At 58.6% G+C, this 57,671-nt stretch carries 56 protein-coding genes, 1 tRNA gene and 1 pseudogene (1 of these 58 only partly in view); 55 read left to right on the forward strand and 3 right to left on the reverse strand.

The window, feature by feature from the left end; translation table 11 throughout:
- Positions 1-354: 354 nt before the first annotated feature.
- The 44 genes and pseudogenes from V6R85_RS02375 (at position 355) to V6R85_RS02580 (ending at position 41,965) form a co-directional block, all read left to right on the forward strand.
- A complete protein-coding gene (locus V6R85_RS02375) occupies positions 355-2,808 on the forward strand; it encodes a DNA-directed RNA polymerase (RefSeq protein ID WP_051634343.1) in 2,454 nt (817 codons plus the stop codon).
- Positions 2,809-2,895: 87 nt separating this feature from the next.
- Positions 2,896-3,066 carry a hypothetical protein gene (locus V6R85_RS02380; protein ID WP_155682181.1) on the forward strand — a complete coding sequence of 57 codons (171 nt, stop codon included), beginning with the start codon at positions 2,896-2,898 and terminating at the stop codon, positions 3,064-3,066.
- Positions 3,066-3,323 (forward strand): hypothetical protein, encoded by a 258-nt coding sequence (locus tag V6R85_RS02385; protein ID WP_035207727.1) that lies wholly within the window; start codon positions 3,066-3,068, stop codon positions 3,321-3,323. The genes V6R85_RS02380 and V6R85_RS02385 overlap by 1 nt, the downstream gene beginning before the upstream one ends.
- A 145-nt stretch (positions 3,324-3,468) precedes the next feature.
- Entirely contained in the window at positions 3,469-4,215 is a 747-nt protein-coding gene (locus tag V6R85_RS02390; protein ID WP_035207728.1) for a hypothetical protein, read from the forward strand.
- 42 nt (positions 4,216-4,257) lie between these two features.
- The gene (locus V6R85_RS02395; protein WP_336377005.1) at positions 4,258-4,707 is read left to right on the forward strand and encodes a hypothetical protein; all 450 of its coding nucleotides are present in this window, start codon (positions 4,258-4,260) and stop codon (positions 4,705-4,707) included.
- A gap of 53 nt (positions 4,708-4,760) precedes the next feature.
- The gene (locus V6R85_RS02400) at positions 4,761-5,006 is read left to right on the forward strand and encodes a helix-turn-helix domain-containing protein (protein WP_035207731.1); all 246 of its coding nucleotides are present in this window, start codon (positions 4,761-4,763) and stop codon (positions 5,004-5,006) included.
- Positions 5,003-5,125, forward strand: a complete 123-nt coding sequence (locus V6R85_RS02405) for a hypothetical protein (RefSeq protein WP_318252332.1) — start codon at positions 5,003-5,005, stop codon at positions 5,123-5,125. The genes V6R85_RS02400 and V6R85_RS02405 overlap by 4 nt, the downstream gene beginning before the upstream one ends.
- 8 nt (positions 5,126-5,133) lie before the next feature.
- Entirely contained in the window at positions 5,134-5,361 is a 228-nt protein-coding gene (locus V6R85_RS02410) for a hypothetical protein (RefSeq protein WP_035207733.1), read from the forward strand.
- A 1-nt stretch (position 5,362) separates the two neighbouring features.
- Positions 5,363-5,863, forward strand: a complete 501-nt coding sequence (locus V6R85_RS02415; RefSeq protein ID WP_336377006.1) for a hypothetical protein — start codon at positions 5,363-5,365, stop codon at positions 5,861-5,863.
- 182 nt (positions 5,864-6,045) lie between these two features.
- Positions 6,046-7,557 carry a DnaB-like helicase C-terminal domain-containing protein gene (locus V6R85_RS02420; RefSeq protein WP_141226877.1) on the forward strand — a complete coding sequence of 504 codons (1,512 nt, stop codon included), beginning with the start codon at positions 6,046-6,048 and terminating at the stop codon, positions 7,555-7,557.
- Positions 7,532-7,726 carry a hypothetical protein gene (locus V6R85_RS02425; RefSeq protein WP_336377007.1) on the forward strand — a complete coding sequence of 65 codons (195 nt, stop codon included), beginning with the start codon at positions 7,532-7,534 and terminating at the stop codon, positions 7,724-7,726. Before V6R85_RS02420 ends, V6R85_RS02425 begins: the two co-directional genes overlap by 26 nt.
- Entirely contained in the window at positions 7,723-9,792 is a 2,070-nt protein-coding gene (locus tag V6R85_RS02430) for a DNA polymerase (RefSeq protein ID WP_035207737.1), read from the forward strand. The genes V6R85_RS02425 and V6R85_RS02430 overlap by 4 nt, the downstream gene beginning before the upstream one ends.
- Complete coding sequence (locus V6R85_RS26040; RefSeq protein ID WP_157673272.1) at positions 9,728-10,153, forward strand: GIY-YIG nuclease family protein; 426 nt, start codon at positions 9,728-9,730, stop codon at positions 10,151-10,153. Before V6R85_RS02430 ends, V6R85_RS26040 begins: the two co-directional genes overlap by 65 nt.
- An 8-nt stretch (positions 10,154-10,161) precedes the next feature.
- Positions 10,162-10,344 (forward strand): hypothetical protein, encoded by a 183-nt coding sequence (locus V6R85_RS02435; RefSeq protein WP_155682182.1) that lies wholly within the window; start codon positions 10,162-10,164, stop codon positions 10,342-10,344.
- Complete coding sequence (locus V6R85_RS02440; protein ID WP_051634345.1) at positions 10,341-11,165, forward strand: hypothetical protein; 825 nt, start codon at positions 10,341-10,343, stop codon at positions 11,163-11,165. Before V6R85_RS02435 ends, V6R85_RS02440 begins: the two co-directional genes overlap by 4 nt.
- Complete coding sequence (locus V6R85_RS02445; RefSeq protein ID WP_336377008.1) at positions 11,162-11,542, forward strand: hypothetical protein; 381 nt, start codon at positions 11,162-11,164, stop codon at positions 11,540-11,542. The genes V6R85_RS02440 and V6R85_RS02445 overlap by 4 nt, the downstream gene beginning before the upstream one ends.
- An 11-nt stretch (positions 11,543-11,553) precedes the next feature.
- Entirely contained in the window at positions 11,554-12,096 is a 543-nt protein-coding gene (locus V6R85_RS02450; RefSeq protein WP_035207748.1) for a deoxynucleotide monophosphate kinase family protein, read from the forward strand.
- A 427-nt stretch (positions 12,097-12,523) separates the two neighbouring features.
- Entirely contained in the window at positions 12,524-14,095 is a 1,572-nt protein-coding gene (locus tag V6R85_RS02455) for a portal protein (protein ID WP_051634350.1), read from the forward strand.
- Entirely contained in the window at positions 14,095-14,283 is a 189-nt protein-coding gene (locus V6R85_RS02460; protein WP_035207752.1) for a hypothetical protein, read from the forward strand. Before V6R85_RS02455 ends, V6R85_RS02460 begins: the two co-directional genes overlap by 1 nt.
- Positions 14,283-15,053 carry a capsid assembly protein gene (locus V6R85_RS02465; RefSeq protein WP_035207758.1) on the forward strand — a complete coding sequence of 257 codons (771 nt, stop codon included), beginning with the start codon at positions 14,283-14,285 and terminating at the stop codon, positions 15,051-15,053. Before V6R85_RS02460 ends, V6R85_RS02465 begins: the two co-directional genes overlap by 1 nt.
- Positions 15,054-15,110: 57 nt before the next feature.
- Positions 15,111-15,530 carry an N-acetylmuramoyl-L-alanine amidase gene (locus tag V6R85_RS02470; RefSeq protein ID WP_035207759.1) on the forward strand — a complete coding sequence of 140 codons (420 nt, stop codon included), beginning with the start codon at positions 15,111-15,113 and terminating at the stop codon, positions 15,528-15,530.
- Positions 15,531-15,749: 219 nt separating this feature from the next.
- On the forward strand, positions 15,750-16,136 hold the full coding sequence (locus tag V6R85_RS02475; RefSeq protein ID WP_035207762.1) for a hypothetical protein: 387 nt from the start codon (positions 15,750-15,752) through the stop codon (positions 16,134-16,136).
- Positions 16,137-16,780: 644 nt separating this feature from the next.
- On the forward strand, positions 16,781-17,725 hold the full coding sequence (locus tag V6R85_RS02480; RefSeq protein WP_035207766.1) for a phage capsid protein: 945 nt from the start codon (positions 16,781-16,783) through the stop codon (positions 17,723-17,725).
- A 58-nt stretch (positions 17,726-17,783) separates the two neighbouring features.
- Entirely contained in the window at positions 17,784-18,350 is a 567-nt protein-coding gene (locus V6R85_RS02485; RefSeq protein WP_112636877.1) for a hypothetical protein, read from the forward strand.
- 1 nt (position 18,351) lies between these two features.
- A complete protein-coding gene (locus V6R85_RS02490; RefSeq protein WP_336377009.1) occupies positions 18,352-20,745 on the forward strand; it encodes a phage nozzle protein in 2,394 nt (797 codons plus the stop codon).
- A gap of 15 nt (positions 20,746-20,760) precedes the next feature.
- On the forward strand, positions 20,761-21,234 hold the full coding sequence (locus V6R85_RS02495) for a hypothetical protein (protein WP_051634352.1): 474 nt from the start codon (positions 20,761-20,763) through the stop codon (positions 21,232-21,234).
- The gene (locus V6R85_RS02500) at positions 21,227-21,751 is read left to right on the forward strand and encodes a virion core protein, T7 gp14 family (protein ID WP_035207772.1); all 525 of its coding nucleotides are present in this window, start codon (positions 21,227-21,229) and stop codon (positions 21,749-21,751) included. The genes V6R85_RS02495 and V6R85_RS02500 overlap by 8 nt, the downstream gene beginning before the upstream one ends.
- A complete protein-coding gene (locus tag V6R85_RS02505) occupies positions 21,751-24,228 on the forward strand; it encodes a hypothetical protein (protein WP_336377010.1) in 2,478 nt (825 codons plus the stop codon). The genes V6R85_RS02500 and V6R85_RS02505 overlap by 1 nt, the downstream gene beginning before the upstream one ends.
- Before the next feature lie 69 nt (positions 24,229-24,297).
- On the forward strand, positions 24,298-28,062 hold the full coding sequence (locus V6R85_RS02510) for a hypothetical protein (protein ID WP_336377011.1): 3,765 nt from the start codon (positions 24,298-24,300) through the stop codon (positions 28,060-28,062).
- A 46-nt stretch (positions 28,063-28,108) separates the two neighbouring features.
- Positions 28,109-28,390: pseudogene (locus tag V6R85_RS26045) on the forward strand (phage tail fiber domain-containing protein); the annotation flags it as partial.
- Between the two features lie 258 nt (positions 28,391-28,648).
- Positions 28,649-29,296 carry a hypothetical protein gene (locus V6R85_RS02515; RefSeq protein ID WP_336377012.1) on the forward strand — a complete coding sequence of 216 codons (648 nt, stop codon included), beginning with the start codon at positions 28,649-28,651 and terminating at the stop codon, positions 29,294-29,296.
- Between the two features lie 80 nt (positions 29,297-29,376).
- Positions 29,377-30,387: a hypothetical protein gene (locus tag V6R85_RS02520; RefSeq protein WP_155682151.1), complete on the forward strand. Its 1,011-nt coding sequence runs from the start codon at positions 29,377-29,379 to the stop codon at positions 30,385-30,387.
- Positions 30,388-30,600: 213 nt separating this feature from the next.
- A complete protein-coding gene (locus tag V6R85_RS02525) occupies positions 30,601-30,840 on the forward strand; it encodes a hypothetical protein (protein WP_035207778.1) in 240 nt (79 codons plus the stop codon).
- Positions 30,841-30,940: 100 nt separating this feature from the next.
- On the forward strand, positions 30,941-32,671 hold the full coding sequence (gene terL / locus V6R85_RS02530; RefSeq protein WP_051634358.1) for a phage terminase large subunit: 1,731 nt from the start codon (positions 30,941-30,943) through the stop codon (positions 32,669-32,671).
- 1,347 nt (positions 32,672-34,018) lie between these two features.
- Positions 34,019-34,609, forward strand: a complete 591-nt coding sequence (locus V6R85_RS02535; RefSeq protein ID WP_336377013.1) for a hypothetical protein — start codon at positions 34,019-34,021, stop codon at positions 34,607-34,609.
- A 27-nt stretch (positions 34,610-34,636) separates the two neighbouring features.
- Positions 34,637-34,798, forward strand: a complete 162-nt coding sequence (locus V6R85_RS02540; RefSeq protein WP_155682152.1) for a hypothetical protein — start codon at positions 34,637-34,639, stop codon at positions 34,796-34,798.
- A gap of 108 nt (positions 34,799-34,906) precedes the next feature.
- Entirely contained in the window at positions 34,907-35,101 is a 195-nt protein-coding gene (locus tag V6R85_RS02545; protein ID WP_035207783.1) for a hypothetical protein, read from the forward strand.
- Between the two features lie 57 nt (positions 35,102-35,158).
- Positions 35,159-36,712 (forward strand): hypothetical protein, encoded by a 1,554-nt coding sequence (locus V6R85_RS02550; RefSeq protein ID WP_336377014.1) that lies wholly within the window; start codon positions 35,159-35,161, stop codon positions 36,710-36,712.
- A 45-nt stretch (positions 36,713-36,757) separates the two neighbouring features.
- Entirely contained in the window at positions 36,758-37,762 is a 1,005-nt protein-coding gene (locus V6R85_RS02555) for a hypothetical protein (protein ID WP_060942346.1), read from the forward strand.
- A 160-nt stretch (positions 37,763-37,922) separates the two neighbouring features.
- Positions 37,923-38,114, forward strand: coding sequence for a hypothetical protein (locus V6R85_RS02560; protein ID WP_155682153.1), 192 nt, complete (start codon positions 37,923-37,925; stop codon positions 38,112-38,114).
- 430 nt (positions 38,115-38,544) lie between these two features.
- Positions 38,545-39,573 (forward strand): tyrosine-type recombinase/integrase, encoded by a 1,029-nt coding sequence (locus tag V6R85_RS02565; protein ID WP_051634361.1) that lies wholly within the window; start codon positions 38,545-38,547, stop codon positions 39,571-39,573.
- A gap of 372 nt (positions 39,574-39,945) precedes the next feature.
- Positions 39,946-40,791 carry a prohibitin family protein gene (locus tag V6R85_RS02570; RefSeq protein WP_035207794.1) on the forward strand — a complete coding sequence of 282 codons (846 nt, stop codon included), beginning with the start codon at positions 39,946-39,948 and terminating at the stop codon, positions 40,789-40,791.
- Between the two features lie 308 nt (positions 40,792-41,099).
- Positions 41,100-41,501 (forward strand): hypothetical protein, encoded by a 402-nt coding sequence (locus V6R85_RS02575; protein ID WP_035207798.1) that lies wholly within the window; start codon positions 41,100-41,102, stop codon positions 41,499-41,501.
- 80 nt (positions 41,502-41,581) lie between these two features.
- Complete coding sequence (locus tag V6R85_RS02580; protein WP_035207799.1) at positions 41,582-41,965, forward strand: hypothetical protein; 384 nt, start codon at positions 41,582-41,584, stop codon at positions 41,963-41,965.
- Positions 41,966-42,185: 220 nt separating this feature from the next.
- On the opposite strand, the gene V6R85_RS02585 is transcribed toward V6R85_RS02580, so the two are convergent.
- Positions 42,186-42,269, reverse strand: a tRNA-Leu gene (locus tag V6R85_RS02585).
- Between the two features lie 442 nt (positions 42,270-42,711).
- Here V6R85_RS02585 and V6R85_RS02590 point away from each other — a divergent pair.
- The 8 genes from V6R85_RS02590 to V6R85_RS02625 all read left to right on the forward strand — a co-directional run bounded on the left by V6R85_RS02590 (position 42,712) and on the right by V6R85_RS02625 (position 52,603).
- Positions 42,712-45,216, forward strand: coding sequence for a heavy metal translocating P-type ATPase (locus V6R85_RS02590; RefSeq protein ID WP_111817221.1), 2,505 nt, complete (start codon positions 42,712-42,714; stop codon positions 45,214-45,216).
- 12 nt (positions 45,217-45,228) lie between these two features.
- Positions 45,229-46,239, forward strand: a complete 1,011-nt coding sequence (locus V6R85_RS02595; protein WP_087743773.1) for a 2Fe-2S iron-sulfur cluster-binding protein — start codon at positions 45,229-45,231, stop codon at positions 46,237-46,239.
- Between the two features lie 11 nt (positions 46,240-46,250).
- On the forward strand, positions 46,251-46,739 hold the full coding sequence (cueR, locus tag V6R85_RS02600; protein WP_111834294.1) for a Cu(I)-responsive transcriptional regulator: 489 nt from the start codon (positions 46,251-46,253) through the stop codon (positions 46,737-46,739).
- Positions 46,740-46,809: 70 nt separating this feature from the next.
- The gene (locus V6R85_RS02605) at positions 46,810-47,754 is read left to right on the forward strand and encodes an ABC transporter permease (protein ID WP_003502250.1); all 945 of its coding nucleotides are present in this window, start codon (positions 46,810-46,812) and stop codon (positions 47,752-47,754) included.
- Complete coding sequence (locus V6R85_RS02610) at positions 47,744-48,649, forward strand: ABC transporter permease (protein WP_111834295.1); 906 nt, start codon at positions 47,744-47,746, stop codon at positions 48,647-48,649. Before V6R85_RS02605 ends, V6R85_RS02610 begins: the two co-directional genes overlap by 11 nt.
- Before the next feature lie 139 nt (positions 48,650-48,788).
- A complete protein-coding gene (locus V6R85_RS02615; protein WP_060724072.1) occupies positions 48,789-49,856 on the forward strand; it encodes an ABC transporter ATP-binding protein in 1,068 nt (355 codons plus the stop codon).
- 12 nt (positions 49,857-49,868) lie between these two features.
- Positions 49,869-50,879 (forward strand): ABC transporter ATP-binding protein, encoded by a 1,011-nt coding sequence (locus V6R85_RS02620; protein WP_035212373.1) that lies wholly within the window; start codon positions 49,869-49,871, stop codon positions 50,877-50,879.
- Positions 50,880-51,109: 230 nt separating this feature from the next.
- Positions 51,110-52,603 carry an ABC transporter substrate-binding protein gene (locus tag V6R85_RS02625; protein ID WP_111780880.1) on the forward strand — a complete coding sequence of 498 codons (1,494 nt, stop codon included), beginning with the start codon at positions 51,110-51,112 and terminating at the stop codon, positions 52,601-52,603.
- 380 nt (positions 52,604-52,983) lie between these two features.
- Here the strand turns inward: V6R85_RS02625 and V6R85_RS02630 are convergent, their stop codons facing one another.
- Positions 52,984-53,238: a heavy-metal-associated domain-containing protein gene (locus V6R85_RS02630; protein WP_003502257.1), complete on the reverse strand. Its 255-nt coding sequence runs from the start codon at positions 53,236-53,238 to the stop codon at positions 52,984-52,986.
- Between the two features lie 107 nt (positions 53,239-53,345).
- Entirely contained in the window at positions 53,346-54,803 is a 1,458-nt protein-coding gene (locus tag V6R85_RS02635; protein ID WP_003502258.1) for a TrkH family potassium uptake protein, read from the reverse strand.
- A gap of 80 nt (positions 54,804-54,883) precedes the next feature.
- Here V6R85_RS02635 and ilvA point away from each other — a divergent pair, with 80 nt between their 5' ends.
- The 3 genes from ilvA to V6R85_RS02650 all read left to right on the forward strand — a co-directional run.
- Entirely contained in the window at positions 54,884-56,158 is a 1,275-nt protein-coding gene (gene ilvA / locus V6R85_RS02640) for a threonine ammonia-lyase (RefSeq protein WP_107675418.1), read from the forward strand.
- Positions 56,159-56,233: 75 nt separating this feature from the next.
- Positions 56,234-56,545 carry an HlyU family transcriptional regulator gene (locus tag V6R85_RS02645; RefSeq protein ID WP_080866073.1) on the forward strand — a complete coding sequence of 104 codons (312 nt, stop codon included), beginning with the start codon at positions 56,234-56,236 and terminating at the stop codon, positions 56,543-56,545.
- A 117-nt stretch (positions 56,546-56,662) separates the two neighbouring features.
- Positions 56,663-57,671: the 5' portion of a GGDEF domain-containing protein gene (locus tag V6R85_RS02650; protein WP_080866074.1), read on the forward strand. The gene runs 257 nt beyond the window's last position; the window shows 1,009 of its 1,266 coding nt (coding positions 1-1,009); the start codon lies at positions 56,663-56,665; its stop codon lies off the right edge, out of view.

Raw genomic sequence — 57,671 nt, forward strand, 5'->3', positions numbered from 1 at the left:
CGCGGCAATGCGGACGTGGCGAAATCGGTAGACGCAGCAGACTTAAAATCCTGTGCATATGCTCCCTGTTGTGGGATCATTAGCCGCCAGTCTCAATCATCCTGTTGAAATTCAAAGGCAATATTGCGCCGATTGGACGCGATTTTTATTTGCCAAAATGCTCCCGATAATGGGACGAGATTTTGTGCCCACGGACACAGCGGTCACAATCCCGCGAAATCCGTGCCCATCCTGTGACCAGCTAGGAGAAGCCAGTGAAATTCCGTCACGTTCTGCATGTGAATAAATTCCTAAAACCACTTCCCCATGTCGCTGAGTTGTGATTATAAGAGAGTAGAACAGATGGAGAACAAAATGGCCGACCTGATGGAAGAGCAGATCGAACTTGAACACCGCATGGCGTCCCTCGGCGTCGAAAAATACCGAGCGCAATACATGGAGAATTTGCAGTCCGGGAACGCCTCGGACAGCCGTAGCGTCAAGACCGCACTGGACGCGGCCATCGAGCCCGTCGCCAAAGCGATTGATGACTTCCGCGAAGAAACAAAGGTGAAGGGGGCCGGTCGCCGCCACTCCGCAGTCAAGGCGCTTGACGGGCTGGATGCTATCTCGGTCGCCTACATCGCTCTCAAGATCGTCCTCGACAGCATCGTACGGGACCACGAGTTGACCGTACTTGCGAACCGAGTAGGCGGCTTCATCGAGACAGAACAGCGCCTCCACACCTACGAGAAGAAAAACCCGCAAGGTGTGAAGAACGCGCAGCGTCTCCTCGAAAGCCGCACCGGCCACGCCGATCATCGCCGCCGTGTCCTGAACGCAATCGCCAATCAGGGCGATGACGGCTGGACCGCTTGGACCACCCGAGAGAGAGTTATGGTTGGCGCGAAACTGATCGAGTTGATCTGCACTTCAACCGGCCTGATCGAGGTCCTGACCGTGCGCCACGGGCGGAAGCTCCGACACATCGTCAGCCTGACGGATCGGTTCAAGACGTGGCTCGATACGCTGAACCTCCAGTCGGAGATCATGTTTCCCGAATACCTGCCGTGCATCGTTCCTCCGAAGGATTGGGACCGGCTTGTCGGCTGTGGCTACCACACAGATGCTTTTGCTTACCCGTTGCGTCTCGTGAAGACCCGCTCGAAGAAGCACATGAAGCTGCTTAAGGAGGCCGATCTTTCGTCAGTCTACAAGGCGGTGAACGCGATCCAGCGGACGCCTTGGGCGGTCAACACTCGGGTCCTCGAAGTGGCCGAACACTTCATGCAATTGGGATCGGGAGTGGCTGGACTGCCTTCGGATGTTCTGCCGCTGCCCACTAAGCCCGTTGACATCGATACCAATGAGGAAGCTCGCAAGTCGTGGCGTCGTCTCGCCGCGATCACCTACGAAACCAACACCTCCCTCAAGAGCCGCAGGGTCCAAGCCCACAAGACGCTCGGGATCGCCAAGGAGTTTGCCCGCTATGATGCCATCTACTTTCCATATCAGCTTGATTTCCGAGGGCGCATTTATGCTGTTGCCTCTGGCCTCAACCCGCAGGGAACAGACCTCTCCAAAGCTCTGCTCCAGTTCAGTTCCGGCGATCCCATCACGCGCCCCGATCAACTCCGGTGGTTCCTTATCCACGGAGCGAACACCTTCGGCGTTGATAAGGTTTCCTTCGATGAGCGAGTGGCATGGACCGCAGCCAACCGGGAACGCATCCTCTCCTGCGCCAAGGCTCCACTAGACGATCTCTGGTGGACCGAAGCGGACAGCCCGTTCTGCTTCCTTGCATGGGCGTTCGAGTATGCGGAAATGGGCTGGCCGCTCCAGCGTGAAACCCCGTTTGTGTCCCGCATTCCGATTGCGATGGACGGCTCCTGCAACGGGCTCCAGCACTACTCTGCCATGCTGTTCGATCCGGTCGCCGGGGCGGCAGTCAATCTCGTTCCGTCCGACAAGCCGCAGGACATCTATGGCGTGGTCGCGGAGAAGGTCATGGAAAACCTCCGTCGCCTGTCCCTCACGACCCTTCCGGCTCATCCTTCCGACGAGGAGCGTCAGCACCAGCGATGGGCTGGCCTCTGGTTCGACTTCGGGATCGACCGTAAGATCACCAAGCGTCCCGTCATGGTCCTCCCGTATGGGGGCACCTTGAACTCGTGCCAGAAGTACGTGGGGGATGCCGTGCTGGAGCGCGGAAAGCTGCCGTTCAATGATGATGAGGTGAGCCAAGCGTCGAATTGGCTCGCGGGTCAGGTCTGGTCTGCCATTGGTGAGACTGTCGTGTCCGCCCGCCTCGCGATGGGCTGGCTGCGTCAGGTCGCCGGGGCCGTGGTCAAGGAAGGAAGGCCCCTCCAGTGGACCACTCCGTCCGGGTTCCCAGTCTTCCAGTTCTATCCTGAAATGAAGGAGACCCAACTGGAGTCCGTCCTGTTCGGGAAGCGGTTCCGTCCTGCCATCATGGAGGAGAAGCCCGACCAGATCGACGCTCGCCGTCAGGTGAATGGCGTGGCCCCGAATTTCGTCCACTCCCTCGACGCCTCGGCGCTCGTGCTGACGGTGTGCGCTGCCGTGGACGCAGGGATCACCAAGTTTGCCATGATCCATGACAGCTACGGCACGACCGCACACCATACGCCACGTTTCGCGGCCATCCTGCGTGAGGAGTTCGTCACCATGTACGAGAGCTATGACGCCCTCGAACAGTTCGCTCAATCTGTGATCCCGGAAGGCATCCATGAGGGTATCCCTACGCCTCCCACGGTTGGCGGCCTCGACTTGGCGGAGGTACGGGAGAGTCCGTATTTCTTTGCCTAAATCATCCCACTACAGGGAGCAAATGGAATAACACCCTAGTTAAGCTCATCGCATTCCATCCTCCCAATCAATCTCATAGGAGTGTTTATGAAACGTCCCTCTATCCGTCTTCACTTCGGAGCATCAAACGATGACATTTCCGTAGACGGTCACACCTTCACCCGTCACAAGCTGACGAAGAAGGAGTTCACCTTTGTTCGCAACGTGGTCATCGACGCCTTGCTTAAGGTCGGCGCGATCAAGCGGCGGGCATACTAATGAACCGCGATAGGCTGAACCATCTGCCGCCGAAGCCGGTAGCTATCGCGGCTCTCAACTTTCTGGACAGCGTGTCGGACCACAACAAGGAGACCCAAGCGGTCGCCCTTGCGGTGACACTTCTGGCCTACGCCAAGCGCAACATGATTGACGTTGGTGATGTCTTCACGGTCGCGAACAATCTTCTTCACGCCCATCAGGACGAGAAGGACCCGAACATGGTCGCGCTCCAGCTTTATGTGAGGCACGAACTTTGACCATAACGTCCCACTATAGGGATCAATATGGCCCCGACTATGTGACGGCTCGGCTCCTCCTCAAGCGAAATCAACCCATTCCGGTCGATCTGCAAGCCCGTCTCGAAGCGGAGGGCTACGACCTCAACAAACTCAAGGATAAGTAATGGCAAAACGAGAAAAGAACCCCGACAAGGTAACGATCAACAGCCCTCGCGGTAAGCTCAAGTTCCCAAAGCTCGACAAGATCGACTACGGCACAGAGAAGTACCCGGATAAGGACGGGTCCTACAACACCCGCTTCATCCTCGACGGCAGTAACGAAGGCGTTCAGAAGTTCATCGCCAAGCTCGACGCGATGATGGAACGAGCGAAGGAATTGGCCGAAGCGAAGTTTGCTGAACTCCCGGTCAAGGCTCGCAAGGAGTTGGAGAAGAAGACCGGCGGCGCTGGTATCGTGGCAGACGCTCCTTACTCGGAAGTCTATGACGAGGAGACCGAGGAGCCGACCGGCGAGATTGAAATGCGCTTCAAGAAGAAGGCCGGTGGCACCCGCAAGGACGGCAAGAAGTGGAAAGCCTCCCGCCCGGACCTGTTCGACAGCGCAAAGCCCCCGAAGCCGATTCCTCAGGGCGTGGAAATTTGGGGCGGCTCGGTCGCAGCGATCAACGCCGACTATGAGCCGTACTTCGTTGCTGGCACGGGCAGCTACGGTCTCCAGCGCCGCCTGAACGCGGTCCAGATTTTCGAACTTGTCTCCGCTGGCGGTCAGCGTTCAGCTTCAAGCTACGGCTTCGAGGGGGACGAGGACGGCTTCGATAGCGAAGGCTTGGAGGGCTCGACCGAGGACGACGACGACAACGCATCGGGCGTTGACGGTTCCGACGATGACGATGGTGACGGCGACTTCTAAGCCGTGGGCGTAACCCGGATTAAGCCCGGAACGCGGAAGGCTGTGGACCCGTACGAACGTGCGAAGGTCCACGGCTACCGCTCTGGTCTGGAAGAAAAGATCGCTGCCGAACTGGAAGCGAAGGGGATCAAGGTCCGGTTCGAGAGTATCGTGATCCCTTACACGCCCCCAATCAAGACGCGGAAATACACACCTGATTTTCCCCTTGAGAACGGCATCATCATTGAGACGAAGGGCCGGTTTCTCACCGAGGATCGGCAGAAGCATAAGCATATTAAGGCGGAACACCCGGACCTCGACATCCGGTTCGTCTTCTCCAATTCCCGAGCCAAGCTCTCCAAAGGAAGTCCGACCACCTACGCGATGTGGTGTGAACAGTACGGGTTTCTCTACGCGGACAAGACGATCCCGCAGGAATGGCTCGATGAACCGCCCCGCAAGGAACGCCTAGAGGCGATCAGGCGGGTCACAATTCCCAAGAAATCGAAGTGAACAGCGCGGGGGTCCCGAGTGGCCCCCAATGCGCCCCTTACGAAAGGAAAATCATGTCTAACTTCAAGCTCGTGAACGACAAGCCGATGAAGACCCTGATCCTCGACCACCTTCTTGATGGTCGCTCGATCACGAACGTCGAAGCACAAGCACTGTGGCGATGCCGTGCGCTACCCAAGCGCATCAACGAGATCGCAGCCGATGGCTACCCGATCATCCGCGAACGCCGCCGCGACAGCACCGGCCAGTCCTACGTCCGGTACTCCATCGACATGTCGAAGATGGGAGCCGCAGCGTGAACAAGTGGGCCGAACTCACCGTCGAAGAACTGTTTGCCGAGGACGCCGATTGGGAACTCTGGTCCCACGTCGCGTTCGTCGCCGTCGCCATCACCTTCGTCATCTACATTATCGTCTGAGGTCTTCCATGATCCGAACCATTGCAGCCTTTTTCTTCACGCCGTCCACTGCCAAGGCCCTTTCGGCTTTCAACAAGGCGACCAAGCAGCTTGAGAAGGTGATCGCCCACGAGGGCCATATCATCGCCAAGCAGCACGAACGCATGTCCAAGGCTGAGCGCACCGCCGAAGCGGCCCGCATCCGCCAGAAGGAAGCGTCCCGTTTCCATGCCAAGATTGAGGAGTTTCTGGCCTGAAATGGGAGAGTTCGATAGCACAGCTTGGACAGGGGAGCAGCGGGAGGCCCCAAGCCTCCTGTCCCTCATCGACAAGTACATCCCGACCCGCACCCAAGCCGAAGTCACGGCGATGGCTATGCGCTACGAGGCCCAGGTCCACAACCTCCTCCTGACGATCCACCAGCTTCATGAGCGGATGGACCAGATGGCGAACCGCATGGCCGACATGGAGAAGGAATACTACTCCAAGGTCAAAATCCCGGTCAGCCTCGGCCAGTTCGGCGTTGGCATCCATGTGGACCCCTCGCAGTTCGATATGCGCACCATTCGCGTCGATTGGAGACCCGAGCCGTACCGTATGGCTATCCAGCTTCGAGACGAGCCCTTCATCAACGAGAGGGACACCCCTCTGTTGTTCGAAATGGTGGGCCAGCAGTTCGAAGAAGCGGCCAAGCGCGAACTGATCCCGGCGCTCCGTCGCCAGTACCAGCAACTCTACAATAGCTTCGCCAAACACTGACACACGAAACCGAGAGTGAGTTCATCGGCCACGAGTCATGCCCGGAGTGTGGCTCGTCCGATGCTCTCGCACGATACGATGATGGCCACGGCTTCTGCTTCTCATGTCGGCACTATGAGCCCGCCTCGGATGCAGACGACCGTCGCGAACAATCCTCCCAACAATCAACCGAAAGGAAGCGAGTGTCGAAAGACCTCCTGCCGGTCGGCTCCGCACAGGCGCTCGCCAAGCGTGGTCTATCGGAGGAAACCTGCGCAAAATGGGGCTACACCATCAGTGAATACGATGGTGAGCCCGTTCAGGTAGCAAATTATCGGGACCTCACAGGCGCTCTGGTCGCACAGAAGGTCCGTTTCAAAGACAAGAAGTTCAAGTTCCTCGGAGACACTAAGGAAGCCGGTCTCTACGGCCAGCATCTTTGGAGGGATGGCGGGAAGCGCGTCACCATTACCGAGGGAGAGATCGACGCACTCACGGTCTCTCAATTGCAGGGAAATCGCTGGCCGGTTGTGTCCCTGCCGAACGGCGCACAGGGAGCCAAGAAGGCCCTGCAGAAGGCACTCCAGTGGCTCCTCGGGTTCGAGGAAATAGTCCTCCTGTTCGACAACGATGAGCCGGGGCAGGACGCGGTGCGAGAATGCGTCGGGTTGTTCCCTCCGGGCCGATGCAAGGTCGCCAAGATTGCCGGCTACAAGGATGCGAACGAGGCCCATCTGGCTAAGGAAGGGTCCCTCGTAGTGGACGCCATCTTCGGCGCTAAGGTCTACCGCCCGGACGGCATCGTGACCATCGCAGAAGTGATGGACGAGGCCATGCAAGAGACTGTGATGGGTCTTCCGTGGTTTGCGGAACACCTCAACCACACGCTCTACGGACGGCGCATTCACGAGATCATCGCCATCGGCGCTGGTACGGGCGTCGGCAAAACCGAACTCCTCGCCAAGCAAATCCACTACGACCTCACCGTGCTCAACGAGCCGGTGGGCGTTTTTCTGTTGGAGCAGCAGCCAGCGGACACCGTCAAGCGCCTCGCTTCGACCCACGCAGGTAAGCAGTTTCACGTACCCAACCGTGACCCTGACAATCCGGTTTGGACTACGGCAGAGCTTCACGAGGCCCTGACCGAGATCAAGGACCAACGGCTGTTCATGTACGACAGCTTCGGTGCCACCGATTGGGAAGTCATCAAGACCACGATCCGCTTCCTCGCGCACAGCGAAGGTGTTCGCCTGTTTTACCTCGACCACCTGACCGCCCTCGCGGCGATGGAGGAGGACGAGCGGAAGGGTCTGGAACGTATCATGGCGGAAATGGGAGCCCTCGTGCAGGAGCTTCCGATCACGATCCACCTCGTCTCCCACCTTGCGACCCCTGACGGGACCCCTCACGAGGAGGGTGGTCGAGTGATGATCCGCCACTTCAAGGGCTCCAGAGCTATCGGCTTCTGGTGCGTCACCATGCTCGGACTTGAGCGCAATCAACAGCACGAGAACGAAGAACTACGCCGCGTGACGACCGTCCGCGTCCTCAAGCATCGCCCTGTCGGGGCCGCAACGGGGGAGTGCGTCTACTTCTCGTTCGACCCCTCAACTGGTCGGTACGTCGAACTCGACTACGACCCATTCAAACAGGAAGACAATGGACCGGAGAAGTACGGCTTTGGTTCCGGTGACGAAGGAGAAGACCCCTTCTGATCTGGTTCAAAAGCAAAAGCTGACCTACGGAGAGTTCGTCCGTGCCAAGGTGGCGGCAGGTAGCCGCAAAGCCACCACTCAAGAGAAAATCTACGCCTCAACCCTGTGGCAGCGCCGACAGGCTCGGGCCAAGGCGATCCGCAAAACCTTCAAGGTGGTGAGCGGTTGAGCCGCTACCTCTTTGACTGCGAAACCAACGGCCTCCTCGATGATCTGACAACTGTTCACTCACTGGTGTTACAGGACGCGGACACCGGGGAGGTTTTTTCATGTGCGGACCAACCCGGCTACATCCCCGTCGCAGAGGGTGTCCGTAAGCTCCTAGAGGCCGAAGAACTGATCGGCCACAACATCATCAAGTTCGACGTTCCGGCAATCCAGAAGGTGTTCCCGTGGTTCAAACCCTCGTCCCGCCTGTTGGACACCCTTGTTCTCGCTCGGCTGTTCTGGCCCGAGATCAAGGACACCGACGAAGGCTTGGTGAAGAAGGGGACGCTACCAAAGAACCTCCGGGGCAAGTACAGCCTCGAAAGTTTCGGCTACCGCCTCAAGCTCCAGAAGGGCGAATATTCAGACATCATGAAGGCCAAGGGTCTTGACCCGTGGGCCAACTGGAACGTCGAAATGCAGGACTACTGCGAACTCGACGTGGTTGTCACGAACGCCCTCTACCGCAAGGCCCTTAAGGTCTGGCAGGGCTACGACCGGGACACCGAGCGGCGCATCAAACAAGCTGAGAAGCGTAAGCAGCCCACCGACAGCATCAAGATCGTCCCTGTCTCGGATAGGTCCGTCTGGATGGAAATGGACGTGGCTCGCATCCTCGCTCGTCAGGAGCGATGGGGCTTTGCCTTCGACGTTTCCGCGGCCGAGAAGTTTTACGTCACGCTGATAGCGGAACGGGAACGGCTGGAAACCGAGCTTCGCAAGACGTTCGGCTCGTGGCTGGCCCCTGACGGCAAGCCTGTCACTGTCGGCAAGACCCGCAGAGTGAAGCGCAAGGACCTCCCGATCCTCGGCTACGAGCGCGACCGGAAGGGCGGGATCAAGATGGACAAGGAAGGAAACCCTGTCCCGATCTACGTCAAGGAACTCTACGAGGAAGGCTCTCGCTACCAGAAGTTCAAGGTGGTCGAGTTCAACCCAAAGTCCAACCACCATATAGCCGACCGGCTCAAGAAGCTGTTCGGATGGGAGCCGATGGAGTTCACTCCGAGCGGTGAGCCCAAGCTGGACGAAACGGTTCTTTCGCAGCTTCCGTGGCCCGAAGCCAAGCTCCTCACGGAGTACCTGACAGTCGCCAAGCGCATCGGTCAGTTGGCCGAAGGTAAACAAGCGTGGCTCAAGAAGGAACGCAACGGGCGCATTCACGGCTCCGTCATCACGGCTGGCGCTGTCACCCGTCGCATGACCCATAATAACCCGAACGTGGCCCAAGTACCGAAGTGCGGGTCCCCATTTGGGCACGAATGCCGTTCTCTGTTCACGTCCACCGCAGGGTTCGTCCTAGTCGGCTGTGACGCGGACGCACTGGAGCTTCGCTGCCTTGGCGGCTACATGGCGAAGTACGACAAGGGAGCCTACATCGAGACCATCCTGTCCGGGGATAAATCCCAAGGCACGGATATGCACTCGGTCAACGCTCGTGCCCTCGGCCTCGACCCGAAGAAGAACTATCCGGTTGACGGAAAGGAAATCAACGGACGAGAGATCGCGAAGACGTGGTTCTACGCCTTCATCTATGGCGCTGGTGACTTCAAGCTCGGCTCGATCATGGGAACGAAGGGGTCACAGAAGGCGATCATGGAGGCCGGTAAGCGGTCCCGTGACAACTTCCTTAAGGGTCTTCCGGCGCTCGGAAAGCTGGTGGAGAACGTACAGAAACGCTCGGGCCTCCGTGGGTTCCTGATCGGTCTCGACGGCGGCAAGCTCAAGGTTCGCCATCGTCACGCAGCATTGAATACGCTCCTCCAATCAGCGGGAGCGATCATCATGAAACAGGCACTCGTCATCCTCGACGCCGACCTCCAAGCAGAGGGACTGGTTCCGGGTATCGACTACGAGTTCTGCGCCAACGTCCATGACGAATGGCAGATCGACGTTCTTCCCATGCACGTCGAGTTCGTCTCGAAGACGGCAGAGCTTGCCATCAAGAAAGCAGGAGAAGTCCTTGAGTTCGGATGTCCCCTCGCAGGGAACGCCGACACCGGCTCGAATTGGGCCGACACGCACTAAGGAACGCAGGAGGAACCACGGCGGGGGCCACCTGTATGTCATCACCAACCCCGCATGGCCGGGTTTCGTGAAGATCGGGAGGACGACCAACGTCCTCTCGCGCTTCCGAACCTACCAGACAGCAAGTCCCCATCGTGATTTCCAACTCCATTACCAGAGGTATTTCCCTGATGTATGCAAAGCAGAACGAACCCTCCGAAAACTCTACGGTGGCCTACGGGTCAACGGGGAGTGGTTCCAAGTCCACCCGGACGACGCAGCCAACCTTGTCGATCTTGTCGCCAGCCGCCTCAGACCGAGCGGCCCACGCACAGTACCTCCGGGATCGCTACGGCATTCCGGTGCTGATGGCTCCCGATGACGGGCTCGATGATTGATTACGTTTGGGTGGTGAAGGCGGGCGATAAGTATCTCGCCAACCGCATCCACCGAATGACTTGGACCTCAACGCTCATTCGAGCGATGACCTTCCTCACCGAGGACGCAGCCGAAAGAGCCGCGGAAGCGTGGGCAGGTGAAAAGAAACTCGTACAATTGAAGGAGATCGATTGACCACGTTGATCGTGGACGGCGACCTGTGGGCCTACCGCATCGCTGCCGCCACCGAGAAATCAACTGACTTTGGGGACGGCCAGTTCGTCCTTACCGCAGACGCGGAAGCTGGCAAATTCAATCTTGACGAACTGATCCAAGGCTGGAGCGACAAGCTCGATGCAGATCGGATCATTGTGGCAATCTCCGACGAGAGAAACTTCCGCAAGGAGGTCATGCCCACCTACAAGGCCAATCGTGCCAACGTTCGTCGCCCCATAATCCTCCACGAACTACTCGACCATATCCGTGCTGAATACGAGACGTTCATCCGTCCGGGGATCGAAGCCGATGACGTTATGGGCATCCTCCTGACGAACCCGAAGGTGATCCAAGGGGAGAAGATCGTAGTCACGATGGACAAGGACTTGCGCTCCGTTCCCGGCCTCCATTGGAACCCGGAGAAGGAAGATAAGCCGGTCCTCATCAAGCCAGCACAGGCGGACGCGCTGTTCTACGGACAAGTCCTCTCGGGGGACATCGTGGATGGCTACTCCGGCTGCCCCGGCATTGGTGTGAAGGGTGCGGCTGAACTCGTCGCCAACCCCATTCGCATGGTTCAGGAAGCTTACGAGGTCAAACGAGGCCCCGCAAAGGGAACCCTCAAGTCCCGATGGGTGAAGGAGCCGACCTCAAACATTTGGGAGTGCATCGTTACCCATTACGAGAAGGCCGGTTTGACTGAGGATGACGCCCTCCAGAACGCTCGTGTCGCCCGCATTCTGCGCCACGGGGAATACGACTACAAGAAGAAGGAACCGATCCTCTGGACGCCTCAATGATGTTCGGACGCAAGTGGGTGGCGGATCAACTTTCCACCCATCCGACCGGCTCTCGATACATTTGTCACCCACCAGTGACCGACACAGATGAGGACCATGTGGTCCTCGTTCCGAACATCGAAGTTGCAGCCATTAGGCTCGAACGTGATGGCTGGACCGTCAACCGCGACGATCCTGCGTATCAGTACGGCGAGAACAATGAGGTCGAGTTCATCACCGCCCGGAAGGGCCACCTCAATCTCATCATCTACGACGACCACCGGGGGTATTCCGCGTTCCTCGCGGCTACCGAAGTGGCTCAAATCCTCAACCTCACAGACAAGGAGCATCGCGTTGCACTTTTCAAAGCCGTTTGTGGCAACAGAGGTCGCCGCTAGTGGCTGAACAAATGCTGATTGGCCTCTACTCTCCGGCGCAGCAGTCCGGGAAATCGACCGTGGCCGGTTATCTCAATCGTGAATACGGTTTCGAGACGCGGGGCTTCGCACTCGCTCTCAAGCGGATGGTCATCGACCTTATGAACTCCGCTGGCCTGACCCCGGAGCAGATTGGCCACTACATGGACATCGGCAAGGAAGATCCGATCCCCGAATTGGGCGACAAGAGTTTCCGCTACCTGTGCCAAACGCAGGGAACCGAATGGGGCCGAACGCTGATCGACAAGGACCTGTGGGTCAAGATCGTCGTCAACAACCCGCAGCGCCCGGACCTCCTCGTCATTGATGACGTTCGCTTCCCCAATGAGTTCGATGCCATCCGCAACGCTGGTGGTCAGGTTTGGCGGGTTGTCCGCCCCGGAGTAATCCCCACCTCGGATCACCCGAGCGAGGGTCTTCTGGAGGGCTTCGACTTCGACGCTACGATCACCAACGGCGGCACCATCGCTGACCTCGAACGGGCTACGGAAGTGGCCCTCAAGTTCGGCGTTTGATTAACACCCTAGTCAAGGACGTCGCCGCTCTTGAGCAATTCCCATAAGGGGCCACCACCGTTGGACCGCACGACTATCGATTGGTTGGACCGGGCATATCCCGAAAGGAGCCCTGATCCAGCCGATAGTGAGCGGGAAGTTTGGATGAAGGCAGGAGAGCGGCGGCTTGTCCGCCACCTCCTCAACCTCATCACGAAACAAGAAAGCGAAGAAACCTAATGTGTGCATTCGGAGGGGGCTCTAAGTCCTCCCAACCCGTGAAGAACATCGTCGCACAGCCCACGCCTCTCCCGGAGAAGGCACCAGAGCCAGTCGAGATCAAGAAAGACAAGGAACCACGGCAGAACAAGCGCCGGAACCCGCTCCGCATCGAGCTCGCTCAACAGGCAGCAGCCTCGGCTAACACGGGTGTCAACGTCTGATCTGAATGGCCGGATCAGCGAAGACGCGGTACGACGCCTTAGAGGCTGACCGCAGACCCTATCTGGACCGTGGCCGTCAGTGCGCCAAACTCACCATCCCGTCGCTCCTCCCTGATGATGGGGCGAACGGGTCAACCACATTCACAACCCCTGAACAGTCCCTCGGGGCTCGCGGCGTCAACAACGTCTCGGCAAAGCTCCTAATGGCGCTGTTCCCGCCGAACGCCCCTTACCTGAAAATGGAAGTGGACGCGCTTACGGCGCAGGAAATGACGCAGCAGGAAGGGCTCAAGGACGAGATCGATCGTGCCTTCGGCCAGTTCGTACGCCGCATCATGTCCGACTTCGAGGCTCGTGCCCTGCGTGCCGACCTCTACGAAGTGTTCAGGCTCCTCGTCACGACCGGCAATGCCACCCTGTACGTCCCCGAAGAAGGGCGCGGACGGGTCTATCGCATGGACAAGTACGTCTGCCTACGCGACCCCTCTGGTACGCTCCTCGAATGGGTCTCCAAAGAAGCTGTGGCCCGCGCCTCGCTCCCCGAAGACATCCGCTCGAAGCTCCCCGAACCGTCCGCGAGCGAGACACCAGCGTCCTCTAACGGCATCCAGACGGAAGCCTCGAAGGACACAGTTGACCTCTACACCCACGTTCTCCTGAACGAAGAAGGCGTCTACATCGTCTATCAGGAAGTGGAAGGTGAGATCATCCCCGACACGGAGGGTGAATACCTTGCCGATGACCTCCCGTTCCTCGTCCTGCGCTACAACAAGGTAGATGGAGAGAACTACGGACGTGGCCTGATCGAGGAATACTTGGGCGACCTGGCTCACCTCGAAAGCCTCTCTCAATCGATCCGAGAGTTCGTCGCAATATCTTCCCGCGTGATCCCGTTGGTGAACCCAAATGGTGTGGCCACGGCGAAGGACCTTGTGAAGGCGAAGAACGGCGAACCGATCTTGGGCAATGAGGGGGACATCCGTTTCCTCCAGATCGAGCGATACAACGACTTCCGCGTTGCCAAGGAAATGATTGACGAACTGTCTAATCGCCTTGCCTTCGCCTTCCTCATGAACACCGCCATTCAGCGCCCCGGCGAACGAGTGACGGCAGAGGAAATCCGTTACATGGCCCGCGAACTGGAAGACACCCTTGGTGGCACTTATTCGGTGCAGTCGGTTGACCTCCAGCTTCCCCTCGCGAAGGTCCAGATCAAGAACCTTGAACGGGCCGGATCGCTGCCCGAGCTTCCGAAGCAGGTTGCAACACCGAAGGTCGTCACCGGCATGGACGCGCTTGGTCGCGGAAATGACCTGTCGAACCTGATGCAGTTCCTCGAACTGATTTCACCGACGCCAGCCGCTCAGCGCCTCAAGTGGGACCAGATCGCCACGCGCGTAGCCAACGGCCTCAACGTCGAGACCGAAGGACTTGTCCTCACCGAGGAGGAGTTCGCGGCTCAACAGCAGCAAGCGATGATGATGCAGATGATGGACCGCCTCGGACCTAATGCGGTGAACCAGCTTGGCGGTCTCGCGCAAACACAACTTCAAGCACAAACACAGGAGCCTCAATAATGGCCGAGAAGAACACCAGCCGGGTCAATACCGGCACACGAACAAAGGCGCAGGACGCCGAAGCCCTCAAAGCCCTCAAGACCTCCGCAGAGAGTGAGGGCGGCAAAACCGTAGTTGAGGAGAACGGAGCAACGTTCATCGTTGAGAAGAACTCCTTCGGAATGACCATCAAGACAAGGATCGCTTAATGACCGAAATCGTAATCACCTCTCCGACCGGCCCCGATGCTCCCGTTGAAACCTCGGGCGTGACCCGACCGGATAACGTGCCGGAGAAGTTCTGGAACGCCGAGAAGGGCGAAGTGAATACCGAAGCTCTGCTCGCCTCTTACACCGCCCTTGAGACGAAGGTTGGTGCCCCGAAGGCGGACCAGAGTGTAACGGAAGGTGGCGACGAGGGTGTCACGGAAGGTGACGACACGACCTCTGAGGAGGACGAAGCCGCCGAGAAGATCGCCAACGAAGCTGGCGTGGACGTGGAAGCCATCGAAGCCGCTTGGCTGGAGAGCCGAACGATCCCCGACAGCGAGCTTGAGAAGCTGGCAAAGGTCGGCGTCACGAAGGAAATGGCTGAGGAGTTCATTGCCTACCGCGAAGCTCAGGCGGAACGTCTCCGTGAAGAACTGACCAGCACTGTCGGCGGCGAGGAAGCCGTCAACAAGATGGTCGAGTGGGCGGGCAAGAACTACACGGTCGAGAAGGCCGAAGCGTTCAACAAGGCCGTCAACTCGAAGGACAAGGGCCAGATCGAAATGGCCCTCAAGGCTCTCCAGAAGGACTACGAGAAGGCCAATGGACGTGTCCCCAAGCTCGTCAAGCCCACCTCAGGTGCTGCCTCTAAGGGCGGCGTCTATCAGAGCCTTGCGCAGCTTCACGCTGACCAGCGCGATCCGCGCTATGCGTCAGACCCGGCGTTCCGTCAGTCTGTGATCGACAAGCTCGCTCGCTCCAACATCTAACACCTACTCAAAAGGACAAGTTTGGCCTCCGGTTCACGCCGGGGGCCTTTTTGCGTTATGCGCCCAATCAACGAAATCATCATCCATTGCTCGGCAACCCCGGAAGGGAAGCATTTCACCGTCGAAGACATCCGCTCATGGCACAAGGCACAGGGCTGGAGTGACATCGGCTACCATTTCGTCGTTTACCTCGACGGCTCTGTCCACGCCGGTCGCCCGGTCGAGAAGGTCGGTGCCCACGTTTCGGGCCGAAATACCGGCACGATTGGCATCTGCTACATCGGCGGCGTAGCGAAGGACGGAAAGACACCCAAGGACACCCGCACTCCTGCGCAGAAGGAAGCTCTCCTCAAGCTCTGTACAGACCTGATCGGGAAATACACCCTAGTTAAGAAAGTATCTGGTCACAATCAGTACGCCAAGAAAGCTTGCCCGTCCTTCGACGTTCGCAAAGACCCGCTCGGCCAACTGGTATGAGCCAGAAGCACTCCAAGCGGCGAACCTCCAAGTTCTTTCTGTTGGTCAACACAGCACTCGCTTGGGGCCTCGCTTACTACTCGCTCTACACCGAACAAGGCAGCGCCGCAGTGGCCTCCGCTCTGGCCCTCGTTGGTTCCCTCTACGGGGCTTACGTGGGGATCGGACACATGGACTACCGCCGTTTCCTCCATTTCTTCAACTCACCGGAAGGACCTAATGATCTGGCTTCTTAAGAACTGGAAACTGGTCGCATTCGGTGTCGTTGTCCTCGCCCTCGTGGTGACAGGCGTCAAGCTCTATCGGGCTGGCGCATCGAACGCCACGCTCGCCTTTGAACTCGATGCCTCGCGGAAAGCCAATGAGCTTCTTTGGGACAAGATCAAGAACAGAGACGAAGCTGCGAAGGCTCACGTCGAGCGCACGATTGCTGACGCTCAGAAAATCACCGAACTGAACCAAAGGATCACAAGCCTCAATGATTACGTGGACACGCTCCAAGATCGTGATCGGGAGTGCCTTAGTGGCCCTGATGTTGAGCGGCTGCGCGACCTCTGGAACAACTCCGGTTCCGGTACAGGCACCTCTGCCTCCGCTCCCCGCTGACCTCAAGGTCTGCTTCGACAACACCGTTTCGGCTCCCAAACAGGGACCGCTCACGAAAGGCAAGGTCATCGAATTGATCGCCTCGCTCAAGAAATCAGAAGCCGAGAAGACGGCATGTGGCAAACGCCTCATAGCCTTCTACGAAAGTCTTCTGCTTTAGCCCCAACGGGCAAACACTAGCTTCGCCCGCCTGAACTCTCCGCGATCATTGCTGTAAGCATAAACAGCAGAGGCAGAGACGTCAGCGGGCGTTGTGTTCGGCCTCGGTCTCGCCAAGTCCAAGCCGGGCACACCCACGTCGCGGGTTACGTCACAGATTAGCATCACGCTCCTGCCGTTGATGTTGAAAGTGCAATTCTCAACTGTGGTGTCCATGGGAATCCTCCTTTGAATTGCACGAGTATATTACACGGCGCAGATTCCCGCACGTTAATACTTCGCTATCAACAGCGAATTTCCCTGTGAAGATGGAAATAGTCGCACTGTCCACTCGACGGTGACTTAAGTCCCATCAAGAAAAGCAAACAAGAACCGTGACCCACCGCTGGTTCCCCGAGGGGAGCCCCGAGTGGATAATCTTGTGTTCCTGCGTGTCGTTCTTGGACGGACCTTTTCCCTCCATCAACAAACACAGGAAAACCTAAATGACTGACGTAAATGTCTCCCGCACCGGCCAGATTCTACTCGCTGGCGACGTCGATGCCCTGAACCTCAAGATTTGGTCGGGCGAGGTGCTGAATGCCTTCAACGCTGCTTGCGTCTATCAGGACAAGCAGATCGTTCGCCAGATTAGCTCTGGCAAGTCCGCACAGTTCCCGGCAACCGGCAAGATCACTGCCGCGTACCATACGCCCGGTACGATGCTGACGGGTACTCCGATTGCCCATAACGAGCGCGTAATCACGATTGACGACCTGCTCGTGTCGAACGTCTACATCGCTGACATTGACGAGGCCAAGAACCACTACGATGTCCGCTCCGAGTACACCAAGCAGCTTGGCGAAGCTCTGGCAAAGACCTACGACATGAACGTTGCCCGTAACGTGGTCCTCGCGGCCCGTACTGGTGCCCTTATCACCGGCGAGCCGGGCGGTACTGTTATCAACGCTGGCGTCAATGTTCGCACCGATGGCACCCTCATCAAGAACGCACTGTTCTCCTCGGCGCAGAAGCTGGATGAGAATAACGCGCACGAAGGCGACCGCTACGCGATGGTCCGTCCCGCGACCTTCTACGCCGCCGCAGCCAACACCGATCTGGTGAACAAGGATTGGGGTGGTCGTGGTTCTATCGCGGACGGCAAGATCGAATCCCTCGCAGGTATCCTGATCGTGAAGTCCAACCACGTTCCGCAGACGGACGACAGCGCCCTCGCTGAACTCCCGACGAAGTACCGTGGAGACTTCTCCGATACCGCGTTCACTGTTCACCAGCGAGCCGCTGTTGGTACGGTCAAGCTGATGGACCTGTCCATGCAGTCGAAGTACCTCGAAACCCATCAGGCCACGCTGCTCGTCGCACGTCAGGCCGTTGGCCACGGCGTCCTTCGCTCGGATTGCGCCATCGAAATCGCTGCACTTGCAGCCTAACCACAACTACCGGGGCTCCTTTTGGGGCCTCGGTTATTTTTTGCGTTTGGAGAACTGAATGGAAACTCTCGGTTCCTCTAGCGAGGTTCAGGCCGTCAGCGAGCTTCTAGCCGCGATTGGCGAGGACCCGGTAGAAAACCTCGAAGACCTGCCGCCGTCTGGCAACACCGCTCTTGTCACCCTGCGTGGCACCTCTCGGGACCTCCAAGAGGAAGGCCACTGGTTCAACTCTGAGGACGATTACGTCATCGAGCCGAACGAGGAGGGCGAGATCATCATCCCCGAAAGCATATTGAGCATTGATAGCCCCGATCTGGACGTGATCCAGCGAGGAAGGAAGCTCTACAATCGGGAAACCAAAACCTTCACCTTCGATAGCGCGCTGACGTGTTCGGTCATCCTCCAACTGGAGTGGGACGAACTGCCGTCTGTCGCCCGTCGATACATCACTGCTCTGGCTATCGAGAGGTTCGTTGACGGGTTCCCCGGAGCGACCGCAGTGACCGAAGCGCGGAACCGGAACCTCCTCCGGGCCAAGGTGGCCTTCGACAAGGCTGAACTGCGCAACGGCGACTACAACCTCCTCGACAACGAGAGCATCCAGCAGAAGAACAGGAGAGGATAATTTGCGAGCCGAAGGTGGCTCTCCCAACCTCATCAACGGCGTAAGCCGCCAGCCCACCGAGGTTCGGCTTACGTCGCAGCTTGAAGACAGCGTGAACCAGTTTCCAACGGTCACGAGAGGTCTTGTTCCACGGAACCCCGCTATCCTCAAAGGGGTCATCAATTCCACAAACCCTGAAAACTCCACGACGCACCTCATCGACCGCGACGACGCCGAGCAATATGTCGTGACAGTCAGCCCTAACGGTGTTGAGGTCACGGACCTCGCCGGCAATCGGAAGACAGTCAACGCACCGGGAGGATACGGCTACCTTGCCGGGGCTGGACCGGGCGACCTACAGGCGCTCACCGTCGCGGACCACACGTTCATCCTGAACAAGAGGAAGGTGGTCCAAAACTCCGCAGAACTCACTCCGGCTTTCCCGAGGGACGGTCTAATCCATATCGTCCAAGGCGATTACCACAACGAGTACACGATCCTCATCGATGGGTGGCAAGCTGCAAGGTATAACACCGAGGGCGGCCCTTATGACAACGAGGTCAGCGCCCGATCAGCCGAAAGAGGGGCACGGCCTTCTGTCATTGCCAGTTTCCTAGCTACGGGCAACCCACCGAGCGGACAGGTCACCCTTCCGGGGTCCTCTCAGGCTCACCTAGTAGGCTCTCTTGGGACCACGTATTGGAACATTCAGGTCCTAGACAACGTGATCTACCTAAGGAACCTCACAGGTGCCAACTTCTCTCTTGACGTGAAGGCTGGCGGCGAGACGAGAGCCCGAGCCCATAAGGATGTGTCGTCGGACTTCTCGGAGCTTCCGAGGAAGGCACCGCATGGGTTTTCCATCAAGATTTCGGGCTCTGAGGACACGAATTACGACGACTACTATGTTCGCTTCGACCATCCGGGAGGTTCAGCACAGGGCCGCTGGAAGGAGACCGTAGCGCCGAGCATCCCATACAGGCTCGACGCTTCAACTATGCCTCATATTCTGGTGCGGGAGGCCAACGGTACATTCACCTTCAAGCCCGCCACCTGGGCGAACCGGGAAGTGGGCGATCTGGAGACCAATCCGTGGCCCTCATTCGTCGGACATTCGATTGATGGTATGATCTTCTTCAAGAACCGCGTGGGCTTCTTCTCGGGCGAGGCTTGTGCCCTGTCCAGACACGAGGATTTCTTCAACTTCTTCATCGAGAGCATCCTTACTCCGCTGGACACAGACCCGATTGATGTAGCGATTTCCTACCCCGAGGTCTCCGACATCCGCCATGCGGTTCCTTTCTCGGGCGAGACGATCCTGTTCACTCAGTCGGTTCCGTTCAGGCTTGCCTCCAATGGCGACCTATTCACCCCGACCAGTGTCAGTATCGAGCCCGTGCTGTCCAATCGGACATCGGCAAAGGTCCGACCAGTGGTCGCCGGGGACAAGCTTTATTTTGTGAATGACGTGCCCTCGGGATGCTTCGTCCATGAAATGACCTACGACCAAGACGTAGGGGTGAAAGCCGCCCCCACCATTACGGATCACGTCGCCGGTTACATTCCCACAGGGATTACGCTCATGGAGGCCGATGAGGATATGAAAATCCTCGCACTGGTCTCCGAGAACGAACCCCGTTCGATCTATACCTATAAGTGGCTCTGGATCGGACAGGAGAAGGCACAAGCAGCGTGGCAGAAGTGGACCGTAGCGGACCCGATCATCGGTATGAAGTTCTTCGGAGAGGAGTTGGTGGTAGTCACGAACCGGACGACCAGCCGCGAAATCCTATCAATCAACTGCCATGAGGCTTGGACGGACAGCCAGATTGTCCCCATCTACCTCGACCGCCGAGTGTCAATCACAGGCACTTATAACGCGACTACTGACCAGACCACCTACACCCTGCCATACGGGGCTACCGGGGCGAAGATCGTGAGCCGTGAAGCGGCCACCTATGGCTTCCAGCCCAACAGCCTGTCCTATAGCGGCAACACCGTTGTTGTTCCGGGCCAGTTCGCTTTGCAGGTCTACGCTGGCTTCGAGTTTGAGAGTTACGGGGTTCTGTCCAAGTTCCACTACCGAACGCAGAACAACCAAGGCGGATGGGGCAACGCTGTACCCGGAACGGTCCTGACGGTGGCGAACGTGACCCTTGACGTGGGCGATACGGTTTTCCTCGATGTGGACCTGATCCGCGACTACCGGAAGCCCTTCACCTACAGACTGTCGGCGGCGCTGACGGGGACCAAGACCGGCAAGGTGGGCTCGCTCATCATCGGTAAGATCAAGAAGGCCCTGTCGATCCTGTCGAAGGCAGACGACTTCCGACTCAAGTTCAAGAACCGGGGACCCTATCCGTACACCGTCCTGTCTTACAGGTGGACCGGGGACGCGACCCCGATTTCCTACTAACCAGAAAGGAACCTAATGACCCCACACGGAATCGTGACGCGGGCCACATTCGCTGATGCTTACGAGCTCGACGCGAAGCTCCGTCCCGAGGACCGCAAGGAAGTCGAGGACATCACCGGGAAACCGGCAATCCGAAACTTCCTTATGGGGGTTGTCATAGGGGAACCATGCCTCACCTTGAGGGACCCGGAAGGGGAACTCTTGGGCATTCTTGGCGTGGTGCCAGTCGGCGTCTCCGGAGGCTCAATCGCGCTCTCGGGGACCGCACTCCTTGAGCAGCGACGGACGTGTTTCCTCCGGGGGACTATCGATGTCCTCGCTGAACTGGATCGCTCCTACGACACCCTGTTCAACGTTTGTGACGCCCGCAACCCTGTCCACCATCGGTGGCTCAAATGGGCGGGATTTAACTTCATCAGAAAGATCGACCGATTTGGCGCGAAAGGCGTCCCGGTCATAGAGTTCGCAAGGATCAGGCAGATTGTGTGACATCATCACCATCGCCTCGATTGGTCTCGGGATCGCCCAAAGCGCAATGCAATACAACGCAGCGCAGGACCAGTACGAGCAGCAGATGGAGGTTCAGCGACAGAACGCGATCAACGCTTCTAAGGCCGCAGAGAACCAGTACAGCAACATCGCCATTCGCTCCCAACAGGAGGACATGGCGCGAAACCAACAGCAGATGGAAGCAAACATCGAAGCCGCTAGGGCTGCGTCTACCGTTGAGGTGGCAGCAGCGGAAGGCGGCGTGGCCGGTCTCTCCGTCGATGCTGTTCTCCGGGATATCTATGCGCAGCAAGGCCGCAACGAGGCGGCGCTTGATGTCAATGCGCGGATGAACCGGGATTACCTCGCCGGGGAAATGAAGGCGGCGGAAGCCGGTGGTCAGAACCAGATCAACTCTGTTCCGATCCCCGAGAAGCCAACCTTTGCTCCCTATCTACTCAACGCATTCGGCACCGGCCTGAACGCATATAGCAACTACAAGAAGCGGACTGGTTAATGGCAGGACTATTTGGAACTAAGGCTCAGGTCGCGCCTCTTAAGCAGACCCCAATTCAACCGGCGGGCATCCCCGGTTCCACGTTCGTCAGACCAGTACAGCAGGAGGTGGGCGGTAACGCCCGCCGCCTCGCGGAAGCTCTCGGGGGACTGAACACGGCCCTTCAAGGCTTCGCAGCAGTGCAACAGGCCGAGGCCGAGGACCCGAACTCAAGGGCCAACAAGGAGCAGGTAGCGCGGCTCCAACAGATGAACCGGGAGCAGCTTGCGGCAGAGATCGCCAGTGGCTCCCTAGACGGTCAACGAGTACAGCGGGACGCCGCGGAACTACTGCTTGCCGAACGGGCGAACGATGACCTTCGCACCCGTTGGGCCGAGTTTTACAACACCGAGTTCGACCGCTCCACCGGAGACGCCAAGGCCGAGTTCGAACGCATTCGCGGAGAGATTGCGCAGGGTCTCCCTTCGGAAGTCTCTCGCGGCCACCTCTACAAGCTCTCGGCTGATTTCGGTCGGACGTGGCTGGAGAAGGACGCAGAGGAGAAGATCGCCAACGTCAAGAGCGAAATCGCAACCACTGTCGTCGGCTCCTTCCGGGCCACGATTGATGACGCTATTGGCATCCACGGCAAATCCGCAGCAGATGCCGCTAAGATGGTCTTCGAGAAGTCTGCCGCCAATCGGGTATTCCTTGGGATGTCCGGTACGGAGCAGAATGACACGATCTTCGCGATTGCCGAGGAATACGCCCTAAAAGGCCGTGCGGACATCGCTCGTGAACTACTTGCATCCGACCGAGTGGGCGCTGATGGGAAGAAAGTCCCGTCTCTCATGTCCACCCGTGAGTACGGAACCAAAGCCCTCCGACTGATCGAACAAGCTGAAAACAAAGCTGAGCAGGACTATCTCGACAAGGACCTGAACTCGCGCCTCGGGATCGAGGAGAAGGTGCGCAACGGTGAGTTCACGCAGAAGGACGCCGACGCTCTCAAAGGTCAGGTTCCTGATAGCTACCTTACCCGTCAGGTCCTCCAGAGTGAGGAGAACCGGGCTCGCATCTTCACCAAGGCGGGAACCGAGCGGGACAAGGCCGAGCTTCGCCGTTACTCGAAGGAACAAGAGAACGAGGTCTACGCACAGGCTGCAACCGTCCTCGACAGAATGGGCGGAACGACCCGGCTCCGCGACAAGGAAGTTCCAAATGCGACCGGAGAAGGCACCCGGACTATCACAGTCAAGATGCAAATTGACGCTGATATTGCGCGCCGTGAGGCAGCATGGGATGCTGAGGTCGAGCAGCTTAAGGCTGGAGGTATGGATGAAACGCAAGCGGTCGCCACAGTGGATGCGAAGCGGCTCGATTGGTACGCCGGTCAGCGTATCAAGAACGAGACTTGGGACAACCTATTGAACGGCTTCGCCGGTCGTGCGGCGGCTGACACTGCGATACAGGGTGGGGATACCGCCAAATACCTCGTCCAGAATGCCGAACTGTACCGCCGCCTCAAGGCAGGGAACTCATCCTACCTCCGCACCTTCCTGACCGACAAAGACAGCTTGGCGATGCTCGATCACTACGACCGACTAGTCACGAGGAACCGTATGCCCCCGGAAGAAGCGCTTCGGTCTGCCGCAGGGTGGAACTCGAAGAAGCCGTGGGAACGTGTCACTGATCGGGGACTTTCGGCCAAGGATGAGGCCGACTTGGTTGATGACCTGATCGATGATCTGGAACTCGACAGCCGCTCATCCGACCGGGAGTATATTACCAGCGAAGTGCGGTGGATGGCCGAGAATGAAAACATGACCCTCGATGCGATCAAGGAGGAGCTGCCCAAGCGGCTCAACGATAGCACCGTAGTTATCAACGGCGTTCTGGTCCCCGATCACCGCGACCTTCCTGATGACTTCCCTCCGCTCATGGAGCAAGTTCTGGCCGACATGAGGCCAATGATGCTCCAGCGGGGTCGCACTGATGAGAACAACGAACAGGACCTTTACGTCCGCCCGGTGTCTGGCCAGTCGAAATGGGAAGTGGTCTCCAAGCGTTGGGGCGGTACAGGCTTCTTCATCCTCCCGAAGGACCTCGCGGTCGTTCGCGACAAGAAGGTTCGTGAACAGGATGAGATCGCCACCAAACTCCGTGAGGCCAAGGCGGAAGAACGTCAGAAGGCTATGGCCGACTATCAGGCTTCTATCGAGGCTGAACGACAGAATGTCCTCAAATGGGAGCAACGGGCGCAGAAGCGACCCACGCGGATGAACAAGTGGATCGCAGAAAACCTCCGCGAGAACCTGAACGAGCGCGTCATCAATGATCTCACCGTCACAGAGAGAGCCGAGAAGCAGAAGGCGGAAGCCGAGAAAGCTATGGGCGATGCTCGCGCTAGGGGGCAGAAGATGGATCGTGCGGTCTCGGATTTCCTTCGTTCACTGATCCCCTCGGTGAAAGTCGGGGACCGAACTTTGGTCCAGTAATAACCCCCTAGTTAAGGAAGCAACTTCGGCCTCGTCCTCGTGACGGGGCCTTTTTATTTGGAGAATTGCATGGACAACCGTTTGGCATCTGCCATCGTCCGGGAAGCCGAACGGATCGGCGCAAACCCCGCAGACCTCGCTACCGTCATGTCCTACGAGACGGGTGGCACGTTCGACCCTTGGAAGCAGGGGCCGACAACAAAGTGGGGGCAACATATCGGCCTGATCCAGATGGGTCAGCCGCAACGAGAGAAATACAACTATTACAAGGGTATGCCGATTGAAGACGCCGTTCGTGTCTCGGCAGATTACCTTGTGGATGCAGGTTTCAAGCCCGGAATGGGTCTCCTCGAAATGTACTCGGCCATCAACGCCGGGGGTATCGGGGAGCAGTATTATGGCCGTAGTGACGCCGGGGCTGGCGGCGCTCCGGGAACAGTCCGGGACAAAGTCCAATACCAGATGGGCTCCCATAAGCAGAAGGCAGTCGCCCTGCTGAACGGCGAGTTCACTCCCACCGAGACGACCTATTACACGTCAGCCGATACTCGTGGTCCCGAAATCCAGACCACCGCGAATGATGTCGTCATGGCCCCGCAGCCGAAGACTTATGTGGAGCAGAACGCCAACCCGGAGCCCGAGCCGTATTCCTTCCTTGAAGGCGTCGGCGCGAACTATGAGAGCTTCGGCATCACGTCGCACCTCACAAGGTGGATGGGGGAGAGCGGGACAGACCCGTACTTCACTATTGGAGATGAGCGCGGCACGCACCTCACCAAGCAATACCCTTCGCAATACCACGACTTCCTCCTTTCCTCGGGTTCGGAGTTCAATCTTCGAAGCCGTGAGCAGTGGGTTCGGGAGGACTTGGTTCGTCAAGCCCGTATGGGCGTCTCCGGCACCGCAGCGAATATCTCGCAGGGCTTGGTGGCGGGAGCCATTGATCCCGTCTCCGTGGCGGTAGGTGTCGGTACGGGTGGTATGGGCGGCGCAGCCTTGGGCGTTGGTCGCGTAGGTCGTGCGCTTTATGGTGCCGTCTCTGGTGCAGCGGTCAACGCCGCTCTGGACTTCGCTTCCGGCGAGGTGACAGACAACCCCTATGCCGATCCGGTTACGGCCGGAACGTTCGGTGCCGTGTTCGGTGCCTTCGGTGGAGCCCTCGCGGCGAACCGTGGTTCATCGTTCGAGGCACACGCGGCCTACGATACAGCGGCCAGTGTTCGGCGCGGCATCAAGCCCCCGGACGTGGCCCCGGAAGGCGGCTCGATCCAGTTATCCGGCTCGGGAGGCGCAGCGCGTAACCCCGAAATGAGGGACAGCCTGATTGGACTTGATCGCGGTCTGTCCATCGAAATGTCCGACGAGAGTGTGCCGAAAGGCTTCGGCGGGTGGTTCCGAAAGGGCGACGTGACGGGTCAGATGACCACGGCAAAGAATCCGTTCACCCGCCTGATCGGCGCTCACTTCTTCGAGGAGACTGCTGGTTTCACCGATCACAGCGTTGTGCCGGACAGCGTAAACTCCCGCTTCACAGCGGCTCACCGGAAGGCCGAGGGCAACTTCAACGCCTCGTATCTCCCGGCCAAGAACGCCTTCATCAAAGAGGCGGGGCTTTCCCGGCTGAACCTAACAGGACAGGCCAAGCTCGAACGAGACTTCAACCGCATGGTTGCGGACTATATTTGGGACCCGGCTCCGTCACCGGATTCAAACCCCCATGTGGTCAAAGCCGCTGGAGCGTTCCGCAAATCTATGGCCGACTTCGCTCGGGATATGGAGGAAGCGGGTCTCTGGAAGGGCGGACCTGACGCCAATTACGTCCCGCTCGTCGCGGACCATAACGTGATCGCGCATGTGGACCAGATGGTTCACCACGAGGTCATGGAGAAGTTCTTCAAGGACGCCATCAAAGACCACGGTGGCGCTCGGATTTCCGATGACCTGGCCGCCCGCATGGCGAAGGGATATTGGGCCAACATCCGAAAGGCTGGCTACGGGATCGAGGACGCCATGTCCAAGTCTCTCCATCTGGAGGACAGGGACGGGTTCAAGAAGGCGTTTCAAGAGGCGCTAGAAGATCAGGCGAACCTCACGAACAAAGAACTTGATGAGGTTTTCGACATCCTCTCTGGCCTCATGGACACGGCGAAGAAGACGGAGGGCGATTCCTCGAAAGGCGTTGGCTACCTAAAGCGCCGTACGCTCATGAACCATAGCTATAAGGCTACGATCCAAACCCGTGACGGGAAGCTGATCGAGCTTCGCCCGCGTGACCTGTTCGAGCAGGACGCCGAGCTTCTGTTCCGGCGATACTCTCGCTCAATGTCGGGCAGAATTGCCTTCGCCAAGACGAAGATTTTCAACCCGGAGACGGGAGAACTGATCGTAGATGGCATCCGCTCCACTAGCGACCTCGACAAGCTCAAGCAGTCCCTCAAGGAAAGCTACCGGCTTATGCCGGGGAACCTTGCGGACAAGGAGGGCGAACTCAAGAACGCGCTGGAGAACATCGACTTCGGATGGGCTAAGATCAACGGCATCCCTGTCTACGGCTCGGAGAAGGCTCACGCGCAGTGGGCTCGTCGGGTCAAGTCGATGCAGTTCATCCGGCTAATGTCGAACATGGGCCTCAATCAGGTTCAGGAAACGTGGAAGATCGTCTCCCTGACGGGGTTCCGTGCGGCCATGTCGCAAATCCCCGCCATTCGGGAAATGAACCGTGCGGTCTCCACCGGCAAGCTCGGGAAGGACAAGCTCCTCAACGAACTGTCCGACATGACCGGCATCGGAATGGACAACCTCTGGAACCGCTACGACCTGCGTCTGGACGATGATCGTCTCGGTGCGCAGACGGGCGGGCGGCTCACTCAGGTTGTTGATAACGTCCTCGATGCGGGGCAGCGGCTCACAGCCAACGTCTCCTTCATGCGGCAAATCCACGACTACCAACAGCGTTGGGCGATGAAGGCCATCACGCAGCAGATCGCGGATATGGCTCGAAAGACGCGGAACGCTGACGGCTCCTTTGACTATTCCAAGCTCAAGCCACGAGACAGGGACCGAATGGCCTCTATCGGGCTCGGGGAGGATGATGCGAAGAAGCTGTTCAAGGACCTCATCGACCACTCGGAGTTCGACGGGAACAAGATCGTCGGTGTCAACACGATGAAGTGGGACCCGTCAAATGTCTCAAAGTACCGCGTGTTCCTCAATCGGTACACCGACCGGCTCGTGCAGCAGAACGACTTCGGGGCTTTGTCCAAATGGATGAGCAACCCGGTCGCCTCGATGTTCATCCAATTCCGTTCGTTCGTGTTTGGAGCTTGGGCAAAGTCCACTCTCTGGACCCTAAACCACGGCGCCTTCACCGATCCTAAGATGATGGTCCTCCTCCTCGGGGAACTTGCTGCTGGCACGGCCACCTTCGCGGTGCGCCAGTCGGGGACGGCGATCACGGAGGATGGATGGGAAAAGTATTGGGAGGAGACGATGCAGCCCGCAAACCTGCTCAAGAACGGCTTTGCCCGTACGGCGACCGCTTCGGTGGTTCCGATGTTCCTCGATACGATCCTAATGTCTACTCCTCTCGGTCCACAGTTCGGTCAAGCCCGCGCCTCTGGCTCGGCCACCGACGCTTGGCTCGGATCTCCGGTAGCTGACCAAATCGACAGCGCGATGCAGTTCTCTCGTGGAGCCATGCGTTCGGTTTGGGAGGGCGAGGACATGACACAGCAGCAGATCAAGGCGGGCATTCGGGCGTTTGCGCCGCTCGGCAATTGGGTTCCCTTCACGGCGGCGCTCGGTGCGCTGATCGAGGATCGTCCCGAACGATAACCAACTGGCCTCACCTTAAGGTGGGGCCGCTATTTGAAAGGAAAGAATGACCATTCCATCCGTCGAGTACCCCGGTAACGGCTCGACAAGACAGTTTGACGTGACCTTCCCTTATCTCCGAAAGGAGCATGTGGTGGTCTACGTAGGTGGCGATCCAGTCACATTCACTTGGATCAACAACTCCCGCGTACAGACGAGTGTGGCTCCTGCCGCTGGCACGACAGTCACTGTTCGGCGCGAAACTCCCGAAGTTCCAATCCATACCATTCAGGGGAACAAGCCTCTCCCGGCAGAGACTTACAACGATGTCCTGATCCAAGCCATATACTACGCTCAGGAGCGTCCCGGTCTTCCCGGCCTCGCGGGTCCTACCGGCCCGCAGGGTGTTCAAGGTCCGCAGGGTCCGGCAGGGCCGCAAGGTATCCAAGGTCCGGTTGGTCCAGTAGGCCCGCAGGGTCCGCAGGGCGTCAAGGGGGAGAAGGGTGACACTGGCTCTCAGGGTCCAGTAGGTCCGCAGGGCATTCAGGGCTTACGAGGTCTCACAGGCGCGCAGGGTCCGCAGGGCGTTCAAGGGCCGATTGGTAACGTGGGTCCGCAGGGTCCAGTTGGACCGAAGGGAGACCGTGGCGAACAGGGCCTCAAGGGCGACAAGGGCGATCCCGGCAAAGATGGGCGATCCTTCACGGTTAATGCCGTGGGTCTTTTCGCAGACCGTTCTCTCTACGACAGCGAGCCCGCGAGTTTCGCCTTCCTTGCCACGGACGTGGGCCAGTTATTCATCCGTATGGGTGCCTCTGGTTGGTCCGATCCGATCCCGTTCGGCAAGGGTGATAAGGGTGACAAAGGCGACAAGGGCGATACCGGCGATGTAGGTCCAGAGGGTCCGCAGGGTGAGCAAGGTCCTCAGGGACCCGAAGGTCCGCAGGGCGTTCAGGGTATTCAGGGTCCTAAGGGGGATCAGGGAGAAGTAGGACCAAAGGGTGAGCAAGGCGATCCCGGTCCCACCGGTCCCGCAGGTCCGACCGACTGGAACCTCCTGACGAACAAGCCCTCATCCTTCCCGCCAACGGCCCACAATCATAACGCCGACTACTACACCAAGGCGGAAATCGATCAGATGCTCGCGGCCTACGCGCCGAAGGCTAATCCGTCCTTCACTGGAACCATCACTGGCGTGAACCTTGACCTCTCTGGCTGGATCACGGCACAGGGCAATATTCAGGCGTACACCTAATGGCGCTACCGTCTAGTGGCTCCCTTGGGGCCAATCAAATCAACATCGAACTCGGGAGGTCCGCTTCGGCGGGCTTCTCGATGAACGGAGCGGCAGAGCGAGCCCTTGCGGGTAAGCCTTCCGGCTCAATCTCCTTCTCCGACTTCCACGGTAAGTCCTCCGAGATCGTCAAGACGATGGCGGCTGGCGGCTCGATCATCACCCTCGAAAGTCTATTCACGGCAGCAGAGTGGGCGAGCGATACGCAGAAGCGGATCATCCTCCCGGCAGGAGTCGAACGAGGCAACTCATCCACGCTCGCAGCAGCCGTTACCATCGGCCCGACCGCATGGGGCGGAAACCTGATCTTCGACGTTGCGGGCGTCATTTCCGGCAAAGGCGGCGCAGCCAATAGCGGCGTGGGAGGGGACGCCTTTCAGGCCAACCGCGTCGGCAACGCAAACCAGAAGCTCATCCTGAACCTCCAGTCGGGGGCCGTGCTTCGGGGCGGAGGAGGTGGCGGCGGTAAGGGCGGAACAGGCGGCGGCGGTTCGACTACGACCACCGTGCGTGAACCTTCCTCCGGCTGGTCACAGGGATACGCCGATGGCCGCTACTGGATGGCTCTAACGGTCGGAGGCATGGGCGGGGACACCACGGTTATGTGGGATGGTCAGGCCGTAGGATACGTTCCCCACGGCACCACCGTCGCGTCATTCGGTGGATATACCTACTATCGCGGACCACAGTTCGATGAATATGGCGATGACGGACCCGGATACTTCTATTTCTACCAGAGCTACCGAACCTCGACCGCATCGACCCCCACATCAGGAGGAGCTGGCGGCAACGGAGGCGCTGGAGAAGGCTACGGCCAAGCGCGGTCTGGAGGCTCCGCTGGCTCCGCAGGTGGTGCCAATGCCGGTACAGGCGGAACAGGCGGCGCTGGCGGGCTCTATGGGGCCACAGGCGGCACCGGGGCGACAGGCGCTAACGGTTCTTCGTCAACGGGCCAAGCGGGCTCCGCAGGGGGCGCAGCGGGCTACGGCTTGCTCGGCTCCGCAAACATAACTCTCACCAACAATGGCTCGATCCTCGGGAGGACCGGATGATCGGACCAGCAACACAGCAAGGAAACTCACTCTTGGACAATGCCACGACTGCCGTTGCGGCCTCCGCAGTGGCAAGCCCTGTCTGGCTACCGTGGCTCCATACGGCTTCACAGGTAGCAGCGACCTTCGCTCCCATCCTCGGTGCCGTTTGGCTCGTCGTCCAGATTTGGGCGAAGATTTCCGAGGTTCGAGCTCGAAACAGAAAGGACTAGAATGACCGACAAGAAGGCCACACAGGACCTTCTGGAGCAGCTTCACGGGCTTATCGCAGCCGACATGCTCAAGCGCCTACAGTCGGGCGCATGTGAAGCCAAGGATTGGGCCGTTATCGTCAAGTTCCTCAAGGACAATGGCATCGACGGTCTCGCGAACGACAAAGATGGCGCGGCCAGCGCCTTTGCGGACCTCGTGAAGGCTGCACAAGCCAGCATCGGGAATATTCACCCCAATTAACCCCTCACAGCCCGCACAGGGCCATCACGTCCTCGGTAGGTTCGCCTATCGGGGACTGTTTTTTGCGTCCTGACGGGCTCCTCTGTCCGAAAGAGAGTCCATTACCAAGCAATCCCTACTCAACAATACGACCCTTGCCGGGGGTACTGCCGGCGATCCGCTTAAGGAGGACTTCAAGGTCTTCCTTTTCCTCATCTGGAAACACCTAAACCTCCCGGAGCCCACGCGGTCGCAGTATGTGATGGCCGAGTGGCTTCAAACGGGGCCTATTCGTCTCGTAATCGAAGCCTTCCGTGGCATCGGAAAGTCGTGGGTCACAGCGGCCTATGTGTGCTGGCTCCTGTACCGCGACCCGCAACTCAAGATCATGGTGGTGTCGGCGTCGAAGCTCCGCGCTGACGACTTCTCGACCTTCACACTGCGTCTGATCCACGAGGTTCCGTTCCTCAAGCACCTTATGCCTCGTGATGGCCAGCGTTCGTCCAAGATCGCTTTCGACGTAGGTCCCGCCCGTGCGGACCAGTCGCCCTCCGTCAAGTCTGTTGGTATCACCGGCCAGCTTACCGGCTCTCGTGCCGATGTGATTATTGCGGATGACATCGAGGTCACAAACAACTCCGCAACTCAGACCATGCGCGACAAGCTCAAGGAACTTACGAAGGAGTTTGCGGCTATCCTCAAGCCTCTGGATACCTCGAAGATCATCTACCTCGGCACCCCGCAGACGGAGCAGTCGATCTACAATTCGCTCCCCGAGCGTGGATACGAGATCAGGGTTATCCCGGCCAAATATCCCACAGCGGCTCAAAGAGCGCGATACGGCTCCCGCCTTGCGTCATACATCATCAAGGACCTCGAACGCGATCCGAGGCTCGTCGGTGGCCCCGTGTGCAGTCGTTTCAATACCGATACGCTGATAGACAAGATGGCAGAGTACGGACAGGCCGGTTTCGCTCTCCAGTTCATGCTCGATACGTCACTCGCTGACGCCGATCGCTACCCGCTCAAGCTCAAGGACATGATTGTCATGGACCTTGACCCTCAAAAGGCCCCGCTGGACCTCGCATGGGGCTCAGACAGCGGCCTCGCGCTTGATGACGTGCCGATGGTAGGCTTCGACGGGGACCGCTGCTACAGGCCATTTATGGTGGCAAAGGACGCATGGGCTCCGTACACGGGGGTTGTCATGGCCGTTGACCCCTCTGGACGTGGAGGAGACGAAACCACATGGGCCATTGTTGCGATCCTGAATGGTAGATTGTTCCTCTTGGACGCTGGTGGCGACACTCGCGGCTACGATGACGCTGTTCTGGAGCTTCTGGCGAACAAGGCCAAGACGTTCAATGTCAACGAAGTCATTGTCGAACCGAACTTTGGTGACGGCATGTTCAACAAGCTGCTGGCACCCGTGATGGCCCGCATTCATCCCTGCCGTATCACCGACAGTGAACGCTCGAAGGCACAGAAAGAGGCCCGTATCGTGGACACTCTGGAGCCTGTTTTGGCGCAGCACCGCTTGGTGGTTGATAAAGGACTGATCGAACGGGACTTCAACTCCACGAAGGAATATCTCCCGGAGCATCAGAATCGCTACCGGCTGTTCTACCAGTTGACCCGCATCACCCGCGAACGCGGCTCTCTCGTCAAAGACGACCGGGTAGACGCCCTGGCACTTGCCGTCCACTATTGGGTGGACGCTATGGCCCGCGATACTCAGAAAGCCGCTGAGCAAGCCCGTGAGGCCGCTCTGGAGGCTGCTCTACGTGAGTTCATGGATCATGTGATGGGTGGCTCACCCTCCCGCCCAAGCCTCATCCGTAGGCCCATCTAGCGGTTCCTGATGGGGAGGAGACGATGAAGTCCTCCCCTGACGGGGTATCTCTAATTACACCCTAGTTAAGGAAGGGGGTCCCCTATGTGTATATATAAGTGTATATGGGGACCCACTTACGTGGTGTCTGATCGGTGTAGATACCTGCCTTGATACGTGGTGTCTGATCCACGAGATTACAGTGGACACCCTCTACCTCGTCCCCCAACTCCATTACACCTAATCCCACCCCTCTCTCGTCCTTCGGCCTCGCGAGGGGTCAGTCTAAATTTGCCCCAAAAATCCGAGGCATCGACCTCGACAGGTGACGCCGCGCAGCACCCCCCGTGGCCTCGCGCACCCACGCGCATCACCCGCGCTTTCCATACCGTCTGGCACACCTATGGACACACTTCCAATCTAACATATTGATTTCATTAGTGACGCAAAGGATAGCGTATCTCTAGCGCCACCAATCGGGCCACAATCGGCCACCAAACGCACCACGCACGGGCCACCAATGGGGCAACAGGCGTTATGTTATTACGTGTCTTTGTCCCTATCTGTTGAACGATCCCGTCAGCGCACCAATCGGCCACCGTCCGGGCCACCATCGCGCACCAATCGGCACCATGCCCCACGGCAGACAAATCATCCCTGTTTCGAAACTAAATTCGGATAATCAGGCCACTACAGGGCACTAAAATCGGGCACAATCGGCACCAATCAACCCACAATGGGAACAATTTCTTTCGTTTCTATTCAATGACTTAGCCTAAATTCGCAAAAAGATATCATTTTTCCGCTTGCAATCGTCCCGGTAATGGGACTAAACATTGGCCATCGAACGACGCAACGGGCCACCGGCCAGCGGGGTTCTCGGGGTCACAAACGGGACCGGGGCGGAGTTCAGGAAATGCCAGAGCGGGGCTAGGCCCGCCAGACTGCCACAACAGGCCGCAAGGCTTACGTGGGTTCTTTGACAATCGAATATGGATTTCCACCAGAGCGGGGCGCGAAAGTTGCGACCAACGGGCGGGGGAAGCGGAGAGGAAAGCGGTTCCTAAAGGGACACGGAAGGCCAGCCTAGCGGCGGTCGGAAGGTTCACGGAAGGCGCACCAATAGCGCACCACGAAACGGGTCTTAAGACGGTGCCTTGGGGTAATCTTCCCATTATAGGGAGGAGTGATGGTGGACCGGACAAGCAAACCGTGTCCGGGAGCGGGAAAGGGAGACTGAGTACCAGCGATGACGAATAACGGAAAGCAATCATTCTGCTGAGTGGTCCCGAGCAAGGGACCGCTTGGCACCCATGAGGGGCCACGAACGGGGGCCTTTGATGAGTGTCAAGCAAGTGGGGTTCTCACATGACAATCCATGCCAAATTCTGGAAAGAGCGATATCAGCCGGGCATTGTAAGCCTTGGATCGATGCTCCGTTCCGTCCGTGATAGCAACCGCCAGCGGTGCTACAAATGGGAATGGAAAGACCTTCGACCGATCCAGAAGAAGCTCGGATATGACGAGGCGCGGGGTTATGCACGTCTCTGCGCCAAGATCGCAATTCGCCGGATGCGTGAAACCGGGTTGATAAAATCTGACGAGGTGGCGGACGAGGTTCGCGCCTCCTTCAAGGCCGCGTTCACAAAGGAACGGCTGAAACGATGCGATGGCAGCGCCCACGGCGTCTACTTCGCGGAGTGGGGCTGGACGGACGTTATAATCGCTCATGAGGTGGCGCATTGGGCCGACCAATGGGCACACCGCCTTTCGGGTAATCTCGCCTTCGGGCGTGTCGATTATGAGGCCCACGGTCCACTCTGGCGGGGCTGGTTTGTCCACATTCTCGCCCATGCGGGGCTCCGGTCGATGGTCGGGCTCCTTGATCCAATCAATGCAACGCGGCGGATGATGACGGAGAGCCTAGATAGCGCTCGTCTGTATTACGTTCTGCCATAATCAACCCACTATAGGGAGTATTTAGCGATGAAAGAATTTGTAGTTCAGAAGATCAACGATGCTCGCGGCAATTGGGAGGATGAAGTCTCGTCCTTCGCAAAGGTGGAGGCAATCAAGATGCTCCGTGAAGCTCGGCGGGAGCATGGCGACTACAACGTCCGCATGATTACGCGACGGACGGTCCACTAATGACCGAGGCCGCACAAGGGCTCTTTGTCCTCCTCATCATCGGCCAGTTCAGCCTGACACTGTTGGGCGCGGTCTGGCTCTCCCGAACCATGCCGAAGGAGTAAGCGCATGACGCGCAAGGATTACGAGACGATTGCCGCTGCGATCCGGCGGAGCCGCGCCAAAGACCGGGAAGGAATTGTCCGGGTCATCGCTGGCAACATGCTGGACGATTTAGCGGAAGACTTGGCTGGCGAACTCGCTGCCGACAATCCCCGATTTGATACCGCCCGCTTCCTGAAAGCGTGTGGCTGTGAAGCCTGATCCACCCATTCCGCGCCATTAGTGCGCCCAAATCATCCCACTATAGGAACCAATTCGATGACTGATATCGTCGCCACGAAGGAAAGCAGTGCAGCCGCCGTCGCAAAGGCAGTCCCGGCAACGTCCGTGGCCGTCAAAATTGAAGGCTATGACAACGCCTCTCGGTCGCCCGTTCAGGACGGCTTTGTGGACCCTTTCAAGGCGGCGGATTTTCTGGTCGTCGGACAGGTTCGCTCGTCCTTCACCTATGACGTTCTCCCCACGTACAACAACCCAAATGTAGAAGCGGCGGTAGATCGTCTGCAACGCGCGGGTTATCGCTCGAAGCATATCGTGTCGCTCCCGGCGGAGCAGGGCTACTCTCCGTGGTCCTACTTCGAGAAGTACGTTCTGCCGTTCATGCATAGCCCGTGGAATGGAAACTCGATTTTCAGCGATAATTTGGACCGCTGGATTGAGAGCTTCCCGGTCCCCTCAAAGAAGGTTGCGGGGCTCGTCGCTTACTTCCAAGATGCGGACAAGCGGGCTCGCGACATCCAGACGCCGATTAAGCCGGGGAAGTACCTCAAGAAGTTCTTCGGCGACATCCTCAGTGAGGAGACCATTCAGGCTCTCGCGTTGGAGTGGACGAACGCTTACTCGCCTCGTGCATTGAATGTCACGCAGGACGCCGACGAGATCGAGCGCGTCTATCGCGGCAAGTATAATGGCTCTTGTATGCACTTCCGTCACGGCGACCACAGCGGCGATGAGCATCCCGCTCGTGTCTACGCCGGTCCAGACCTCGGTATCGCCTACATCGGTGACATCGACAGCGTTGATGGGCGTTGCCTCGTCTGGCCCGACAAGAAAATCTACTTCGGCAAGTTCTATGGCGATTATCACCGCTTGGAAGCCTCGCTGATCGCCGCCGGGTACTCGGAAGGAGAGGAAGCGGAGTTTAGCGGCGCTCGCCTCCAGCGCATCCCGTATGGAGGTGGTTTCGTCCTTCCTTACATCGACACTCACGAGAGCGTCAGGGACAACGGAACGTGGCTCATTCTGGACGATGACGGTGAGATTGGTGCACGAAACACCAATGGCCTGTCGGATGACGTCTGCCGTTGCGACGATTGCGAGGAGCCCGAACACGAAGAAAACATGACCTATATCGGGTCTGTTGATCGCCGGGTCTGCGAGCATTGCCGCTCCTCCAACTACTTCTATTGCGATGAAATGGATGACTACTACCCGGACGAGGATGGCGTCTCTGTTGAAGGCGCGGGCACTTATTCGCGGCGTGGCGTTGACCGGATGGTCAATCGCGAAACCGTCTTCTTCTGCGAGGAGACCGAGGAGTATTATTCCTCCTCCAGCTACGACCACACTGTGCTGACGGATGGGCGCACTGTGGCGCTTCATATCGCGGAGGAGCGTGGCTACTTCTGCGCCTTCTCGGATCAATACTCGCTCGATCACAACACGAAGCAGGAACTCTCCGATGGTCGCTATGTCGATTTGGACATGGTTTCCAACACGGCTGAACTCGACGCTTGGTGCGACAGCGAAGGCGTGACGCTCGTCGGGGCTATCAAAGACGAAAACCAGATCGAACTCGCCTTGGCCGCTTAATGCGGCCCGGTCGGTCCTCTCTATTCCCACATAAGGAGCCTCGGCATGGCCCGCTCGGCTGACGAAAGCACAATCCTCCAGATGTTCCGCTACATGCGCCCGATGGGCTCGACCACGGAACAGATTTTCATCAACCAATACCTCGCACCTCTCGGGTTCAAGCGGGATGAGTTCGACAATCTCGTCCTGACCGTGGGGGAGAACGCGCCTTTCTTGTTCTCCTGCCACATGGATACGGTGCATAACGTGGAGGGACTGCAAACGCTCTCCTACGACGAGGAGACCGGCATTCTGTCGCTCTCAAAGAGGGCGAAACGTTCCGGCTCAAATTGCCTCGGGGCGGATGACACGGCGGGAATTTGGCTCATCACTGAAATGGTGAAAGCTGGAGTGCCGGGGACCTACATCATCCACTACGGCGAGGAGAGCGGCTGCATCGGCTCCACAAATCTCGCTAAGGGTAATCCGATGTGGCTCTCGCAGTTCAGTTTTGCGATGGCCTTTGACCGCGCCTATCGGGAGGACGTAATCACCCACCAGATGGGCAGACGGACATGCTCGGAGGCGTTCGCTCGATCTCTCTCAGCCGCACTCGGCGGGAAGTACCGCCCGGATAGCGGGGGAGCTTACACGGACACGAACGAGTACGCCCATATAATTCCCGAATGCACAAACGTCTCGGTGGGCTACTTTAGGCAGCACTCATCGGACGAAACGCAGGACGTTCGGTTCTTGATCGAACTGCGAGACAAATTGACCAAGCTGGACTTCACCTCGCTCGTCATCGAACGCGATCCGACTGCCGCGCCTTGGGATGACGACGACGACTATCTCCCCTTCTATGGCACCCGATATTCGGATTTCCACAGCTTTTCACAGCAGGATGGGGACGACCTGAAAAGCCTTGTTCTTCAATATCCTGACCTCGTCGTTGACATCCTCGAAGGGCTCGGCGTGGACAAACATGAGCTTCAATCTCAGGTTCAGCAATTTTACGGCTTCACTGCCTATAACAGTTCCGGTTATGGGAAGAAACGGGCGGCGGGTTGAGGATTTATGAACCTTGTAATCGCCGCTCAATTCGCTCGGGACGGTTATCTCATCCTTGCTTTTATAGTAGGGGCTTGGGGGGTCTATGACACGTTCTTTCGACGTTAAAAAGGGAGTGGTTTGGGGTAACCCTCCCGACTAAATGTAGGGCAGTTGTGAAATGACAAACAACGAAGTGCAGCATGTTTCCCATGAGATTGAGTGCTTGTCGTTAGCGGCAGAATTCCTCATGAGTGCCGTCCGGGCTCTAGCAATTGGGGCCGATCCGAACGGTTTGGATGTGTCCGATCCAGTTAAATGGGCAACCGCTAAAATTCAAGAAAGCAAGCTCGCACCTCAAAGGCCGGATTGACACGGCTTTCGGCATGACCGATACAACCCATAATGGGACGGATTAGAGGGATTTAGGATGGTTATTTCAAGATCGCAAAAAGTTGGCGTTAAAGCCCTCATATCGGTGGTTGAGGAAGTGCAAAAGCACTACCCTCGGATGGAACTCGGACAACTCTCCGTGCTTCTCCGGGTTCTTGACCGTCCGGGCACAAACGCGGCGGAGCTTGTAAAAACCACGGGTCTTTCGAAGTCAGCCCTTTCAAGAGCAGTTCGAGTTCTTGGAAGTTCCGCTTACACCCATGATGGGGATGGTTCGCAGCGCGAACACGGTCTCAACCTCATAACTCAAATCATCGACCCGGCTGACAGTCGGGCAAAGCTGGTCGCTCCAACGACTTTGGGGCGACGACTTGGTGACGAGTTCGAGCGCATCATAGGAGACGCATGTAATGGCAAGACTAAGGGGTAGTCAGTGGCAAGCTGACGTTAGAACACCAGACGGAAAGAGACTTCGACCCACTTTCAAATCTAAAGCCCTTGCGGAAGCTTGGGAGACTGCGGCGCGCTTAGCTATTGAACAGGGCAAGGCCATTCCTCCTGTTCAGGCTCAAGCGAAAGCCCGAAGCACCGATCTAAGTCTTCTCGGAAACCTCTATGACCACGTTTGCCGTACCGAATGGAGCAATCTTCGGTCTGCCGCAACGGCGGTACGCAACGGGAAGCATGTCGTGGATTACTTCGGTCGCAACAAAGTTGTAGCCGAGATCACTCCAGCCGAAGCGGCGGAAATGAAAGTCCACTTCGCGGAGCAGGGCCTTACCCCGGCTACCGTCAACCGCAAGGTTGCCGCGCTGTCCAAACTCTTGCGTGTCGCGAAAGATAACGGGATCGTGGTCAATCTTCCACGCCTCCGATGGAATAAGGTCGAGCAGACCAAGTTCCGGTACTTGGACGACAAGGAGGAGAAGGCGTTGCTCGCCTATTGGGAGAGCATGGGGTACTCCGACCTCCACGACCTCTCGATCCTTCTCATCGACACAGGGGCTCGCTGCTTCTCTGAAATGTTGCCGGTTAGATGGGACGCCTTTGGTCCGGACTTCAAAACGGTGACGTTCTGGAAGACTAAGACTAACAAGCCGCGTACCGTGCCGCTCACCAAGCGATGCCAAGCAATCCTCAAGGAGCGCCACAAGACCAAGGATCGCAACCCCGTGGATGAGCGGTGGGGTCCTTTCGCTGGCTTCGCCCGTGGGTCCATGCGCTCCCGTTGGGACACCATGCGGGAAGTCTTGCATATGGCTGACGTGACGCCGCACACCCTGCGACACACCTGCTGCACTCGGCTCGTCCTCGGCGGCGTGGATGTGAAGCGCGTAATGGAATGGATGGGGCACAACGCTATTGTCACAACCATGCGTTACATGCAAATAAGGCCGAACTCCCTTGAGGAGATCGTTCACGTACTAGAGGCGGCGTAATGCCAAGAGACTTTCTCAAAGAGCCCATTAGTTGGCTGTTTGTGATTTCCGGCGTGATCCTCGTGCTGAATGCACTTGGGATATGGCCGTGGGGTCCTTTCACCTCCAACTAATCAACAGCCCTCGGATCACCTCCGGGGGCTTTTGGTAAGGGCCTTTGAGAAGGTCGCCTCCAATTACACCCTAGTTAAGCTCGTCTTCGCCCTCGGTCCTCAAACCGGGGGTTTTTTCGTTCCCTTACGTGTCCACGAAAGGAGCCACTTATGCTGGCCGCTCTCATCGGTCGAGCCGTCATCGCCTTCCTCATCATCCTCGGCATTCTCGCCATCGCTAAGTTTCTCAACGACGCTTCCAAGAAAGGAACCAACTAATATGTCCCCCAAGCTCGCTGCACTCGGTATCTCCGCTTTCGCTATTGCTGCCGTCTCCTTCGGTTCCTTCTTTGTGGTCGATCAGGGGGAGCGCGGTGTCGTGACCCGGAACGGCGCAATCATGGCGGTGGTTGAACCTGGCCTTCACTGGAAGATGCCATTCGTTGACGCTGACCACACCATTGATGTCCGCTCCAAGGCGAAGACCTACGAGAACGTCATGGCCTATAGCGCGGACCAGCAAACCGCCACGCTGGCCGTCTCGATCAATTACTCGATCCCCGGCGACAAGGCGGGCCTCGTCTATTCTGAGTACGGCAACGAAGAAAACCTTCTGTCCCGCCTCGTGGAGCGCAAGGCGATGGCCGCAATCAAGAACACGTTCGGCGGCTACAACGCCGCCCGTGCGATCACGGAGCGCGCCAAGCTCACGTCTGAAATTCAGATGGCGATGCAGGATGCGGTTGACGGGCCGGTCATAATCGAAGGCTTCCAGATCGAGAACATCGACTTCTCGGACGCCTACGAGCAGAAGATCGAGGAGCGGATGAGCGCCGAGATCGAGGTCCAGAAGCTCAAGCAGAACGCCGAGCGTGAGAAGGTACAGGCGGAGATCACCGTCACACAGGCTCAGGCAACCGCTGACGGTATCCGCGCCACTGCACAGGCCGAAGCCGACGCAGCCCGCCTCCGTGGTGAAGCAGAAGCCGCAGCCATCCGGGCCAAGGGTGCAGCCCTCCGCGACAACCCGACCCTGATCGACCTCACCGCAGCCGAGAAGTGGAACGGCATTTTGCCAACCACGATGGTTCCGGGCTCGGCAACCCCATTCGTCAACGTGAAGTGAGTCTCCAGTGACCGATCAAATCAACGCAAACGGCAAGGCGTTCAACGGCAACAAGTTCGCCTTCATCGGCTCAGTAATCTTCTTCCTCGTCCTTCTCGCGGCGGTCTTGTGAAGTTCTGTAAGGACTGCCGCTTCTATCGGGGCAGCTACTGCTACGCCCCCGAGGCGGCACAGATTGATGCCGTTACCGGTCCTCAAGCGAGTTCGGCCCACCTCGCAAGAAAATACGATTGCGGGACCGAGGACGCAAAGTTTTTCCAGCCCCGCCTCATCGCCAGAACGATCCAAAAACTGAAAGGAATGCTCTCATGAACCGTCTTACCTTCCTCCGTGGTTTCGCCGCCGGTTTCGTTGGCTCCGCACTCGTCGTCGCTGTGGTCTCCTTAGCTACTCCGGCCAAGGCTTTTGACGTTCCGTTCGACTGGACGTGCAATGCAGCGGGAACCTCTTGCCGCGCTCCGGGCCTCCAGCCGCCGAAGCAGAAATTCCCCGCCGCATTCTTCAAGAAATATGGATACCCGAAGCAGATCGTGGTCGAGAACAAGGCCGACTTCGACGCAGTAAATTCGGGCTGGAAGACTACCGGCGACTGCGAGGCGCTTCTTTTGGATGACGACTACCCGGACGTTGCGGCGGCGAAGGCGAAGTATTGCCTGTTCCACCAGAAGGGCTACCGGGCTCCGAAGCCGAAGATCGTCAAGGGTTGGTAACGTGACAGCATGGATGGCGGCGGTAATCGTCGCCTCCCTCCAACAACAGCAGCGCCGCCGAGAGCAAGAGCGAGAAGACTATGAACGTAAGCTTCGAGAACGGAAGGCCCGTGAGGCCCAATCCAAATCAGACAGAAATGCTTTTCCTTCCGGCCAAAGACACGCTCTACCGGGCTCTCTACGGAGGCTCGGTGGACGAAGCCAGCCGGGACATGGTGAACCGCTACGCCAAACAGAAGGGCGGTATAGCGCTTCGCGTAGAGTGCCCTCGTGATCCCGCAGATATCCACCGCTCTACGCTCAGTCTGATGGATTACGCTTTGCAAGATGTCGAGGTGTCGATGTCCCAAGCTTTCGCTGACATGATGATATATGGTCGCGGAGTAATAGGGGCCGACTTCCGGGGCCGCATCTACGGTCGCCGCGCTGACGTTTTCGTGGCCGACGACTTGGAGGCGGCGTGATGGACCTCGCCAAGACCCAATTCTTCTTTGAGACCGGAGCCTACACCACCACGGTTCGAACGTTCCGCCGCAAGAGGATGACAGCCCTAGTGGACCGAACAGGGAAGCCACTCAGGCTGATGGAACACGACGAGTGGCTTCGGTTCAAGAAGGACTGGTCGAAGGAAATTGAGAGCGATGGCGTGAGGCTGGCGACCATTTGGACCTTGATCGAGGTCGTTGGTACGGACGGCGGGACTCGAACCCGCACGGCGTTAGCCGAGGGCTTTTAAGGCCCTTGTGTCTACCATTCCACCACGTCCGCATGTGGGCACAATAGTCCACATATCCTCTGCATCGAGTCTCGTCAAATTGTGTGACCAACCTGTGACCAAACGTGCCCCGGATGTGACCACTTGTGCCCCCGGATTTCAGCCTAAGCAGTTGATTTCATTGGACAGGGCGCAGACGTCCGGGGCACTTAAAATCTGCCGACCATTGGTCTTGCGGGTTCAAGTCCCGCCGTCCGCACCACCTTCACCCACAAACAAAGTGCGCCCCTGCAGCGCAGATGCGGCAAGGATAGATTGCCAATTCGCGTTGATATTCAGGCGTTGGTTGCTTTTGTTCCTAGTGGTGCGCCCAAAAAATAATCCTGCTCAAGCAAGCGGCATATTTCTTCGAAAATCACCCAAAAGAACCTATTGACCTTGCCACGATGGGAAGCCCTATCTTTTTTTTAACACAAGAAAAGAGGGGTCGTACGCATGTCACAAATGGAGATCCGGGCGAGTCACCAGATTGCGATCGATGGCATGACATGCGCCTCCTGTGTCGGCCGCGTGGAAAAGGCGATTGCCAAGGTGCCGGGCGTTCTGAAGGCCTCGGTCAATCTCGCGACGGAACGCGCTGATATCTCCTTTTCCGGATCGCCCGACGTGCCGGCCGTGATCGCGGCGGTCCGGAATGCTGGGTATGGCGTCGAAGAAAAAACCATCGAACTCGATATCGAGGGTATGACCTGCGCCTCCTGCGTCGGTCGTGTTGAAAAGGCGCTGAAGGCTGTTTCCGGTGTTTCCGATGCGACCGTCAATCTGGCGACCGAGCGTGCCACCATCCGCGTTGCCGGCAATGCCGCCTCTGCAGCCACCCTGGCGGAGGCGATCAAGCGGGCGGGCTATACGGCGAGCGAAATCATCGCCGACAAGGCCGGTGATGTGGAGCAGGATAGACGCGCTACGGAACTGCGCGGCCTGAAAATCAGCCTTGCCGTGGCCGCTGCGCTGACGTTGCCAGTCTTCGTGCTGGAGATGGGCTCGCATCTGGTGCCCGCCATCCATGATTTTGTGATGGAAACGGTCGGCATGCAGGAAAGCTGGTATCTGCAATTTGTGCTGACGACACTGGTCCTGTTCGGGCCCGGCCTGCGCTTCTTTAAAAAGGGCATACCCGCACTGCTAAGGCTGGCGCCGGACATGAATTCGCTCGTCGTACTGGGCACCGCCGCCGCCTGGGGATTTTCGGTGGTGGCAACCTTCCTGCCCGAAATCCTGCCGCGTGGCACGGCCAATGTCTATTATGAGGCGGCGGCGGTTATCGTCACGCTCATCCTTCTCGGCCGATTCCTCGAAGCGCGCGCCAAAGGCCGCACCAGCGAGGCGATAAAGCGCCTCGTCGGCCTGCAGGCGAAGTCCGCCCGCGTGCTGCGCGATGGCGAAACCGTTGATGTGCCGTTGCAGGATGTGCGCACCGGCGATGTGATCGTCGTTCGCCCCGGCGAGAAAGTGCCGGTCGATGGGCTGGTTCTCAGCGGTTCTTCTTATGTCGATGAATCGATGATCACTGGCGAGCCGGTCCCGGTCACCAAGGCGGCGGGTTCCGAGGTTGTCGGCGGCACGGTGAACCGCAATGGCTCCTTCACCTTCCGTGCAACCAAGGTGGGTGCCGATACGCTGATCGCCCAGATCATCCGCATGGTGGAGGAGGCGCAGGCCGACAAGCTGCCCATTCAGGCGCTGGTCGACAAGGTCACCAACTGGTTCGTGCCGGCTGTCATGCTGGCCGCACTCGCCACTTTCACCGTCTGGTTCATCTTTGGGCCTGATCCGGCCTTGACCTTCGCGCTCGTCAACGCGGTTGCGGTTCTCATCATCGCCTGTCCCTGCGCCATGGGCCTTGCCACGCCGACCTCGATCATGGTCGGCACCGGCCGCGCCGCCGAGATGGGCGTGCTGTTCCGCCGCGGCGATGCGCTTCAGACGCTGCGCGATGCCGACGTGATTGCCGTTGACAAGACCGGCACCCTGACGCTCGGCAAGCCGAAGCTGGTGCATTTCACCACGACGCAGGGCTTCGATGCGGATGAGGTGCTTCGCCTCGTCGCCTCGCTGGAGAACCATTCCGAACATCCGATTGCGGAGGCGATCGTCGAGGCGGCGAAACATGGCGGCCTGACGCTTGCCAATGCGGAAGGCTTCGAGGCGACCCCCGGTTTTGGTGTTGCAGCCATGGTTGACGGCCGCAGGGTCGAAGCGGGCGCAGACCGGTTCATGATCAAGCTCGGTTATGACGTCGCGATGTTTGCCGATGATGCCGAAAGGCTGGGCAGGGAAGGGCAGTCGCCGCTTTATGCCGCCGTCGATGGCAGGCTGGCCGCGATCATCGCCGTTGCCGATCCGATCAAGCAGACGACCCCGGAGGCGATTGCGGCGCTGCATGCGCTGGGCCTCAAGGTCACGATGATCACCGGTGACAATCGCCGCACTGCCGAAGCTATAGCCCGCCGTCTCGGTATTGATGAGGTGGTGGCGGAAGTGCTGCCCGACGGCAAGGTCGAGGCCGTCAAAAGGCTTGCTGCCGGCGGGCGACGTGTCGCCTTTGTCGGGGATGGGATCAATGATGCACCGGCGCTTGCTGCGGCCGATGTCGGGCTTGCCATCGGCACGGGTACGGATGTCGCGATTGAAAGTGCCGATGTGGTCTTGATGTCTGGCGATCTGCGCGGTGTTGCCAACGCCATCGCGCTCTCCAAGGCGACCATCCGCAATATCGGCCAGAATCTGTTCTGGGCCTTCGCTTACAACGCTGCACTCGTTCCGGTGGCGGCTGGAATATTGTATCCTGTCAACGGCGTTCTGCTGTCGCCTGTCCTTGCTGCCGGAGCCATGGCGCTTTCCAGCGTCTTCGTATTGACGAACGCGCTGCGCCTGAAAAGCTTCCGTGCACCGCTGGTGGACAGACCGGCGGGCATGCAGCTCGCAGCGGCCGAATAGGAGGCGGATGTGATGACGCCTGGCAACACAATCTATCTGCCGCAGATCGGGCGCAGCATCATGGCGGCGCAGGGTGAAACCGTGCTTCAGGCCGCGTTGGCCGCTGGCGTCACCTATCCGCATGGCTGTCGCATGGGCCGCTGCGGGGCCTGCAAATCGCATCTCATTTCCGGCAAGATCGATCTTCTCAAGCATACGCCCTTCTCCTTGACCGAAGAGGAAAAGGCGGATGGTCTGACGCTCGCCTGCCGGGCCGTGCCGTTAAGCGACATGACGATCAGCTGGCTCGATGGGGCGGATGAGATCGCCGATATTCCGACCGGCCGCTTTGAGGGCGTGGTGGCGGAAGTGGTGGATGCGACACATGATATCAAGCTCATCCGTATCCGGCTCAACGAGCGCGGGCAGTTTGCCTTCAAGCCCGGACAATATGTGCGCCTGCTTTATGCGGACTGTTCGCCGCGTGACTATTCCATCGCCAGTCGGGTGGATGAGGAATTGATCGAATTTCACATCCGGCACGTTCCCGGCGGCATGACGAGCGGCCGCATCTTTTCGCTCGCCAGGGCTGGTGACCCCGTGACGATCGTGGGGCCTTTCGGTTCTTCGTTCCTGCGGGAAAAACATTGTGGGCCCATCCTCGGCATTGCCGGCGGGTCGGGGCTTGCCCCCGTCAAGGCGGTTGTCGAGGCAGCACTTGCAACGGGCCGTGAACGCCCGGTTCATGTCTATTTCGGCGCGCGCGCTCAGCGTGATCTCTATATGCTCGACCGCTTCGGAGATCTTGCCGCGCGGCATGGCAATCTGAGCTTCGTTCCGGTTCTCTCGCATGAAGACCATGCCGATATCAGGTGCGGTTATGTCGGTGCGGCGGTGGCGGATGATTTCGACGATCTCGATGGCTGGAAAGCCTATATTGCCGGACCGCCGGCCATGATCGAGGCGACGGTGCCGCAGCTTCTGGCGCGCGGCATGCGCACCGCCGACATTCATGCAGACGTGTTTTTCACCCCGGAAAGATAGGAGCAGGATCGATGAACATTGGCACAGCCGCCACCGCCTCCGGTGTTTCTGCAAAGATGATCAGGCATTACGAGATGATCGGCCTGATCAAATCGGCAAACCGCACGGATTCCGGATACCGGGTCTATACGGCCAATGATCTGGAAACGCTGCGCTTCATCCGCCGCGGACGCGATCTCGGTTTTTCCATCGAAAAGATCAGGCAGCTCATGACCCTGTGGCGCGATCCGGGTGGCGCCTCCTGCGATGTCAAACGCATCGTCATGGAACATGTCGTCGATCTGGAAGCGAAGATGCACACGCTTCGGGAGATGGCAGACACGCTTCGAAACCTTGCAACCTATTGCCCCGACAATGGTGAGCCGGAGTGCCCGATCATTCAGGATCTGGCCCATTCCGAAAATGTCGATTTTGCACCGGTGGCTGTCGTGCCCAAGCGGCCCGGCATGCTGAAGGGTACGTCCGGGCCGGTGATGGATTTACATCGCCTGGCGAAATAAGCGGCTTTTCCCTTTGGGGGCGAGCGTCGATTGCAGTGGAAATGCCAATTGCTGTGAAGGAGACAGGGCCATGTGGATACAGATAATACAGCGCTTCTTTATTCTGTGCCTGATGCTGGCGATCGTTTCCGTCATCGCGTTTCTTCTGCCCTATATGGCGGGCGGTGATCCGGCCCGCACCATCCTGTTTTCACGCATGCGCGATACGGCACTTGATCCACATGCAGTGGAGGCGCTCCGGGCCAGTCTCGGGCTCGACCGGCCGCTTTACGTGCAATATTTCGCATGGCTGTCGAATGCGTTGCGTGGCGACCTTGGGTTTTCCTTCACCAGCAGCCAGCCTGTCGCTGCCGAGCTTATGCGGTCGCTCTGGGTGTCGGTGACGCTGGCGCTGACGGCGCTGGCGTTCGCGATCGCCGTCGCCCTGCCGCTCGGCACATTGGCGGCGATGCGTCCGGGCGGTCGTCTGGACAATTTCGCGACGCTGATGATCCAGACATTCGTCGCAACGCCCGAATACTGGTTCGCGCCCATGTCGGCGCTGGTCTTTGCGCTCTATCTCGGCTGGTTGCCCTCGGCCGGATGGGATAGCTGGCGCTCGCTGGTGCTTCCTGCGCTGACCCTGACGCTGCGGCCGCTCGCCTATTTCACGCAGGTGACGCGCGCCGCCATGGCCGAGGTTTTGCGCGCGCCCTATATCACGGCGGCGCGCAGCCGCGGCCTTGGCATGCATGGCACGGTCATGCGCCACGGCATCCGCAACGGCTCGCTGCCGGTGGTCACCTTCTTTGCCCTGTGGCTTGCGGGGCTGCTTGGCGGATCGGTGGTCGTGGAAGTGATCTTCGCCATTCCCGGCATGGGCCGGCTTCTCTACGACGCCGTGGTCAATCGCGACATCCCGATGCTGCAGGGTGGTTTCATCTGCATCGTGGCCCTGTCCATCCTGGTCAATACCCTGGCCGACAGCTTCTATGTCCTGATCAATCCAGCAATGCGAGGTCACCATGACCACTAGCCTCTTTCCGAGCGCGCCAGCCGCTGCCATGCCGATGACCATGCCCAAGCGCCCCTCGAGCCTGTCCCGCTTCACGGATTTCATCCGCTGCCGGCACTGGACCTTCTATGCGGGAGCGGCGATTTTTCTCGTCATCATCCTGCTGCTGGTGATCGCGCCGTGGATTTCACCCTATGATCCGGCAAAGCAGAACCTTCGTCTGCGGTTGAATGCGCCAAGCGCCCTCTACTGGCTGGGAACGGACCACCTGGGCCGCGATGTGCTCAGCCGGCTGCTGATCGGCGGCCGCTTCACGGTCACCATTGCCGCCATCACCGTCATTCTTTCTGTCGTGATCGGGACCTTCATCGGCATCATCAGCGGCCGCAACCGCGGCATCCTCGACGAGGTGCTGATGCGCATCGTGGACCTGCTCATCGCCATACCTGACGTCGTGATCGCGATTTTCCTCGTGGCCATCTTCGGCCCGGGATACGGAACGCTGATCGCGTCGCTGACCATCGTCGGCTGGACACCTTTTGCGCGGCTGGCGCGGGGGCTGACGCTCTCGATCAATTCGCGTGAATATATCCGTGCCGCCGAGGTACTCGGCTGCACAAGGCGCTTCATCATCTTCCGGCATATCATTCCCAACACGATCTGGCCGATTGCGGCCGTGGCGTTCCTGCGCTTTGGCCACAAGCTGATCACGGTGGGCGGATTGTCATTTCTGGGCCTTGGCGTACAGCCGCCGGCCGCAGACTGGGCGCTGATGCTGGCCGACGCGCAGGCCTATGCGGAGCGGATGCCCGTCCTCGTCATCGCACCGGGTCTGGCGATCTTCCTTGCAGCGCTCAGCGTGACGTGGATCGGCCATGGCCTCAATCTGGAAACAAAGAAAACCAACGGTCATTGACGCCTGCGGGCGGGCAATGACGGATTTGACGATTGTCAAACATACGTGACGCAACGGAACAGGAAGGAGAGTAATATCGTCTGAAGCCGCATGAAAATTCGTGAATGCCTCCGATTCAATAAAAATAAGGGGAACTCTTATGAATATCGAAGGACAAACGCTTGCCAAGACGGCCATGTCTCCCGAATGCGCACCGCTTCTGGAGATCGAGGATCTGCACGTTTCTGTGCCGGCGCAAAACGGCCGCAAGTTTGTTATTTCGGGCCTGACGCTTTCCGTCAACGCCGGAGAAGTCGTCGCTCTCGTCGGCGAATCCGGATCGGGTAAGAGCATGACGGCCCTGTCGCTGATGCGGCTTTTGCCGCAGGGCGCGGAAATCAATTCCGGCCGCATTTCCTTTGCCGGGCGCGATATTCTCGCTCTTTCATCCTCCGAACTCGATGCACTGCGCGGTGCCGATATCGGCATGCTGTTCCAGCAGCCGCAGGCCATGCTCGACCCGACCAGCCGGGTGAGGACGCAGGTTGCCGAGCCGCTCTGGATCCACCGTAAAATGAGCCGGCACGCGGCGCTTGACCGGGTCGTCGGTCTCCTGTCCGATGTCGGCATTCCCGATCCCTCAGCACGGGCGCAATGCTTCGCGCACGAGCTTTCCGGCGGTATGGCGCAACGTGTCATGATTGCCGCCGCACTGTCAGGCAATCCGCAGCTTCTGATCGCCGACGAACCGACGACGGCGCTCGATGTCACCGTTCAGGCACAGATACTCCGCCTGCTTGATGACGAACGCCGCAAGCGCCGGCTTGCCACGTTGCTCATCACCCATGACCTCTCGGTCGTCGCCGCTTTCGCGGACCGGATTGCGGTCATGTATGCCGGCCGCATCGTCGAAGAGGGGCCGACCCAGGCGATCCTCAAGGCGCCGCAGCACCCCTATACCAAGGCGCTCATCAGCTGTTCACTCCTGACCACCGACAGCGAGGGGCAATTGCTGACGATCCCCGGTTCGAGCGCGCAGGCCCATGACATGTCCTGCGGCTGCCGGTTTCATCCGCGCTGCACGCTTGCCAACTCGGCAGGCATGGGCGGCCGCTGCATGGCGTCGGAACCGGATCTGAATGCCTTGCCCGAAGGGCGCAAGGCGCGATGCTGGGCGGTCGGTCACGATCATGCCGCTCATGATCATGCCAGCCACACGGTCTGCTGAGGGAGGGCGACAATGTTATCGACAGCGACGACACAGACCCCGTCACCGGCGGAAAACAGGAGCCGGCCCTTTGTGGTCGCAAAGAACCTCTGCAAATATTATCCCATATCGGGCTTTGGTCACCGTGTGGTGAAATCCGTCGACGATGTTTCCCTGACGATCGGCGAGGGGGAAGTGCTGGGCCTCGTTGGTGAATCCGGATGCGGCAAAAGCACGGTTGCCGGGCTGATCACGCGGCTGACCCACGCAACCAAAGGCGAGGTCAGCATCGGGCAGAACGATATGCTGCACATGCAGGGCGAGGCGCTGCGGCGCATGCGCCGGGTGGTGCAGCTGGTGTTTCAGGACCCTTATTCGGCACTCGATCCGCGCATGCGTATCGGCCAGAGCATGGAAGCGCCGCTTGCCCAGCATGGCATCGGCACCCGCGAGGAACGTACGGCGCGGGTTTTCCGGATGCTGGAAGAGGTCGGTCTCGACGGCTCTTTTTATGATCGCTATCCGAGCCAGTGTTCCGGCGGCCAGTTGCAGCGCGTCGTCATCGGCCGTGCGCTGCTTCTCAATCCGAGCTTCCTCGTCTGCGACGAGCCGACATCGGCGCTCGATGCCTCGATGCGGACGCAGATACTGAACCTTCTGATGGACATGAAGCGCCGTCACGGTTTGACGGTTCTGATGATTTCCCACGATCTGCGCGTGGTGCGTTATCTCTGCGATCGCATCGCGGTGATGTATCTCGGGCGCGTTGTTGAAATCGCTGACCGGGAGGAGCTTTTCCGGGCGCCGAAGCATCCCTACACCAAGGCTCTCATAGCATCGTCGATGCTGGACGAGACGGGGTTATATGCACCGGAAATGCTTCTTGACGGCGATTTGCCGAGCCCTCTCAATCCTCCTGACGGATGCAAATTCCACACCCGCTGCAAATATGCGACCGAGATATGCGGCGAGGTGGAACCCGTTCTGGAAGGCGTTTCCGGCGAGCATTTTGCCCGCTGCCATCGCTGGCGGGAATTGGGCTGAAGGACAACGCAGTTACAGTTTTCTGTTGCTGTAAAAACAGATGAATCGTGTGTTTGCGAATTAATATCGGAATAAAATTCCGAGTATAAAACGTAAAATAGATAATATTCGAATGGATAATCGATAGATATCCATAGAGTATTCTTGTTGTCTTCGTAATTATTGAGTGAAATTTCGAGAAAATGTACGAATTGTGAGCGTTGTCATCAAAAATAAAAGGGGAATCTTCTATGATGAAGCACGCACTTTTGGCGACGTGCGCCGTTGTGGTCTCGTTTGGGACGCAGGCGGCGACAGCCGGAACGATCACCTATGACGATTATACCGGCGTCAAGACCGGCTGGCAGATGGCCTCCGACGATGCCTATCTCGGTTCGCGCGCGGGGTGTTTCGAAAGCCTGGTCCGCGTCGGCTATGACACCGCACTGGAGCCGGGGCTGGCCGAATCCTGGACACAGACCTCGCCGAAGGTCTGGGAATTCAAGCTGCGCAAGGGCGTGAAGTTCCAGAACGGCGAGCCGCTTAACGCTGCGGCCGCAGTCAATGCACTCACCAATCTTCTCAAGGCGCCCGTTCCGGCTCGGGCCTTTTCGCCCAAGCTGATCGCTGCCGTCGATGCTGGTGGCGACGATATCGTGAAGATCACGACCATCGAGCCATCGGTGCTGCTGCCGGCGCAAATGGCAAGCCCGGCGACTTCGATCCTCGCGCCATCCGCCTATAAGGATGGCAAGGTCGATCCGATCGGAACCTGCACCGGGCCATTCAAGATCACCAAGGTCGATGCCAACCAATATATGGAGCTGACCGCGAACCATGACTATTGGAACGGCATGCCGAAGCTCTCGGGCGGCCGCGTAAACTTTATTCCGGATGCCGATACGCGCGCCACCCAGATAAGAAGCGGTGAAGTGCAGATTTCGCGCGTGATTCCACCCTGGGCGGTAAAGACCATTGAAGCCACGAAGGGTGTGAAGGTTGCGCCGATTACCGTACCCCGGATTACGGAAATGCTGCTCAATAATTCGAAGCCGCCGTTCAAGGATATCAAGGTTCGGCAGGCGATCCGGGCTGCCATCGACACCGCCGGTATTGCCGACAGCATCTATGAAGGCGTGGTAAAGCCCGCAACGATGCCCTTCGCACCCGGAGAGCCGTGGGCGCCGCAAGACGTCACGCCCGCTTATGACGTAGAGAAGGCAAAGGCTCTGCTGAAAGAGGCGGGAATTGCTCCCGGCAGCCTGAAGCTGACGCTTCTGGCCTACACTGAAAGAACCGAACTCAAGGATGTTGCCGCCGTTATCCAGGCCCAGTTGCAGGAAATCGGCATCAAGGTCGATGTGCGCGTTGCCGATTACACTGCGATCGAGCCCGATCTCCTGGCCGGCAATTTCGACATGGTTCTTCTGTCACGCGGTTATGCCACTGATGTTGCAGAACCGATCGGTTTCCTCAACGCCGACTACACCTGTGGAGGCGGCTACAACATCTCGCATTATTGCAGTGAGGAGACGGACAAGCTGATCAAATCCGCCTATGCGGCGGCTGAGCCGGCCAAGCGTTACGCCATCTATGCCGAGGCGGCGAAGAGGGTTTACGACGAAGCCGTCACCGTCTACCTCATCCACGAGACCGCTTTCGATGCCTATTCGGACAAGGTCGAAAACTTCAAGCCGCATCCGATCAACTACTTCATCATGACCAAGGATCTGGCGGTGAAATAAGCCGACATGACATTGCTGACGAGGTATGGCCCGGCTCGCAAGAGCTGGGCCATATTGCTGATATGGTGCCGCCACGCCGGGGTTGGATGCCGGATCAGGCCCACTGCCGTCCGGGCCAAATTTCTGGACAATGTGCGTGACATTGATTTGGAATGACGAGCTACGCCAAACACTCCGGCGTCATCCTCGGGCTTGTCCCGAGGATGACGCGAGAGGCGTGAAGCCTTCGCCGCCGGCTTCGGTAGAGATATCTGTTCGGGAGGTGTGAAAGGACGAAGCTTGATCTCGTCCGACGGCTGTCACGCAGGTTCAGCGCGAAGCGGGGCAGGCGGGGCGACCCGGCGGCGGCAGGATGGAAGCGCCGCCGGTATCTCTTCGGATCAGGCGCGTGCTTCCGGCGTATAGCCAGCGGCGGTGATGATTTCGGCAATACGCGCTGCATCGGAGACGCCGCCAACCACGACCGTGCGGCTTGCCGGATCGGCATGCACGGCAGCGCCGGGAACGGTCTTTTCGATCGCGCCCTTGATCACACCGGCGCAGTGACCGCAGGTCATGTCTTCAACGTGGAAAGAAAGGTCGGCATCGACGGGTGCGGCAGTGGTTTCGGGGTGATGCTGATGGGCGGTGCACATAGGCGGTTCTCCATGGTTTGGAATTCGTAACAGGAGGAGCCTGAACTATTCCAACGTGGGAAGGTCAAGCGCTTTATTCGCGCATGCGCAACATGTGTATCGCCGGATCAGCTGCGCCAGAAGATCGGCATCAGCAGCACCAGAACCGTCAGGATTTCCAGACGCCCGAGCAGCATCAGGACCGACAGGAGATAGAGCGCCGGGTCGCTGATTGTGGAGAAATTGCCGACAGGCCCGATGATCGGGCCGATGCCGGGTCCGACATTGGCAAGCGCCGTCGCAACACCCGATGTGGCGGTGAGGAAATCATAACCCATCAGGCTCATGGCAAGGCTGCCGGCGATCCACAGCGCGATGAAACAGCTGATGAACAGAAAGATGGTGCGGATGGTTTCCGGATCGACCACCTGCTGGCCGTAGCGCACCGAATAGACGGCATTCGGATAGATCAGCTTCTTGAGGCCCGCGCGCGCCACATTGAAGATGATGAGGAAACGATAGGCCTTGATACCGCCCGCAGTCGAGCCGGAACAGCCGCCCATGAAGGTCGCGAAAAAGGCGACGACGACGACGAACGGACCCCAGAGCGTATAGTCGTCGCTGGCAAAACCTCCGGTCGACAGGATAGAGGTCATGTTGAAGAAGGAATGGCTGAGCGCGTCGTCCAGCGGTACACCGTTTCTAAGGTGATGATAGACGCCCACCGCAATGGAGATCGCGCAGAGATAACCGAGGAAGACGGCGATCTGCGGGTCGCGCAGCGTCTCCAGCCGGCGGCGGACGGCAAGCAGGATCATCACCGAAAAGGGCAGGCTGCCGAAGATCAGGAAGATCGTGGCGATCCACAGCAGCGCGGTATTGTCAAAATAGGCGAATGAGGCGTCATGGGTGGAAAAGCCGCCGGTCGCGACGGTCGACATGGCGTGGTTCAGCGCATCGAAATGCGACATGCCGGCAAAATCGAAGGCCACCGTGCAGGCGATTGTCATGATGATGTAGATCGCCACGAAAGCCCGTGTGAAGCTCGCCAGACGCGCGAAGGGCCGGTCGTTGCCGGTATCGGAAGATTCCATGCGAAAGAAGGTCATGCCGCCGACGCGGAGCAGGGGCAGGATGAAGAGACCGAGGGCGACGATACCGATGCCGCCGAGCCAGCAGAGCAGGGATCGCCACAGAAGGATGCCCTGCGGCGCGTTGTCGAGGCCGGATATGGCCGTCGATCCTGTCGTGGTGATGGCCGAAACGGATTCGAAGATCGCCTGACCGGGCGTCAGGTCGAGTTCCGACAGATAAAGCGGAACCGCGCCGATGATGGAAAACACCAGCCAGAGCAGGTTGACGAGCAGAAAGCCGAAACGTTTGTTGAAGGAGGTGATCGGTCCGCGGGTCGCGAGCGCGCATGCAAGTGCAAAGCCGCCGCACATGAAACCCGAAAGCGCAAACACCATCCAGTCATCATTGCCGTAATAAAGATCGGTCAGTGCCGGCAGAAACATGGCCGTCGCAAGGTAGAGCCCGAAGATGGACGCCACATATATGACCGAGCGCAGAAGGTTGCTGTTCAAGAAATGAAACCCGGAGTTCGTTGCCGCGCTGAAATGAGTCTTTGTCTCGGACGCCTTCCTATGGCATAGCGGGTGCCATTATGAATTTCAATGGATTGACTATCGTGGACAAGCAGCTTGTGGAAGCAGCGCGGCGGGAAGTGCGGGAGATATTTCCGGAAACGCCGCTGCAGTTGAATGAACATCTCAGCCGTCGGTATGGCGCGTCGATTTGGCTGAAGCGTGAGGATCTGTCCCCGGTTCGTTCCTACAAGATTAGAGGCGCATTCAACTTTCTGCGCAAGGCGGTGGCCAAGGCCGGCAAGGACAAGATTTTCGTCTGCGCCTCGGCCGGCAACCATGCGCAGGGCTTTGCTTTCGCCTGCCGCCATTTCGGCGTTCACGGCGTTGTTTTCATGCCGGTGACGACACCGCAGCAGAAGATCGAGAAGACCCGCATCTTCGGCGGTGAATTCATCAGCATCCGTCTCGTGGGCGATATATTCGACCAGTGTTACGCCGCTGCCCGCCAGCACGTACAGGATAATGACGGCTACATGGTGCCGCCCTTCGATCATGAAGACATCATCGAGGGTCAGGCTACGGTTGCTGCCGAGATCATGGACCAGCTTCCGGAAGGCACGAAGCCTGACATCGTCGTCATGCCTGTTGGTGGCGGCGGTCTTTCGGCTGGCCTCACCGGCTTTCTGGCGGGCACCGTCCGCAAGGAGAACTTCGTATTCTGCGAGCCCGAGGGTGCGCCGAGCCTGAAGAAGAGCCTGGAGCGCGGTGAACCGGTGACGCTCACCAAGGTCGACAATTTCGTCGATGGCGCCGCCGTCGCCCGCATCGGCGACCTGAACTTCAAGGCGCTGAAGGATTTCCCGGCCGAGCAGGTCATGCTCATTCCGGAAAACGCCATCTGCGTGACGATCATCGAGATGCTGAACCTCGAAGGCGTGGTGCTGGAGCCTGCGGGTGCGCTCTCCATCGCCGCGCTGGAGAAGCTCGGTCGTGAGAGGCTGGAAGGCAAGACGGTTATCGCCGTGGTCTCCGGCGGCAATTTCGATTTCGAGCGCCTGCCGGATGTGAAGGAACGCGCAATGCGTTACACCGGCGTGAAAAAATATTTCATCCTGCGCCTGCCGCAGCGCCCTGGCGCGCTGCGCGATTTCCTCAACCTGCTCGGTCCGGACGACGATATCGCCCGTTTCGAATATCTGAAGAAATCGGCCCGCAATTTCGGTTCGATCCTGATCGGCATTGAAACCAACGCGCCGGAAAATTTCGCCGGCCTGCTGGAGCGCTTCGAGGCCGCCGGTCTCGGTTATGAAGACATCACCGAAAACGACATCCTGTCGAACCTGATCATCTGATCGGGGAGTTAAAGACAGGGAAGGGCGGATCACCTCCGCCCTTCAAACGTGACATAGATTGAGGGAGTGAAAGCCATGGCATCGTTTTTTTCCAAAATCCTCTCGGCCTTCGGCTCCGGCCAGCCGTCCTCGGACGCGCCGCAGAAGGTGTCGCAGGCTGAGCCGCATGCGCATGGCGACTATCTGATCTATGCGACGCCGATCAAGGAAGGCGGTCAGTTCCGCCTGGCCGGCCGCATTGAGAAAAAGGCCGGCGACGAGGTGCTGGTGCATGAATTCGTGCGCGCCGATGTCTTCAGCAGCCTGGACGATGCGGTGGAGTTCACGATCCGCAAAGCGAAGCTCATCATCGATCAGAACGGCGCATCGCTTTTCCCAGGAAAATGATGACGTTTTCTTGCCCCGCACATTAAGATTCCGTTGTTTGCTTCGGCCTATCGTCTCTGAAGGGCATGGAGTCGCGCCAATCAACCCGCGCGACGTGAATCGATAAGGCATGTGCCGATGCAGTGGGCAAATCTGGCCCTCTTTTTGACGGAGGCCATCGTCTATTTTTCGGTAATGACGGCCTTCCTTCATTACCGGCATATTCTCGGCATCGGTGTTTTTCTCACCGCGCTGGGGGTCATGCATTTTCTGGAAACCTATCTGGCGGCCGTCTTTTACGTGCAGCTGCCTTTCGGCGTGGCGTCGCCCGGTTCCTCGATTCTTTTTGCCGGCAAGCTGATGATGATCCTCATGCTCTATATGCGCGAGGATGCTGCGGTGGTGCGCCAGCCGATCTATGGCCTTTTTCTCGGCAACATATTGACCGTCATCATGGCCCAGATCATCCGCTTTCATCAGACGGTGGCGATCGTGCCCGGGCAGTCTGTCAGTACCGGCTTTCTGGACGAGATGGGTGTGCTGATGGTCTGGGGCACCAGTCTGCTTTACATCGACGCCATCGCCATCATCCTGTTTTATGAAAAACTGGGGCGGTATCTGCAGCGCCATATCGTCCTGCGTTTCGGCATCTGCGGTGTCGTCATCCTCAGTCTCGATCAGGCGGGTTTTTACGGTGCGCTGCGGCTTCTGTTCAACGCGCCGGTCGATGTGTTTTATGATGGCTGGAAGGCGAAGATGGCGGCCGTCGCGGTCTATTCGCTGCTCTTCGCCATCTATCTGTGGCTGACATCGGCCAAGGGCCGTTTCCTGATACGCCGCAACATTGCGGATGTCTTCAACGATCTGACCTTCCGTGAGCGCTACGAAGAGCTGTTATCTCGCTCCGGACGGGACATGCTGACGGGTGTTTCGGACCGCGCCCGCATGGAGCTCGACGCGCCCTCCATCGTGCTTGACTGCGCCGAGAAGAGGCGGGCGATCAGCGTGCTTATCGTCGATATCGACCATTTCAAGACTGTCAACGATACGTTCGGCCATCTGCGGGGCGATGAAATTCTTCGGGAATTCGCAGCAGTCATGAAGCGGTCGGTTCAACCACATGGCCATCTCTACCGTTTCGGCGGCG

The sequence above is a fragment of the Agrobacterium sp. CCNWLW32 genome, assembly GCF_037083425.1.
GTDB lineage: Bacteria > Pseudomonadota > Alphaproteobacteria > Rhizobiales > Rhizobiaceae > Agrobacterium > Agrobacterium radiobacter.

Bases quoted from the DNA above. Each gene is read 5' to 3' on its own strand.
- V6R85_RS02375 (WP_051634343.1), top strand. From the start codon at position 355: ATGGCCGACCTGATGGAAGAGCAGATCGAACTTGAACACCGCATGGCG.
- V6R85_RS02380 (WP_155682181.1), top strand. From the start codon at position 2,896: ATGAAACGTCCCTCTATCCGTCTTCACTTCGGAGCATCAAACGATGAC.
- V6R85_RS02385 (WP_035207727.1), top strand. From the start codon at position 3,066: ATGAACCGCGATAGGCTGAACCATCTGCCGCCGAAGCCGGTAGCTATC.
- V6R85_RS02390 (WP_035207728.1), top strand. From the start codon at position 3,469: ATGGCAAAACGAGAAAAGAACCCCGACAAGGTAACGATCAACAGCCCT.
- V6R85_RS02400 (WP_035207731.1), top strand. From the start codon at position 4,761: ATGTCTAACTTCAAGCTCGTGAACGACAAGCCGATGAAGACCCTGATC.
- V6R85_RS02410 (WP_035207733.1), top strand. From the start codon at position 5,134: ATGATCCGAACCATTGCAGCCTTTTTCTTCACGCCGTCCACTGCCAAG.
- V6R85_RS02415 (WP_336377006.1), top strand. From the start codon at position 5,363: ATGGGAGAGTTCGATAGCACAGCTTGGACAGGGGAGCAGCGGGAGGCC.
- V6R85_RS02435 (WP_155682182.1), top strand. From the start codon at position 10,162: ATGATTGATTACGTTTGGGTGGTGAAGGCGGGCGATAAGTATCTCGCC.
- V6R85_RS02445 (WP_336377008.1), top strand. From the start codon at position 11,162: ATGATGTTCGGACGCAAGTGGGTGGCGGATCAACTTTCCACCCATCCG.
- V6R85_RS02450 (WP_035207748.1), top strand. From the start codon at position 11,554: ATGCTGATTGGCCTCTACTCTCCGGCGCAGCAGTCCGGGAAATCGACC.
- V6R85_RS02455 (WP_051634350.1), top strand. From the start codon at position 12,524: ATGGCCGGATCAGCGAAGACGCGGTACGACGCCTTAGAGGCTGACCGC.
- V6R85_RS02460 (WP_035207752.1), top strand. From the start codon at position 14,095: ATGGCCGAGAAGAACACCAGCCGGGTCAATACCGGCACACGAACAAAG.
- V6R85_RS02465 (WP_035207758.1), top strand. From the start codon at position 14,283: ATGACCGAAATCGTAATCACCTCTCCGACCGGCCCCGATGCTCCCGTT.
- V6R85_RS02470 (WP_035207759.1), top strand. From the start codon at position 15,111: ATGCGCCCAATCAACGAAATCATCATCCATTGCTCGGCAACCCCGGAA.
- V6R85_RS02475 (WP_035207762.1), top strand. From the start codon at position 15,750: ATGATCTGGCTTCTTAAGAACTGGAAACTGGTCGCATTCGGTGTCGTT.
- V6R85_RS02480 (WP_035207766.1), top strand. From the start codon at position 16,781: ATGACTGACGTAAATGTCTCCCGCACCGGCCAGATTCTACTCGCTGGC.
- V6R85_RS02485 (WP_112636877.1), top strand. From the start codon at position 17,784: ATGGAAACTCTCGGTTCCTCTAGCGAGGTTCAGGCCGTCAGCGAGCTT.
- V6R85_RS02495 (WP_051634352.1), top strand. From the start codon at position 20,761: ATGACCCCACACGGAATCGTGACGCGGGCCACATTCGCTGATGCTTAC.
- V6R85_RS02505 (WP_336377010.1), top strand. From the start codon at position 21,751: ATGGCAGGACTATTTGGAACTAAGGCTCAGGTCGCGCCTCTTAAGCAG.
- V6R85_RS02510 (WP_336377011.1), top strand. From the start codon at position 24,298: ATGGACAACCGTTTGGCATCTGCCATCGTCCGGGAAGCCGAACGGATC.
- V6R85_RS02520 (WP_155682151.1), top strand. From the start codon at position 29,377: ATGAACGGAGCGGCAGAGCGAGCCCTTGCGGGTAAGCCTTCCGGCTCA.
- V6R85_RS02525 (WP_035207778.1), top strand. From the start codon at position 30,601: ATGACCGACAAGAAGGCCACACAGGACCTTCTGGAGCAGCTTCACGGG.
- V6R85_RS02535 (WP_336377013.1), top strand. From the start codon at position 34,019: ATGACAATCCATGCCAAATTCTGGAAAGAGCGATATCAGCCGGGCATT.
- V6R85_RS02540 (WP_155682152.1), top strand. From the start codon at position 34,637: ATGAAAGAATTTGTAGTTCAGAAGATCAACGATGCTCGCGGCAATTGG.
- V6R85_RS02545 (WP_035207783.1), top strand. From the start codon at position 34,907: ATGACGCGCAAGGATTACGAGACGATTGCCGCTGCGATCCGGCGGAGC.
- V6R85_RS02550 (WP_336377014.1), top strand. From the start codon at position 35,159: ATGACTGATATCGTCGCCACGAAGGAAAGCAGTGCAGCCGCCGTCGCA.
- V6R85_RS02555 (WP_060942346.1), top strand. From the start codon at position 36,758: ATGGCCCGCTCGGCTGACGAAAGCACAATCCTCCAGATGTTCCGCTAC.
- V6R85_RS02560 (WP_155682153.1), top strand. From the start codon at position 37,923: ATGACAAACAACGAAGTGCAGCATGTTTCCCATGAGATTGAGTGCTTG.
- V6R85_RS02565 (WP_051634361.1), top strand. From the start codon at position 38,545: ATGGCAAGACTAAGGGGTAGTCAGTGGCAAGCTGACGTTAGAACACCA.
- V6R85_RS02570 (WP_035207794.1), top strand. From the start codon at position 39,946: ATGTCCCCCAAGCTCGCTGCACTCGGTATCTCCGCTTTCGCTATTGCT.
- V6R85_RS02575 (WP_035207798.1), top strand. From the start codon at position 41,100: ATGAACCGTCTTACCTTCCTCCGTGGTTTCGCCGCCGGTTTCGTTGGC.
- V6R85_RS02580 (WP_035207799.1), top strand. From the start codon at position 41,582: ATGAACGTAAGCTTCGAGAACGGAAGGCCCGTGAGGCCCAATCCAAAT.
- V6R85_RS02590 (WP_111817221.1), top strand. From the start codon at position 42,712: ATGTCACAAATGGAGATCCGGGCGAGTCACCAGATTGCGATCGATGGC.
- V6R85_RS02595 (WP_087743773.1), top strand. From the start codon at position 45,229: ATGACGCCTGGCAACACAATCTATCTGCCGCAGATCGGGCGCAGCATC.
- cueR (WP_111834294.1), top strand. From the start codon at position 46,251: ATGAACATTGGCACAGCCGCCACCGCCTCCGGTGTTTCTGCAAAGATG.
- V6R85_RS02605 (WP_003502250.1), top strand. From the start codon at position 46,810: ATGTGGATACAGATAATACAGCGCTTCTTTATTCTGTGCCTGATGCTG.
- V6R85_RS02610 (WP_111834295.1), top strand. From the start codon at position 47,744: ATGACCACTAGCCTCTTTCCGAGCGCGCCAGCCGCTGCCATGCCGATG.
- V6R85_RS02615 (WP_060724072.1), top strand. From the start codon at position 48,789: ATGAATATCGAAGGACAAACGCTTGCCAAGACGGCCATGTCTCCCGAA.
- V6R85_RS02620 (WP_035212373.1), top strand. From the start codon at position 49,869: ATGTTATCGACAGCGACGACACAGACCCCGTCACCGGCGGAAAACAGG.
- V6R85_RS02625 (WP_111780880.1), top strand. From the start codon at position 51,110: ATGATGAAGCACGCACTTTTGGCGACGTGCGCCGTTGTGGTCTCGTTT.
- V6R85_RS02630 (WP_003502257.1), bottom strand. From the start codon at position 53,238: ATGTGCACCGCCCATCAGCATCACCCCGAAACCACTGCCGCACCCGTC.
- ilvA (WP_107675418.1), top strand. From the start codon at position 54,884: ATGAATTTCAATGGATTGACTATCGTGGACAAGCAGCTTGTGGAAGCA.
- V6R85_RS02645 (WP_080866073.1), top strand. From the start codon at position 56,234: ATGGCATCGTTTTTTTCCAAAATCCTCTCGGCCTTCGGCTCCGGCCAG.